At 66.1% G+C, this 57671-nt stretch carries 48 protein-coding genes and 4 pseudogenes (2 of these 52 only partly in view); 27 read left to right on the forward strand and 25 right to left on the reverse strand.

Annotated elements, in window-relative coordinates; translation table 11 throughout:
* Nucleotides 1–2776: the 3' portion of an exodeoxyribonuclease V subunit beta gene (gene recB, locus BN2156_RS15350; RefSeq protein WP_090515178.1), read on the forward strand. It extends 464 nt beyond the left edge of the window; 2776 of the gene's 3240 nt are visible here — the last part of the coding sequence; its start codon lies beyond the left edge, outside the window; the stop codon is at nucleotides 2774–2776.
* Complete coding sequence (gene recD / locus BN2156_RS15355) at nucleotides 2776–4437, forward strand: exodeoxyribonuclease V subunit alpha (RefSeq protein WP_090515180.1); 1662 nt, start codon at nucleotides 2776–2778, stop codon at nucleotides 4435–4437. The genes recB and recD overlap by 1 nt, the downstream gene beginning before the upstream one ends.
* Here recD and BN2156_RS30890 read toward each other — a convergent pair.
* The 3 genes from BN2156_RS30890 to BN2156_RS15370 form a co-directional block, all read right to left on the reverse strand.
* A complete protein-coding gene (locus BN2156_RS30890; protein ID WP_090515182.1) occupies nucleotides 4434–4583 on the reverse strand; it encodes a hypothetical protein in 150 nt (49 codons plus the stop codon). The two genes, recD and BN2156_RS30890, sit on opposite strands and share 4 nt — an antisense overlap.
* A 160-nt stretch (nucleotides 4584–4743) precedes the next feature.
* The gene (locus BN2156_RS15365) at nucleotides 4744–5163 is read right to left on the reverse strand and encodes a hypothetical protein (RefSeq protein WP_131725166.1); all 420 of its coding nucleotides are present in this window, start codon (nucleotides 5161–5163) and stop codon (nucleotides 4744–4746) included.
* 69 nt (nucleotides 5164–5232) lie between these two features.
* Nucleotides 5233–6804, reverse strand: a complete 1572-nt coding sequence (locus tag BN2156_RS15370; protein WP_131725167.1) for an alpha/beta fold hydrolase — start codon at nucleotides 6802–6804, stop codon at nucleotides 5233–5235.
* A 176-nt stretch (nucleotides 6805–6980) separates the two neighbouring features.
* Between BN2156_RS15370 and BN2156_RS15375 the strand changes: the two genes are divergently transcribed.
* On the forward strand, nucleotides 6981–7586 hold the full coding sequence (locus tag BN2156_RS15375; RefSeq protein WP_235625315.1) for a TetR/AcrR family transcriptional regulator: 606 nt from the start codon (nucleotides 6981–6983) through the stop codon (nucleotides 7584–7586).
* A gap of 9 nt (nucleotides 7587–7595) precedes the next feature.
* On the opposite strand, the gene BN2156_RS15380 is transcribed toward BN2156_RS15375, so the two are convergent.
* The gene (locus BN2156_RS15380; protein ID WP_090515188.1) at nucleotides 7596–8477 is read right to left on the reverse strand and encodes an SDR family oxidoreductase; all 882 of its coding nucleotides are present in this window, start codon (nucleotides 8475–8477) and stop codon (nucleotides 7596–7598) included.
* A 76-nt stretch (nucleotides 8478–8553) separates the two neighbouring features.
* On the opposite strand from BN2156_RS15380, the gene BN2156_RS15385 reads away from it, so the two are divergent.
* The gene (locus BN2156_RS15385) at nucleotides 8554–9117 is read left to right on the forward strand and encodes a TetR family transcriptional regulator (RefSeq protein ID WP_090515190.1); all 564 of its coding nucleotides are present in this window, start codon (nucleotides 8554–8556) and stop codon (nucleotides 9115–9117) included.
* Nucleotides 9118–9126: 9 nt separating this feature from the next.
* On the opposite strand, the gene BN2156_RS15390 is transcribed toward BN2156_RS15385, so the two are convergent.
* The gene (locus BN2156_RS15390; protein WP_090515191.1) at nucleotides 9127–10383 is read right to left on the reverse strand and encodes a L,D-transpeptidase; all 1257 of its coding nucleotides are present in this window, start codon (nucleotides 10381–10383) and stop codon (nucleotides 9127–9129) included.
* A 124-nt stretch (nucleotides 10384–10507) separates the two neighbouring features.
* Nucleotides 10508–11041 (reverse strand): LOG family protein, encoded by a 534-nt coding sequence (locus BN2156_RS15395; protein WP_090515193.1) that lies wholly within the window; start codon nucleotides 11039–11041, stop codon nucleotides 10508–10510.
* Between the two features lie 63 nt (nucleotides 11042–11104).
* Here BN2156_RS15395 and BN2156_RS15400 point away from each other — a divergent pair, with 63 nt between their 5' ends.
* Nucleotides 11105–12727 carry a peptide chain release factor 3 gene (locus tag BN2156_RS15400; protein ID WP_090515195.1) on the forward strand — a complete coding sequence of 541 codons (1623 nt, stop codon included), beginning with the start codon at nucleotides 11105–11107 and terminating at the stop codon, nucleotides 12725–12727.
* A gap of 17 nt (nucleotides 12728–12744) precedes the next feature.
* Here BN2156_RS15400 and BN2156_RS15405 read toward each other — a convergent pair whose 3' ends face one another.
* The 4 genes from BN2156_RS15405 to BN2156_RS15420 all read right to left on the reverse strand — a co-directional run bounded on the left by BN2156_RS15405 (nucleotide 12745) and on the right by BN2156_RS15420 (nucleotide 17367).
* Entirely contained in the window at nucleotides 12745–13296 is a 552-nt protein-coding gene (locus BN2156_RS15405; protein ID WP_090515197.1) for an RICIN domain-containing protein, read from the reverse strand.
* A gap of 143 nt (nucleotides 13297–13439) precedes the next feature.
* Nucleotides 13440–14516, reverse strand: coding sequence for a calcium/proton exchanger (cax, locus tag BN2156_RS15410; RefSeq protein WP_090515975.1), 1077 nt, complete (start codon nucleotides 14514–14516; stop codon nucleotides 13440–13442).
* A 46-nt stretch (nucleotides 14517–14562) separates the two neighbouring features.
* Nucleotides 14563–16869, reverse strand: a complete 2307-nt coding sequence (locus BN2156_RS15415; RefSeq protein ID WP_090515199.1) for an esterase-like activity of phytase family protein — start codon at nucleotides 16867–16869, stop codon at nucleotides 14563–14565.
* 93 nt (nucleotides 16870–16962) lie between these two features.
* Nucleotides 16963–17367: a hypothetical protein gene (locus BN2156_RS15420; protein ID WP_131725168.1), complete on the reverse strand. Its 405-nt coding sequence runs from the start codon at nucleotides 17365–17367 to the stop codon at nucleotides 16963–16965.
* 108 nt (nucleotides 17368–17475) lie between these two features.
* On the opposite strand from BN2156_RS15420, the gene BN2156_RS15425 reads away from it, so the two are divergent.
* On the forward strand, nucleotides 17476–18459 hold the full coding sequence (locus tag BN2156_RS15425) for a metallophosphoesterase (RefSeq protein ID WP_090515202.1): 984 nt from the start codon (nucleotides 17476–17478) through the stop codon (nucleotides 18457–18459).
* On the opposite strand, the gene BN2156_RS15430 is transcribed toward BN2156_RS15425, so the two are convergent.
* On the reverse strand, nucleotides 18438–19403 hold the full coding sequence (locus BN2156_RS15430; RefSeq protein WP_090515204.1) for a mechanosensitive ion channel family protein: 966 nt from the start codon (nucleotides 19401–19403) through the stop codon (nucleotides 18438–18440). The two genes, BN2156_RS15425 and BN2156_RS15430, sit on opposite strands and share 22 nt — an antisense overlap.
* A 297-nt stretch (nucleotides 19404–19700) precedes the next feature.
* Between BN2156_RS15430 and BN2156_RS15435 the strand changes: the two genes are divergently transcribed.
* Nucleotides 19701–21692 carry an OPT family oligopeptide transporter gene (locus tag BN2156_RS15435; protein ID WP_090515207.1) on the forward strand — a complete coding sequence of 664 codons (1992 nt, stop codon included), beginning with the start codon at nucleotides 19701–19703 and terminating at the stop codon, nucleotides 21690–21692.
* Between the two features lie 16 nt (nucleotides 21693–21708).
* On the opposite strand, the gene BN2156_RS15440 is transcribed toward BN2156_RS15435, so the two are convergent.
* On the reverse strand, nucleotides 21709–23094 hold the full coding sequence (locus tag BN2156_RS15440) for a sodium/glutamate symporter (protein ID WP_090515976.1): 1386 nt from the start codon (nucleotides 23092–23094) through the stop codon (nucleotides 21709–21711).
* Nucleotides 23095–23338: 244 nt separating this feature from the next.
* Between BN2156_RS15440 and BN2156_RS15445 the strand changes: the two genes are divergently transcribed.
* The 4 genes from BN2156_RS15445 (at nucleotide 23339) to BN2156_RS15460 (ending at nucleotide 27559) form a co-directional block, all read left to right on the forward strand.
* Complete coding sequence (locus BN2156_RS15445) at nucleotides 23339–24775, forward strand: neutral zinc metallopeptidase (protein WP_162490805.1); 1437 nt, start codon at nucleotides 23339–23341, stop codon at nucleotides 24773–24775.
* Nucleotides 24776–25077: 302 nt separating this feature from the next.
* The gene (locus BN2156_RS15450) at nucleotides 25078–25818 is read left to right on the forward strand and encodes an endonuclease/exonuclease/phosphatase family protein (protein ID WP_235625316.1); all 741 of its coding nucleotides are present in this window, start codon (nucleotides 25078–25080) and stop codon (nucleotides 25816–25818) included.
* Nucleotides 25815–26474 (forward strand): nicotinamide riboside transporter PnuC, encoded by a 660-nt coding sequence (pnuC, locus tag BN2156_RS15455; protein WP_235625317.1) that lies wholly within the window; start codon nucleotides 25815–25817, stop codon nucleotides 26472–26474. The genes BN2156_RS15450 and pnuC overlap by 4 nt, the downstream gene beginning before the upstream one ends.
* Entirely contained in the window at nucleotides 26471–27559 is a 1089-nt protein-coding gene (locus tag BN2156_RS15460) for an AAA family ATPase (RefSeq protein ID WP_090515210.1), read from the forward strand. Before pnuC ends, BN2156_RS15460 begins: the two co-directional genes overlap by 4 nt.
* A gap of 441 nt (nucleotides 27560–28000) precedes the next feature.
* Here the strand turns inward: BN2156_RS15460 and BN2156_RS15465 are convergent, their stop codons facing one another.
* Nucleotides 28001–30259 (reverse strand): DUF2357 domain-containing protein, encoded by a 2259-nt coding sequence (locus BN2156_RS15465; RefSeq protein WP_090515212.1) that lies wholly within the window; start codon nucleotides 30257–30259, stop codon nucleotides 28001–28003.
* Between the two features lie 2 nt (nucleotides 30260–30261).
* Nucleotides 30262–32409 (reverse strand): McrB family protein, encoded by a 2148-nt coding sequence (locus BN2156_RS15470; protein WP_131725169.1) that lies wholly within the window; start codon nucleotides 32407–32409, stop codon nucleotides 30262–30264.
* A gap of 160 nt (nucleotides 32410–32569) precedes the next feature.
* Here BN2156_RS15470 and BN2156_RS15475 point away from each other — a divergent pair, with 160 nt between their 5' ends.
* A complete protein-coding gene (locus BN2156_RS15475; RefSeq protein ID WP_090515216.1) occupies nucleotides 32570–33376 on the forward strand; it encodes a GIY-YIG nuclease family protein in 807 nt (268 codons plus the stop codon).
* Nucleotides 33377–33507: 131 nt separating this feature from the next.
* Here the strand turns inward: BN2156_RS15475 and BN2156_RS31170 are convergent.
* Nucleotides 33508–33780: pseudogene (locus tag BN2156_RS31170) on the reverse strand (acetoacetate decarboxylase); the annotation flags it as partial.
* A gap of 54 nt (nucleotides 33781–33834) precedes the next feature.
* On the opposite strand from BN2156_RS31170, the gene BN2156_RS15485 reads away from it, so the two are divergent.
* On the forward strand, nucleotides 33835–34041 hold the full coding sequence (locus BN2156_RS15485; protein WP_407661709.1) for a hypothetical protein: 207 nt from the start codon (nucleotides 33835–33837) through the stop codon (nucleotides 34039–34041).
* On the opposite strand, the gene BN2156_RS15490 is transcribed toward BN2156_RS15485, so the two are convergent.
* The 3 genes from BN2156_RS15490 to BN2156_RS15500 all read right to left on the reverse strand — a co-directional run bounded on the left by BN2156_RS15490 (nucleotide 34020) and on the right by BN2156_RS15500 (nucleotide 36804).
* Entirely contained in the window at nucleotides 34020–35438 is a 1419-nt protein-coding gene (locus tag BN2156_RS15490) for an SDR family NAD(P)-dependent oxidoreductase (RefSeq protein ID WP_090515220.1), read from the reverse strand. The two genes, BN2156_RS15485 and BN2156_RS15490, sit on opposite strands and share 22 nt — an antisense overlap.
* Before the next feature lie 64 nt (nucleotides 35439–35502).
* On the reverse strand, nucleotides 35503–35931 hold the full coding sequence (gene arr / locus BN2156_RS15495; RefSeq protein ID WP_090515222.1) for an NAD(+)--rifampin ADP-ribosyltransferase: 429 nt from the start codon (nucleotides 35929–35931) through the stop codon (nucleotides 35503–35505).
* 126 nt (nucleotides 35932–36057) lie between these two features.
* Complete coding sequence (locus BN2156_RS15500) at nucleotides 36058–36804, reverse strand: Mut7-C RNAse domain-containing protein (RefSeq protein WP_090515224.1); 747 nt, start codon at nucleotides 36802–36804, stop codon at nucleotides 36058–36060.
* A 57-nt stretch (nucleotides 36805–36861) separates the two neighbouring features.
* Here BN2156_RS15500 and BN2156_RS15505 point away from each other — a divergent pair, with 57 nt between their 5' ends.
* The gene (locus BN2156_RS15505; RefSeq protein ID WP_090515226.1) at nucleotides 36862–37347 is read left to right on the forward strand and encodes a hypothetical protein; all 486 of its coding nucleotides are present in this window, start codon (nucleotides 36862–36864) and stop codon (nucleotides 37345–37347) included.
* On the opposite strand, the gene BN2156_RS15510 is transcribed toward BN2156_RS15505, so the two are convergent.
* On the reverse strand, nucleotides 37340–38293 hold the full coding sequence (locus BN2156_RS15510; protein ID WP_131725170.1) for a hypothetical protein: 954 nt from the start codon (nucleotides 38291–38293) through the stop codon (nucleotides 37340–37342). The two genes, BN2156_RS15505 and BN2156_RS15510, sit on opposite strands and share 8 nt — an antisense overlap.
* Before the next feature lie 114 nt (nucleotides 38294–38407).
* Here BN2156_RS15510 and BN2156_RS15515 point away from each other — a divergent pair, with 114 nt between their 5' ends.
* From BN2156_RS15515 to BN2156_RS15535, 5 genes are all read left to right on the forward strand, one after another.
* On the forward strand, nucleotides 38408–38761 hold the full coding sequence (locus BN2156_RS15515; RefSeq protein WP_090515230.1) for a hypothetical protein: 354 nt from the start codon (nucleotides 38408–38410) through the stop codon (nucleotides 38759–38761).
* A gap of 356 nt (nucleotides 38762–39117) precedes the next feature.
* Nucleotides 39118–40167: an ABC transporter permease gene (locus BN2156_RS15520; protein WP_090515232.1), complete on the forward strand. Its 1050-nt coding sequence runs from the start codon at nucleotides 39118–39120 to the stop codon at nucleotides 40165–40167.
* Between the two features lies 1 nt (nucleotide 40168).
* Nucleotides 40169–41158, forward strand: coding sequence for an ABC transporter ATP-binding protein (locus BN2156_RS15525; RefSeq protein WP_090515234.1), 990 nt, complete (start codon nucleotides 40169–40171; stop codon nucleotides 41156–41158).
* A gap of 118 nt (nucleotides 41159–41276) precedes the next feature.
* The gene (locus tag BN2156_RS15530) at nucleotides 41277–42200 is read left to right on the forward strand and encodes a cyclopropane mycolic acid synthase family methyltransferase (protein WP_235625318.1); all 924 of its coding nucleotides are present in this window, start codon (nucleotides 41277–41279) and stop codon (nucleotides 42198–42200) included.
* A gap of 21 nt (nucleotides 42201–42221) precedes the next feature.
* Nucleotides 42222–43109, forward strand: a complete 888-nt coding sequence (locus BN2156_RS15535; protein ID WP_090515235.1) for a cyclopropane mycolic acid synthase family methyltransferase — start codon at nucleotides 42222–42224, stop codon at nucleotides 43107–43109.
* On the opposite strand, the gene BN2156_RS15540 is transcribed toward BN2156_RS15535, so the two are convergent.
* Nucleotides 43106–44353 carry a KasA/KasB family beta-ketoacyl-ACP synthase gene (locus BN2156_RS15540; protein WP_090515237.1) on the reverse strand — a complete coding sequence of 416 codons (1248 nt, stop codon included), beginning with the start codon at nucleotides 44351–44353 and terminating at the stop codon, nucleotides 43106–43108. The genes BN2156_RS15535 and BN2156_RS15540 overlap by 4 nt on opposite strands.
* A 108-nt stretch (nucleotides 44354–44461) precedes the next feature.
* On the opposite strand from BN2156_RS15540, the gene BN2156_RS15545 reads away from it, so the two are divergent.
* Complete coding sequence (locus BN2156_RS15545) at nucleotides 44462–45295, forward strand: NYN domain-containing protein (RefSeq protein WP_090515239.1); 834 nt, start codon at nucleotides 44462–44464, stop codon at nucleotides 45293–45295.
* Here the strand turns inward: BN2156_RS15545 and BN2156_RS15550 are convergent.
* Nucleotides 45282–46370 (reverse strand): galactokinase, encoded by a 1089-nt coding sequence (locus tag BN2156_RS15550; RefSeq protein ID WP_090515240.1) that lies wholly within the window; start codon nucleotides 46368–46370, stop codon nucleotides 45282–45284. The two genes, BN2156_RS15545 and BN2156_RS15550, sit on opposite strands and share 14 nt — an antisense overlap.
* A complete protein-coding gene (locus tag BN2156_RS15555) occupies nucleotides 46370–47404 on the reverse strand; it encodes a patatin-like phospholipase family protein (RefSeq protein WP_090515979.1) in 1035 nt (344 codons plus the stop codon). The genes BN2156_RS15550 and BN2156_RS15555 overlap by 1 nt, the downstream gene beginning before the upstream one ends.
* Before the next feature lie 67 nt (nucleotides 47405–47471).
* Between BN2156_RS15555 and BN2156_RS15560 the strand changes: the two are divergent.
* Nucleotides 47472–47588 (forward strand): annotated as a pseudogene (locus BN2156_RS15560) (NAD-binding protein); the annotation flags it as partial.
* 32 nt (nucleotides 47589–47620) lie between these two features.
* On the opposite strand, the gene BN2156_RS15565 reads toward BN2156_RS15560, so the two are convergent.
* Both BN2156_RS15565 and BN2156_RS31010 read right to left on the reverse strand, forming a co-directional pair.
* Nucleotides 47621–48994: a cytochrome P450 gene (locus tag BN2156_RS15565; protein ID WP_090515242.1), complete on the reverse strand. Its 1374-nt coding sequence runs from the start codon at nucleotides 48992–48994 to the stop codon at nucleotides 47621–47623.
* A 97-nt stretch (nucleotides 48995–49091) separates the two neighbouring features.
* Entirely contained in the window at nucleotides 49092–49304 is a 213-nt protein-coding gene (locus BN2156_RS31010) for a hypothetical protein (RefSeq protein ID WP_090515244.1), read from the reverse strand.
* A gap of 234 nt (nucleotides 49305–49538) precedes the next feature.
* Here BN2156_RS31010 and BN2156_RS15575 point away from each other — a divergent pair, with 234 nt between their 5' ends.
* The 3 genes and pseudogenes from BN2156_RS15575 (at nucleotide 49539) to BN2156_RS31535 (ending at nucleotide 50964) form a co-directional block, all read left to right on the forward strand.
* A complete protein-coding gene (locus BN2156_RS15575) occupies nucleotides 49539–50201 on the forward strand; it encodes a sensor domain-containing protein (RefSeq protein ID WP_090515246.1) in 663 nt (220 codons plus the stop codon).
* Nucleotides 50202–50410: 209 nt separating this feature from the next.
* Nucleotides 50411–50674 (forward strand): annotated as a pseudogene (locus tag BN2156_RS31530) (sensor domain-containing protein); the annotation flags it as partial.
* 92 nt (nucleotides 50675–50766) lie between these two features.
* Complete coding sequence (locus tag BN2156_RS31535; protein WP_407661710.1) at nucleotides 50767–50964, forward strand: hypothetical protein; 198 nt, start codon at nucleotides 50767–50769, stop codon at nucleotides 50962–50964.
* 10 nt (nucleotides 50965–50974) lie between these two features.
* Here BN2156_RS31535 and stpK7 read toward each other — a convergent pair whose 3' ends face one another.
* Complete coding sequence (gene stpK7, locus BN2156_RS15585; RefSeq protein WP_090515249.1) at nucleotides 50975–52774, reverse strand: serine/threonine protein kinase StpK7; 1800 nt, start codon at nucleotides 52772–52774, stop codon at nucleotides 50975–50977.
* Nucleotides 52775–53020: 246 nt separating this feature from the next.
* Here stpK7 and BN2156_RS15590 point away from each other — a divergent pair.
* The 3 genes and pseudogenes from BN2156_RS15590 to BN2156_RS15595 form a co-directional block, all read left to right on the forward strand.
* Nucleotides 53021–55389, forward strand: a pseudogene (locus BN2156_RS15590) (flippase-like domain-containing protein).
* 246 nt (nucleotides 55390–55635) lie between these two features.
* A complete protein-coding gene (locus BN2156_RS31375) occupies nucleotides 55636–55767 on the forward strand; it encodes a hypothetical protein (protein WP_264035476.1) in 132 nt (43 codons plus the stop codon).
* Nucleotides 55768–55845: 78 nt separating this feature from the next.
* Nucleotides 55846–57671, forward strand: the 5' portion of a protein-coding gene (locus BN2156_RS15595; protein WP_090515251.1) for an SNF2-related protein. The gene runs 121 nt beyond the window's last position; 1826 of the gene's 1947 nt are visible here — the first part of the coding sequence; the start codon lies at nucleotides 55846–55848; the stop codon falls past the right edge of the window.

Genomic DNA, 57671 nt, shown 5'->3' on the forward strand with positions numbered 1-57671 from the left:
CCTGTATCTCGCGCATTTCGGTTCTCAACGCGATGTCCCTGAGCTCGGGTACGCCGAGGCACTCCGGCTGGCACGTGTCGTGGTGGCCAATCCCGCGACCGAGTTGCGACCGCTGGATCCCGAACCGGAGTCCCCGGCGGCCATCCGCGTGGGGTTCGCGCGGGCGGTGCTGGCGGAGTTGGAGATTCGTAAACGCCGCCGCGGTGTGCTGGGCTATGACGATCTGCTGACCCGGCTGGCCGGAGCACTGCAGTCCGACGATTCGGCCGCCCGGGTGCGGATGGCACAGCGCTGGCCGATCGTGATGGTCGACGAGTTCCAGGACACCGACCCGGTGCAGTGGCAGGTGATCGAGCGGGCCTTTTCGGGGAGGTCCACCCTGATCCTGATCGGCGATCCCAAGCAGGCGATCTACGCGTTCCGCGGCGGGGACATCGACACCTATCTGCGGGCCGCCGCGACCGCCGGCGACAAGCAGACGCTGGGCACCAACTGGCGCAGCGACAGTGTGCTGGTGGACCGGTTGCAGGCGGTGCTGCGCGGTGCCGAGCTCGGCGGTCCGGACATCGTGGTGCACGACGTGCAGGCGAACCACCAGGGCCACCGGCTGGTTGGCGCGCCGCACAACGATCCGTTCCGGCTGCGGGTGGTGCGGCGAAACCGTGCCGGCACCAAGGTGATTCCGATCGCCGACCTACGCGGCCACATCGGCAGGGACCTGGCCGCCGACATCGGTGCGCTGCTCAGCAGTGGCGCCACCTTCGACGGCGATCCCTTGCAGGCCCGCGACATCGCGGTGATCGTCGAGACGCACAAGGATGCCCGGGCCTGTCACACCGCACTGCTGGAGGCCGGCATCCCCGCGGTCTACACCGGGGATTCGGACGTCTTCAACTCCGAGGCCGCCGAGGACTGGCTGTATCTGCTGGAGGCCTTCGACCAGCCGCACCGTCCCGGGTTGGTGCGGGCCGCGGCGGCCACGATGTTCTTCGGGGAGACCGCGGAAACCCTTGCCGCGGGCGGGGATGCGTTGACCGACCGGGTCGCCGACACGCTGCGCACCTGGGCCGGCCATGCCCGGGAACGCGGGGTGGCGGCGATCTTGGAGGCCGCGCAGCTGGCCGGCATGGGTAAGCGGGTGCTGTCCTGGCAGGGCGGTGAGCGGTTGATGACCGACCTGGCCCACATGACCCAACTGCTCGGCGATACCGCGCACCGGGAGGGTTTCGGGCTGGCCGCGCTGCGGGACTGGCTGCGCACACAACGCGACGAGGGCGGCGGCACATCCGAGCGCAACCGGCGGCTGGACAGCGACGCAGCCGCGGTGCAGATCATGACGGTGTGGGTGAGCAAGGGCCTGCAGTTCCCGATCGTGTACCTGCCGTTCGCGTTCAATCGGTATGTGCCGGAACCGGATCTGGTGTTGTTCCACGACGAGGGCGTGCGCTGCCTGCAGGTCGGCGGCCCGGAGGCCGGGCGGGCCGAGGCGGCCGCCGATGACAGCCGCCTTACCTATGTGGCGATGACGCGGGCCCAGTCGCAGGTGGTGGCATGGTGGGCGCCATCGAACGACGAGCCGAACGGCGGTCTGTCGCGGCTGCTGCGCGGGCGCGCCCCCGGGCAGGCCGAGGTGCCGGACCGGTGCGGACCGGCCAAGGTATCCGACGACGATGCGCTGGCACGGTTGCGGGCCTGGGAAGCCGTGGGCGGCCCGGTGCTGGAGGAGTCGGTGATCGGTGCGGCGACGCCGGTGCCGGTGCGCGCGATCCCGGATGATCTGGCGGCGCGGCATTTTCATCGCTCCATCGACACCACGTGGCGGCGCACGTCGTACTCGGGGCTGCTGCGCGCGGCCGAGGAGGACGGGCACGGCGGGGTGTCCAGCGAGCCAGAGGTCGCCGAGCTGGATGACGAGTCGACCGACATCGCCGTCATCGCGCCCGGCCAGGGCGCCGACGTGCCCTCGCCGATGGCATCGTTGCCCACCGGTGCTGCGTTCGGGTCGCTCGTGCACGCGGTGCTGGAGACCGCCGACCCGCTGGCCGCCGACCTGACGGCCGAACTGCGGGCCGAGGTGGGCCGTCACGCCGCCCGCTGGCCGGTCGAGGTCTCCGCCGACGAGCTGGCGGCCGCGCTGGTGCCCATGCATGACACCCCGCTGGGTCCGTTGGCGCCCGGTGTGACGCTGCGCCAGATCGGACCGGCCGACCGGTTGTGCGAGCTGGACTTCGAGTTCCCCATGGCCGGTGGCGATCTGCGCGGTGGCGACTTCGCCCGGCTTGCCGATGTCGGTGCGCTGCTGGACGAGCATCTGCCGGCCGGGGATCCGATGGCGGTGTACGCCGAGCGACTGTCGACCGGACTGCTCGGCAATCAGCCGCTGCGCGGCTATCTGTCCGGTTCGGTGGATGTGGTGCTGCGGATCGGGCGGCGCTTCGTCGTCGTCGACTACAAGACCAACTGGCTCGGTACCGGCGACGCGACGCTCACCGCGGCCGACTACGGGCGGGACCGCATGGTCGAGGCCATGCTCCACTCGGACTATCCACTGCAAGCGTTGTTGTACAGCGTTGTGCTGCACCGGTTCCTGAGCTGGCGGTTGAAGGACTACGACCCGGCCACCCACCTGGGCGGGGTGATGTATCTGTTCGTGCGCGGGATGTGCGGGGCACAGACACCCGTCGTCGGCGGGCACCCGGCCGGGGTGTTCAGCTGGGAACCGCCCGCGGCGTTGGTGATCGCGATGTCAGAGCTACTGGATCAGGGAGCCTCGTGATGTTGGTCGCTTTCGCCGAGATCCTCGAACCCGCCGATGTGCACGTGGGCAGGCGGCTGAGCACGCTCGCCGAGGAGACCGATCCGTCGGTCATCTTGGCGCTGGCGCTGGCAGTGCGGGCGCTGCGCGGCGGTTCGGTATGTGTGGACCTGCGTTCGGTGGCCGAGCAGACCCAGTTGCCGCAGTTGCCGTGGCCCGATGCCGACGAGTGGCTGGCGGCCGTGGCGGCCAGCCCGCTGCTGGGCACGCCCCCGGTGCTGCGGTTGTTCGGAGACTTGCTCTACCTCGACCGGTACTGGTTGGAGGAACAGCAGGTGTGCGACGACGTGCTGGCCTTGGTGGGCGCGCGGCCTGGCGGTTCGGCGCCCGATGTGGCGCGGCTGTTCCCGCCCGGTTTCGAGGAGCAGCGGGCGGCGGCGAAAGTGGCGTTGTCGCAGGGGTTGACGGTGCTGACGGGCGGGCCGGGAACGGGCAAGACCACCACGGTGGCGCGGCTGTTGGCGCTGCTGGCCGAGCAGGCCGCGCTGGCCGGTCGCCCGTCGCTGCGGATCGCGCTGGCCGCGCCGACGGGTAAGGCCGCGGCCCGGCTGCAGGAGGCCGTGCAGCTTGAGGTGAGCCGGCTCGATGCCGTGGACCGGGAGCGGATCTCGGGTCTACAGGCCACCACGCTGCACCGGCTGCTGGGGCCGCGCCCGGATACGTCGTCACGGTTCCGTCATCACCGGGCAAATCGGTTGCCGCACGACGTGATCGTCATCGACGAGACCTCGATGGTGTCGCTGACCATGATGGCCCGTCTGCTGGAAGCCGTGCGTCCGCAAACCCGGCTACTGCTGGTCGGTGATCCCGATCAGCTGGCCTCGGTGGAAGCCGGCGCGGTGTTGGCCGATCTGGTCGACGGGCTGGGCTCACGCGGGGTGGCGGCCCTGCAAACCTCGCACCGGTTCGGTGAGTCGATCGGCGCGCTGGCGTCAGCAATCCGGGCCGGCGACGCTTCAGCGGCGGTCGAGGTGTTGGCGGCCGGCGGCGAGCACGTCGAGTGGGTGTCGGCGGAGGCAGGCGAGCGGCTGCGGGAAGTGCTTGTGCCACATGCCCTTGCGCTGCGCCAGGCGGCGATCCTCGGGGATGGGCGTGCGGCGCTGGACATCCTCGACGAGCACCGGTTGTTGTGCGCGCACCGGCGTGGCCCGTCTGGCGTCGCGCAGTGGAACCGTCAGGTACAACGCTGGCTCGCCGAGGCGACCGGGGAGCCCATGTGGGCATCGTGGTACGTGGGACGGCCAATCCTGGTGACGGCCAATGACTATGGGCTCAAGCTCTACAACGGCGACACCGGCGTCACGATCGCCACCCCGGACGGCCTGCGGGCCATCGTTGGTGGCACCGTGGGCGGGTCCGCGTCATTCGCGACGGGCCGGCTCACCGAGGTGGAGACCATGCACGCCATGACGATCCACAAGTCTCAGGGCAGTCAGGCCGATGAGGTGACCGTGCTGCTACCGCCGGAAGATTCCCGCTTGTTGACGAGGGAGCTCTTCTACACCGCCGTCACCCGGGCCAAGACGCGAGTTCGCGTGGTGGGGTCCGAAGCGGAGATCCGCGCGGCTATCGTCCGGCAGGCAGTCCGAGCGACCGGCCTGCGAAAGCGGCTGAAGCTCTAAACAGCGCGTCCGGCGAAAAATGCGCCGGAGATGAGGCCGATCGCGAGTGCCAGGGTAGGTAGGCCCATCGCCGCAGCCGTTACGACGCCGGCGACCGCGCCGATGCCGAGCACCAGCAGAAGTACGCCCACAAATGCACCGACCATTGCACGCCCTTTCCTATGACAGCGATCACAATGTACATCGCCGGTGGGCTGAATCACATACGGATCGCGCACCAATTTGGTTAACGATTCCGCGGCAAAATGTATAGCTGAGCTTGGTATATGCCTTGTTCGGCGCTTGTCAGCGAACTCGGGCGCAGGCCTATCCGGCGCCCGAGGCGCTCAGCGCTACGAGCACCAGCCCGGTGACGGTCACAAACGTCAGCAACGAGATCGCGAAGGCGCGTCCCCACCGGTGCCTGGGCGCGGCGAACGGCAACACGAGCGACCAGACGAGTCCCAGCGGGAGGTACATCAGGATGCCGAAGACGATCCCGTAACCATGCGGATCGCTGGCCGAGTCCGTGTCGAAGGCCGAACTCAGCATCACAAAGACGACCAGTGCCCAGAGCACCATCGCACCGCCGCCGATGAGCCCGGCGAAGCCGCGGATCGCGAGCGTGGTCTGGTATTGCCGCTTGGCCGCAGCGGATTGCTGGACATGGGCGTGGGGCGCGTAGGCCTGCGGGCCGTACCGGTCCACCCACTCATGCGGGTATTCCTCTGGTGGCGAATCCTCCACGGCAACCCCCGGCTCGGTGTTCTCCCCAGGATATGGGCGCAAACCTGGGGCGACGCACACCGATTTCGCTCAGACGGCGATCGCGACGGATTGGCCGGCCAGCGGTTCGTACACCGCGTATCGGAACAGGGCGTCGAGGAGCGGCCCTACCAGTCCGTCCCACGGTGTCGCCTGTACCGGGTCGGCCGAGGTGAACGGCAGCACCACCGCGGTGGCGGTGCCCGCTGAGGTCGGGATGTCGATGCTCTGCTGCGGCTCTCCGTGGATCCCGTCGTCGGTCCCGTTGAACATGTCGTTGATCCAGCCGGCCGAGATCGTCTTGACCGCTTCGGTGTTCTGCGGTTGCGAGAAGCCGGCGATGAAGTACTCGGCGAATTGCAGGATCGGGTTGCCGCCGGTCATTCCGTCGATGTGGCGCCCGCCGACCAGCATAACGCCGTTGAACTGCCCGGGCCGGGCGGCCTGGAGTTCGTCGCCGACGGTGCCGTTGCGATTCCACACATAGCGTTCGGATGAAATCAGCAGTACGGGACGGTAATTGGCGCCGCTCAGCTGGTCCAGCGCGTCGGGCATGTCGTTGTGGGTGTCCACCGCGTCGAGCAGCACGATCCCCGCCAGATCGTCGACAGCACCGTTTTCGACCATGCGCCCGGCGGCGCCGGTGACCAGCATCCCGCCCAGAGAATGGCCGACGAGAACGAACTTGGCGGGCAATGTGACGGGGTGGCCTGCCGCCGCACTGGCGCTCGCGGTGAGTTCGGACCGGTCCTCGGCGAACAGGTCGGCCACGGACTGCTGCATCGGTTCTCCCCCGATCCATTCGCCGTCCGTGTCGAACAGGTTTGACGACAATGTGGGGACTACCACGATGCTGTTCGTCGACTCGGCCAGATAGGCCGCGGTGTAGCTGTACATCGGGCCGGTGGCCATGAAGCCATGCTGCAGATAGATCACGCCGGTGGCGGAGTCCGGGTCTTCGGGGAAATACCAGTCGGCGCGCACCGTCTGGTCGGTTCCCGGCATGTCGAGCGTCGACGTGCGCACCGTGACGGTGCTGCCCGGCGGGAGTGCCGGCGGACCCGAAAACACCTGCAGCGCAGCGCCGACCACGTTGAACACCAGTGATCCGACGATGTTGACCAGCGGTGCCGAATCCTGCCCGGTCGCCCGGGTTCTGATCGCCGCGGTGGGAACCTTGTCGGTGCGATCGGCGATCAGAGTGCGGCCCGGCGTGGCGATACGGTCGACGGCACCAGTGATCAAGGGCTTCTCCGCGGCGACATCGATGGCCTTCCGAATCTCTGGCATCAAACGCTTTGTCGAGAGCTTGGGCCGCGGAAGTGATTGCGCCGTCCGCAGAGTGGGCCGCCGGTCGAGGGCGCCGGTGAGCGCCGTGCGGGCCCTCGTCGCGATGTCGTCGACCCGACGCACCTTCTCCTTGCGCGGGCCCAGGCGTGCGGGCTTGTCGCGTCGCAATGACGGTTTGTCAGAGTCCTTGGCGGACTGCGTCGTTGAATCTCCGCTGCCGGGATCGGCCTGCGCCGGAGCAACTCCCACAGTCAACCCCATCCACAGGGCAACCACCAGCACACCCCACCCCAACGCCAGCACTACCCGGCCCGCACTCCCCCGTTTGGTCACGCAGGCACGCTAACCGGCGGCATCGCCGTCGCGCAGGAAAATAGAACAAATTGGGAAAAATGTTCCTTTAATGCTGGATCGAGGAGCTCTCGGCTTCCGTCATACTGAAACCCCACAACGCCGTAGAGCAGGACGATCGATTGTCAGCACCAGTTCGACGCACCCGCGGACGGCCGGTGGGCGGGGGCAATACTGCCGAGCAGGCCCGCGAGCTGTTGATGGACGCCGCCGAGCATCTGTTCACCACTCGCGGATACCGAACCTCGACAATGGAAGTCATCGCCCACGAGGCCGGGTATTCGCGTACCGCGATCTACCGTCAGTTCGCCAACCGCAACGAGTTGATCGCAGCCATGGTGCAGCGCACCACTCAGCGCCACATGGCCTCGATCCTGGAGCGCATCCCCGCGGATGCCGGGCCCATCGACCTCCTGATCGAGAGCATGGTCATCGTGGCGACCGAGTTGGTCGCCGATCCGCTACTCAACACGATCGCCGACCAGACTCCCGATGGCACGATCGCGTCGTTGATCGCCAAGGACTCGGATCTGACGGACCTGGTGACCACCACCGTCGAGGCCATCATCGCCGACGACGCCGCCCAGTTCCGGCCCGGTCTGCACCCGCACGATCTGGCGCAGTTCATCATCGCGACGTCGCTGAGCTTCCTGGTGAAGGCCGTGCCCGTGCGCAACGATCCGGCGGTGGCACGGGACTACATCGAGACGTTCATCCTGCCGGCGATCGTGAAGAAGCCACCGCCGCCGCGTCGCGTTTTCTGAGCAGCAACCTCAGTCGAAGTAGTGCCCGCGGTCGAGATCCTCGAGCAGCCCGGCTTCGGATGGCTGCCAACCGAACCGTTCGCGGGTCAGCACGCTGGAGGTCGGGACGTCGAGGGCGAACATGCCGCCGATCCACCCGAAGTGCTCGAAGGCCTGTTCGGCCGGGACCGAGGTCACGGGGAGCCCGAGGTGGCGGCCGATGGTGGCGGCGATGTCCCGGCCTGCGATGCCCTCCTCGGCGACCGCGTGCAGAACCGTCCCCGTGGGCGCCTGCTCCAAGGCCAGCCGGAACAGCGGGGCGGCGTCGAGACGGTGGACGGCCGGCCACCGGTTGGCGCCGTCACCGATGTAGGCCGACACACCCTTTTCCCGGGCGATCTGGATCAGCCTGGGCACGAAGCCGTGATCGCCTTCGCCGTGCGTCGTCGGTGACAATCGCACGATCGAGGCCCGGACACCTTGGTCAGTGAAGGCCAGCGCCGCGGGTTCCGAGTGCCGGGGCAACCCGGGTTGAAACGCGTCGTTCTCGGTGAAGGTGCGCCCGGCGTTGTGACCGGCCACGCCGGAAGTGACGACCAGCGGTCGGCCCGAGCCCACGAGGGTCGAGCCGAGAACTTGGATGGCGCGACGGTCCAGCTCCCCGGCATCGGTGAAGTTGTCGAAGTCGTGATGAAAGGCCAGGTGAATCACACCGTCGCTGGCGCCGGCGGCGGCCCGCAGGCTGTCGTGGTCATTCAGATCGCCGCGATGGACGCCGGCTCCGGTCGCGCGGATGTCGGCGGCCGAGGCGTCGGAGCGGGCCAGGCCGACGACGTCGTGCCCGTGCGCAACGAGATCGCGAACCACCGCGGTGCCGACGAAGCCCGATGCGCCGGTGACGAAAACCTTCATGGAATCCTCCTGATGTCAGTGACTGTCATCAGGTGAACGCGATGACAGTCACTGACATTCCCTAGGATCAGATTCCATGAGCCGCTGGGAGCCCAACGCGAGTGACCGCCTGCAGGAGGCGGCCTTGCAGCTCTACCTTGAGCGCGGGTTCGACCAGAGCACGGTCGCCGAGATCGCCGAGCGGGCCGGGCTGACCGAGCGCACCTATTTCCGCTATTTCGCCGACAAACGCGAGGCACTGTTCGGCGGACAGGCCATGCTCACCGAGATTCTGCTCGCCGGAATCGCCGACGCCCCGGCCGACGGCGCACCGCTCGACGTCATCGGTACCGCGCTGACCGCACTCGGGGCGATGTTCGACGGCCGGCGCGACCATGCCCGGCGCCGGCAGTCGGTCATCGACGCCAACCCCGCGCTGCAGGAGCGTGAGCTGATCAAACTCGCCACCCTGTCCACCGCGATGGCCGAAGCGCTACGTGACCGCGGCATCGACGATCCGGCGGCACAGTTGGCCGCCGAAACCGGGATGGCGGTGTTCAAGGTGGCATTCGGCCGATGGGTGCACGACAGCACCGCTGCCGGCCTGGCCGAGATCGTCACCTCGACGATGGATGACCTGAAGGCGTTGACCGCCCAGTAGCCGCGACGCTCAGCGCAGGGCGCTGCCCTTGACCCATTCGGCCCAGGGCACCGACCAGTCGCCGTTGTTCTCGGGCTTCAGCGGATCCCCGCCGGTGTTGCGGATCTCGACGATGTCACCGGGCACCGAGAAGTTGTAGAACCACTCGGCGTTCTCGCCGCTGAGGTTCAGACAGCCGTGGCTGACGTTCTCCTTGCCCTGCGCCCAGATCGTCGAGTTCAACTGGTGCAGGTAGATGCCGTCGATGCTGATCCGCGTGGCCCACGGGATGGTGGTCTTGTAGCCCAGGCGCGAGTTGACCGGCAGGCCGTAGGTCGATGAGTCCATCACCACCGGATTGGCCTTGTCCATCACGGTGTAGACGCCGCGCGGGGTCCAGAAGCTCATCGTGGTGCCGCCGACGGTTTCGGTGCCGCCCATGCCCATCGAGGTCGGCATGGTGCGCACCAGCTTGCCGTTCTCGTAGACCCGGACCTGCTTGTCGGTGTCGTCGGCGACGGTGACGTGCGAGGCGCCGATGGTGAAGGAGACCTTCTCGTCCTGCGCGCCGTAGAGATCGTCGCCGAGCTTGGCGCCGTAGATGCCGGCGTCGACGGTCACCTTGGTGCCCGGGGCGTAGTACTTCTCCGGGCGCCAGTGCGCGGTCTGGTCATCGATCCAGTTCCACGCGCCGACGGCCTTGGGCTCGGTGATGACCCTCATCCGGTTCTCGGCGCTGGCCTTGTCGGTGACCGGCTCGTCGAACCGCGCGACGATCACCATGCCGACGCCGTAGGTGGCGCCGTCCTGCAGCGGGGCGTAGTTCGTCCCGTTGAGATAGACGCGGGCCTGGTAGCCGGGGGTCACGGTACTGAACGAGACGGTCTTGCGGGTCGGCATGCCGCCGGGACCGCGCGCATCGACCTTGAGCGTGTAGGTGCGGCCATAGCCGAGCGTGGTGGTCGGCTTCCAGGTCCTGGCGTCGGGGGTGAGGACGCCGGGGATTTCCTTGCCCGCGTCGTTGAGCATCGTCACGCGCGCCACGGTGCCGGTGTCGGCGGTGACCATGATCCGGGCCAGCGGGTCGACCTCAGCGTCAGGCTTGGGGGTGATGGTCAGTTTGGCCGGCTCGGTGGGTGAGGGCTGCGGGACGCCTTGTGGCGGCGCGGCCAACGTCTGGCAGTGCTCGGCGCAGTCCGGCAGGGCCGAGACAACGACACCACCTGACACGGCCAACACAGCAAGTGCGACCGCGAGGTAGGCACGACGAACAGACGTCAACATCACTCCAATGTGGTTCGGCGAGGGCCATATTGATCGAGGTTCCGATCGTGCATCAATCGTAACCGGAGCCCATGATCTTCCACACAAGGGCTACCCGCCGTAGGCGAGTCGTGATCGTCTCGTTGCCTCAGGTTCCGGCGCTGTCCAGATACGCCATTGCCGCGGCCGGTTCCTCGGTGACGAACACCAGGTCGTCCAATGGCACGGGCAGGAACCCGTCCTGCTCCATCCGGCGCAGCTGGATCACCAGGCCGTCGTAGAAGCCGGCGGTGTTCAGCAGCACCACGGGCTTGTCGTGACGACGGTGCTTGCGTAACTCCAGGATCTCGGTGGCCTCATCGAGGGTGCCCAGCCCGCCGGCCATCACCACCAGTGCGTCGGAACGCGCCAACAGCGTCGCCTTGCGCTCGGCCAGATCTGCGGTGATCACCATTTCGTCAGCGCCCGGTCTGGCGTGCGAGCGCAGAAACTCGACCGAGATGCCCACCAGCCGGCCGCCGCTGTTCTGCACTTCGTCGGCCACGACTTTCATCAGCCCTTTGTCGGAACCGCCCCAGACCAGGGTGTGGCCTGCCTTGCCGAGCAGTTCGGCGAAGGTGCGCGCCGGTTCGGTGTAGCGCTCATCGAGGTCGGCGGCCGAGAGGAAGACGCAGATGTTCATCACGCCCGATCATGCCCTCGATTACGGGTTTGCCCTCAAACCCCCATACCATCGCTAGTCGACATGACCGACAATGCCCTGGCCACTCCCGCCGCCAACACCCCGCAAGCTGCCAAGATCTCCGCCGAGGCGGCCCGTCGCCGTACCTTCGCCGTCATCAGCCACCCCGACGCCGGTAAGTCGACGCTGACCGAGGCGCTGGCGCTGCACGCCCGGGTGATCACCGAGGCCGGCGCGATCCACGGCAAGGCGGGCCGGCGCTCCACCGTGTCGGACTGGATGGAGATGGAGAAGGCCCGCGGCATCTCGATCACATCGACCGCGCTGCAGTTCCCTTACCGCGACTGCGTCATCAACCTGCTCGACACCCCCGGTCACGCCGACTTCTCCGAGGACACCTACCGGGTGCTGACCGCGGTGGACTGCGCGGTCATGCTCATCGACGCCGCGAAAGGCCTTGAGCCGCAGACCCTCAAACTGTTCCAGGTGTGTAAGCACCGCGGCATCCCGATCATCACGGTGATCAACAAGTGGGACCGCCCGGGTCGGCACGCGCTGGAGTTGATGGACGAGATCCACGAGCGGATCGGGCTGCGCACCACTCCGCTGACCTGGCCGGTGGGTATCGCAGGGGATTTCAAGGGCGTGATGGATCGCCGGGAGAACAAGTTCATCCGGTTCACGCGTACCGCGGGTGGCGCCACCGCGGCGCCCGAGGAACACATCGCCGCCGACGACGCCCACGCTGCCGCCGGGGACGACTGGGACACCGCCGTGGAGGAGTCCGAGCTGCTGTCGGCCGACGGGTCCGACTACGACCGCCAGACTTTCCTGTCCGGCGAATCCTCGCCGGTGCTGTTCACCTCGGCCGCGTTGAACTTCGGTGTCAACCAGCTGCTGGACGTGCTGGTGGAGTTGGCCCCGGCGCCCAGCGGCTCGCTCGATGTCGACGGGAACCGCCGGGCGGTGGACTCGCCGTTCAGCGCGTTCGTGTTCAAGGTGCAGGCCGGCATGGACTCCTCGCACCGCGACCGCATCGCGTATGCACGCGTGGTGTCGGGGACGTTCGAGCGCGGCGACGTGCTCACCCACGCCGCGACCGGCAAGCCGTTCGTCACCAAGTACGCGCAGTCGGTGTTCGGTCAGCAGCGCTCGACGCTCGACGACGCGTGGCCCGGCGATGTGATCGGGTTGGCCAACGCCGCGGCGCTGCGCCCCGGCGACACGCTGTACCGCGACATCCCCGTGGTGTATCCGCCGATCCCGAGCTTCTCCCCCGAGCATTTCGCGGTGGCCCGCGGCACCGATCCCAGCAAGCACAAGCAGTTCCGCAAGGGCATCGAGCAGCTCGAGCAGGAAGGCGTCGTGCAGGTCCTGCGCTCGGACAAGCGCGGCGATCAGGCGCCGGTGTTCGCCGCGGTCGGGCCGATGCAGTTCGAGGTGGCCGCCCACCGGATGGCCACCGAACTCAGCGCGCCGATCTCGCTGGAGAACCTGCCCTATCAGGTGGCGCGGGTCGTCCGCCCCGAGGACGCCGAGTTCGTGAACCGTCAGGTGTCCTGTGAGGTGTTGACCCGGTCCGATGGCGTCATGCTCGTGCTGTTCTCCACTCCGTGGCGACTGGAGGGCTTCCAGCGGGACAACCCCGACATCAAGCTCGGGTCACTGGTCGCCGCTGAGGGCTGATCGGTTCCGTTCCCGACTCAGTTGTCGTCGATCCTTCCGCCGCCCTGGAATACGATGCGCCAGGTCCGCGACGGGTGGTCATCACAGGTGAATTGCAGTGCGTCGACGTTGTTTTCGGTGCTCACCCCACCCGCGATGGTCAGGCACTTGCGGGTTTGGACATTGCGGATCTGATAGGTCCCGTCGCCCTGGAAGTCGAGTATCCAACGGCGTGACGGGTGATCGTCGCAGTTGAACTGCAATGCGCGCACGTTGTTTTCCGTGCTCACCCCACCGGCGATGGTCAGACACTTGTTGGTTTGCACATTCCTGATCTGCACGGTGCCGTCACCCATGTCGTCGAGCATCCAGCTGCGGGACGGATGGCCGTCACAGTCGAACTGCAGTGCCAGCACGTTGTTCTCCGTGCTCACCCCACCGGCGATCGTCAGGCACTTGCCGGTTTGGGTGTTGGCGAGCAGGGCTTTCCGAGACCCGGCCTGCGCCGCCGGCCCGAACATCAGACCGACCGCACACACGCCCGTGAGGGCCACGCCGGCGAATGCACGCCGGGCTGTCGAAGCGTCCATGGCATTACCCCTGTGTTGACTCGTTTGTCGGGCACGGACGGTTTCACTCCTTGGCGTAAATCCGCCGCGTATCCACAGAGTGACGAGCAGCACGGTGCGGCCACACGCGTAGCCGACTACCTGATTCGTCGGCGGCTGATCCGTCAGCCCCACCAGAACGAGGCGGCGATGACGCAGTACAGGGCGATCAGTGCCGCGCCTTCCAACCAGGTGGATTCGCCGTCGAAGGCGATGATCGCGGCCAAGATGACGGCGACCAGCAGGGCGACGATCAGCATCGGCCCGAACACCAGGGTCAGCGAGGCCAGCCCGAAGATCTGACTCACCAACACCAGCACCGGTGCCAGCACCAGCGCGATCTGGATCGGGCTGTTCAGGATGATCGAGAAGGCGTACTCCGACTCGTTTTTGGCGGCCAGTTGCACACCGACGACGTTCTCCACCGCGTTGCCGGCGATGGCCACGATCACCAGACCGGCGAATGCCTGCGAGATGTGCAGCGAGTCCATCGCCGGTTCCAGCGCGGCAACGAACCAGTCCGAGACGAACGCCGCCGCCCCGCCCGCGATGGCCAGCATGCCGATCGCCAATCCGACCGGCCACCGCGGTGCCTCCTTGGCCGGCTGCGGCACCGGGTCACTGGTCTTGGTCTTGTCCCGGCTCAACGAGTACGGCAACGACAGCCCGAACAGCACCAGCAGGACGACCGACACGATCATCGAGAAGGACACTTCGTGTTCGGAGGCGGGAGCGTGCACCTCGTGCGCGATCGAGGGAATCGCCATCGCGGTGACCGACAAGACCATCAGCACCAGGATGGTGCGGACCTGGGCCGAGCCAAGTTTCTGTGGGCCGTGCTTCAATCCACCGACCAGGAACGCCAAGCCCAGCACCAGCAGCAGATTGGCCAGGATCGAGCCGATCAGCGCGGCCCGCACCACGTCGACCAGTCCGGCCTTGAGGGCGAAGATGCAGATGAACAGTTCGGGCAGATTACCGAGGGCGGACTGCAGCACCCCGGTCGCGCCGGGGCCGAACCGGTCTCCGAGTTGATCGACGGCCAGGCCCACGACCGAGGCCAATACGGTGACTGCCAGCGCACTGACGACGAAGCCGACCAGGTGCGGCCAGCCGCCGTAGTGGGACAGCCCCGCGACCACACAGATGGCCAGGCCACCGAAGATCAACAGCTTGTCGGATCGGATGAGCGCCGTCCCCATGCGCGTCATCATGTCACTTCGGCCCCGTTCCAAGGCCGAACCAGGGCTACCCCTGCAGCGCGTCGGCCGCCGGGCCGAGGTCGAGGAATACGGTCTCCCCGTTGGCGTCGTCGAGCCCGTCGTTGTCGGTGACCACGTACAGGTTCTGGTTGCCGGCGATCGCGAAGCCCTCGACTTTCTCCTGCACGTAGCCATTGGGGGCCTGCAGGTCGGGCAACAGGTTGCGGGCCAAGGTCTTCGGCAGCACCCGGGGCTTTTCGGTAGAGGTCACGCCTTGGCCGTCGGGAATCGCCACCCGGTACAGCGCCTTCACCCGCGCGTCGGGGCCGTTCAGCTTGTCGCGTTCGAGAATCAACAATTCACCGTTGTGGACGGCGATCTCGGACACTCCGACCCAGTCATCCTTGGTGCTGGTGGGCTCCAGCTGATAGCCAAACCACTCCCACTTGTCCTCGGCCGGGGTGTAACGCCCAAGGCGGACCACGCCTTTCGGATCGGACTTGAGCTCACGTTGCAGCGCCACCCAGACCGAGCCTCCGTCGACAGCGACCCCTTCGAGACCGTTGCTGCCGAGTTGTGCCGCAATGTCTTTGGGCAAGGGCACCCGCTTTTCGATCTTGCCGTCGGCCGCGACGTAGACGATCTGGTTACCCGCGCCGTCTTCGCCTTCCACCGCCAGCACGAATCCACCGTCGGGGCGGGCGGATACACCCTCGGTGTCGAGGGCCAGGGGCTTGCCGTCCTCGGTGACCGGCAGCGCGGTGTCGATCAGGGCCGGCTTCTGGCTGACGTCGACACCCAGGATGCGGGCCGGGCCGTAGGCGATGTCGGTGGCGGTGTAGAGCCGGTTGGCGTCGTTCGGGTCCGCCGTCAGCGCGCCGAGCGCTCCCCATCCGATCGGCGCCCCGTCGACGTCGCGAGAGACGATGGAGGGAAAGTCCGGTTTGCCTGTGGTGGCGAAGGATTCGCCATAGCCGTAGAGGTTGACCGACGCCCGCACGCGGTTCTCGGCATCGTCGGACTCCGACGAAATCGCCAGCAGGTTGCGCGACGGGATCGGCAGGACGCCCTCGGGGCCCGGTGTGGTCGGCAGGATCTGCCGGAACCTCGGCGCGGCCGGTTCGCTGACGTCGTAGACCGCGACGAAATTGCTGCGTTCGGAGGCGATCAACGCAGTGGGTCGCCCACCGATGGTGGTGATGGCCAGGCCTTCTGGCTCGGGCCCCTTGGATTCCGTACGGCTTTCGATGTGCAGGCCGGTGCGCACCGCGAGCTGTTCGAGGGAGTTTCCGGCGTCCCACACCACCTCACCGGTGTTGGCGTTGAAGATCGTCCAGCCGCGGGTGCCGCCCTTCCAGTCGCCTTCGTTGGCGGTGGCGAGGTAGTCGTCATGGATCCAGCCGATGGCGTCCGGCTCGCGCGGAGTGTCGGGGATCGACCCGGTCTGGTCGATCGCGTCGTCCTCTTTGGTGTCGATGCGGTCGACGGATTGGCCTCCAGCGCCGAAGATCTTGGTGACGGTGCCGGTGTGGCCGTCGATGACGGCGATGCCGTTGTTCTCCTGCAGGGTCACCGCGACCTGGCCGCGGGAGTTGATGCTGACGTATTCCGGTTCCAGATCTTCGGGGGTGTCCAGGCCCGCCTTTCGCGCGGCTTCGACGTCGAAGTCGACCTTGCGAGGCTTCCAGGTGTTCGGTGCACCGGTGAGGTCGATGAGTTGCACGAAACCCGTTGGCGGCTGCGGCAAATCACCTTCCTCCTTGCCGGGCGGGGTGAATTCCTCATCGCGCTGGTTTTCCATGGCGATCGCGGCGAAGGAGCCGTCAGGGCTGATGGCGATCGAATCCGGCTGGCCGCCCAGGTCGACGCTGTGCACGCGGGTGCGGTCGCTGACCCGGACGATGTCGACGCGGCCTGACGGGTGCGCGAAGTCGCCTCCGGTGGTGTCGACGACGACCAGGACGACGTCTTGTACGGCGGCCACCGAGGTGGGCTGGTCGTCTTTGTGGCCCAGCTCCGCGAGCGAAAGGGTGCCCTTGCCAACCGGTTTGGCTGGGTCTTTGATGTCGACGAAGCCGATGCGCTTGGCGGCGGCGTCGGTGTATATGACGGTGTTGCCATCGGGAGTGACGGTGGAGATCTCGGCGACGGTTTCTTTGTCTACCGGATCTTCGGCCGGCTTGTTGAGATACACCGGGTAGGTGGCGGTGCGGTGGTAACGGTCCGGGTCGGGAAGGTTCCAGTCGATCGGCGAGGTCGCGTTGGGGGTCTGCGGCTTCTGGTCCTCGCCGGTGCAGCCTGCCAGGATCAGCGCTGCCGCGGTGGTCACCGCTGCGGCCCGTGCCGTTCTCATTCGCCACCCTCTTCAGTTGTGCCGGTGCGTCGCACGAGCTTGACGCGCACAGGTGACTGACAGGGGTTGCCCAGGTGAACGGACGGCAACGGGTTAAAGCGGCGCCGACAGCGGTCCCAACACCTGGCACTGCGGGGCGATCTCGGCGATACCCATCCAACCGCCGCATGCCCGGCCGGTGGACACATACGTCGCGCCGGGTCGGTAGGGCGTCCGTATCTCGGCCGGTTGCGCTCCCCTGCCCTGATTGCATTGCACGGGTGAGGCATTGTCCTGACGCTGCAGGCAGGCCACGCTGAACCGGGGATCTGCCGGTGCCCCACATGCAGTTGCCGTGACGGTGGCGCTGACCATGTCGGCGCCATCGACGTACACGACAGCCGGTGGTGACAGCGTGAAAGCGCACGGCGGCGCAGGTTCGGCGTGGGCAGGTGTGGCGACGCCCACGAACCCCGCGATCACGACCCCTGACAACAGCACCAATCTGGCCCGAGCCATGTGCGGATCATAGTTCTTTCGCGCGGCGTTGAGGTCTGAACGCGCATGTCGCGGAGGTGCGCGACCCGGTTATCGTAGAGGTAGATCAAGAGATGCGGAGCCACGAGAATGACAGATTCCACCGCTCAGGGCTACGACATCATCGGCGACGTCCACGGGTGTGCCACTCAACTGCAAGCATTGCTCGCCGAGCTCGGCTACCAGAAGGCCAGCAACACAAGCGAATACCGCCATCCCGAGCGCCAGGCCATCTTCGTCGGTGACCTGATCGACCGCGGTGATGAGCAATTGCAGGCATTGCAGATCGTCAAGGACATGGTCGAGGCCGGCAGCGCGAAGATCGTGATGGGCAACCACGAGTTCAACGCTCTGGCCTACGACACCGAGTGGCCGGTCGGCAGCGGCCAATACCTTCGCCCACGGTCAGCGAAGAACGCCAAGCAGCACGCGGCGTTTCTGGCGCAGGTCACCGGCGCCGATCGGCGGCGATACCTGGACTGGTTCACCACCATTCCGCTGTGGCTGGACCTCGGCGGCCTGCGCGTCGTACATGCCTGCTGGCACCCGGATTCGATCGCCGCCGTCGAAAAGCACTGTGGCTCAAGTACCCCGTTCCGCGACATCGCCCACCTGGTGGCGGCCACCGACAAGGCCCACCCGCTGTACCAGGCGATCGAGACACTGCTCAAGGGACCAGAGATCAGCCTGGTCGACCGCGACCAGCCCGAATACCACGACAAGGACGGTCATCCCCGGGCCAACGCCCGGATTCGCTGGTGGCACAGCGAGGCCCGCACCCTGCGGGATATCGCTGAAATGGGCGGCAACTTCACGACGCCCACTGGTGAGCCCTACCCGCTGCTACCCGAACTTGAGTTGTCAGACCGCGACCATACCTACGTCTACCCGCCGGGCGTGCCGGTGTTCTACGGGCACTACTGGCGGCAGCGTCCGGCCCAGCGCCTGCATGACTGGACGGACTACACCGCTTGCGTGGACTTCAGCGCGGTGAAGGGCGGCGCGTTGACGGCCTACCGGTGGTCGGGTGAGACGCGGATCGACCCGGCCAATTACGTGCCGTTGGTCTCCTGACCACCGACGACGGCGTGAATGCGGCCCTGCGGGTACGGCAGGTTGATTCCGTTTTCGTCGTAGGCGCGCAGAATCTCGCGACGGAGCTTGCGCTGCACGGACCATTGGGCGTTCGGCCGGGTCTTCAGGGTCATCCGCAGCGTGAGCTGGTCGGCCGCCAGCGACTGCACGCCGAGCATCTCCGGTTCACCGATGACCTTGCCGGACATCGACGGATCCGCGATGACATCGTGTGCGGCTTCGACGGCGACCTGCTCGGCGCGGTCCACATCCGCGGTCAACGCGACGGGCACCTCGACGCGGGCCACGGCATAGTCCTGGCTCATGTTGCCGACGCGGGTGATCTCGCCGTTGCGCACGTACCAGAGCGTGCCGTCGATGTCGCGGACCGTGGTGATGCGCAGCCCGACGGACTGCACTTCCCCGGACACCTCGCCCAGGTCGACGTTGTCGCCGACGCCGTACTGGTCTTCGAGCAACATGAAGACGCCGCTGACGAAATCGCGGACCAGATTCTGGGCGCCGAAGCCGATCGCGAGGCCGACCACACCGGCCGAGGCGATGAACGGTGCGATGTTGACCCCGAGCACGCTGAGAATCGCCAGCACCACCCAGACCAGCAGCACGATCGACACCGTGGACTTGAGGACCGACCCGATGGTCTGGGCCCGCTGCTGTCGACGTTCGGCCGCCCGGATCCCGTTGGTCGTCGCCGAGGCCCGATCACGCAGATAACGCAGCAGCGGCGGCTTTTTCGCTTGCCCTTCCAGCTCCGCGCTACTGGACTTCTTTGGCCTGCCGGTGGTGGCGCGGTCGATCGCACGATGCAGCAAAAACCGAATGATTAACGCGACGGCGACGTACGCCACGACCCTGATGGGGACCTCAACGAGCCAATGTCGATTCGTTTCCGTCCATTCAAAAGCCTGGTTGTACACAGCCATATTTTCGACCGTACGACAGAACTGACGTACGCGTCGAATGCGCTGGGGCTTCTCACGTTTGGTGACGCTCAATTCGGCTCAGCGCAAGGCACATTCGATACCCCAGATATTGAGAGTCACATCTCCCGAGGTTGCCCGTCGCCAACGGCGTCGTGAACCAGGCCACGAGACTGGCAAGGCAGCCTTCTCACCCCAGCAAATGGTCGAGCGGTCCGTCACACCCGTGTCCGATCATCCCGCGACAACGCGGCCCAGCGCCTACCGTTAGTCAGCAACTGCGACCGAGAGGATGCCGAGTTGGCCACGGAAAGTCCGGTAACCCCTGCCACGCCGACCCTGCGCGAACTCACCGTTCGCGGGATCCTGCTCGGCGGCGCGATCACGCTGGTGTTCACCGCCGCCAACGTCTATCTCGGCCTCAAGGTCGGCCTGACGTTCGCCACTGCCATCCCGGCTGCGGTGATCTCGATGGCCATCCTGCGTAACTTCGCCAACCACTCCATCGTGGAGAACAACATCGTGCAGACCGTCGCCTCGGCGGCCGGCACGCTTTCGGCGATCATCTTCGTGCTGCCCGGGTTGATCATGATCGGCTGGTGGACGGGGTTCCCGTACTGGATCACGGTGGCGGTGTGCGCCGTGGGCGGCATCCTCGGCGTGATGTACTCGATCCCGCTGCGCCGGGCCCTGGTCACCGGATCTGATCTCCCCTATCCGGAGGGAGTGGCCGCCGCCGAGGTGCTGAAGGTCGGCGACAGCAGCGGCGGCGCCGAGGAGAACCGCGTCGGTATCCGGGTCATCGCATTCGGCGCATTGGTGTCGGCGGGATTCGGACTGCTGGCCAATCTCAAGGTGCTGGCCAATTACGTTGCGGCGTATTTCCGGGTGGGTGCCGGCGGGTCGATGTTCGGCGCGAGCCTGTCGCTGGCGTTGATCGGCGTGGGGCATCTGATCGGGATGACCGTGGGCATCGCGATGCTCGTGGGGCTGGTCATCTCGTTCGGAGTGCTGCTGCCGATCCGCACCATCGGGGCATTCGGGACCGACGAATCGGTGGCCGACATCATCGACGGCGTGTTCGTCCATGAGGTGAGGTTCATCGGCGCCGGGGCGATCGCGGTGGCCGCGGTGTGGACGCTGCTGAAGATCCTGCGGCCGATCGTCAAGGGCATCACCGAGGCGATGGCCTCGGCGCGGGATCGGCGAGAAGGCCAGCTGGTCGACATCACCCAACGCGACATCCCGTTCCCTCTCGTGGTGGGCACCGTGGTGGCGATGCTGGTTCCAATTGCCGTGCTGCTGTGGGTTTTCAGTCACGGCACCGTGCTCAACGGCAGCGCAACCGGGATCATCGTGGCGAGCCTGGTGTTCATCTTCGTCATCGGCCTGGTGATCGCCGCGGTGTGCGGCTACATGGCCGGTCTGATCGGCTCGTCGAACAGCCCGATCTCCGGGGTCGGCATCCTGACGGTGCTGATCGCCGCGCTGGTAATCAAGCTCGTGTTCGGCCGGGCTGACGATGAGCAGTCGGTCGCGTTGATCGCCTTCACGTTGTTCGTCGCGGCCATCACCTTCGGGGTGGCCACCATCTCCAACGACAACCTGCAAGACCTCAAGACCGGCCAGCTCGTCGGCGCCACCCCGTGGAAACAACAGGTGGCGCTGGTGATTGGCGTGTTGTTCGGCTCGGCGATCATCCCGCCGGTGCTCGACTTGATGCAGCGCGCCTTCGGGTTCCTGGGCGCACCGGGCGCCACCGACCACGCCCTGGCCGCACCACAAGCCGCCCTGATCTCCTCGCTGGCCAAAGGCGTGTTCGGCGGATCCCTGGACTGGTCACTGATCGGGCTGGGTGCGGCGATCGGAGTGGTGATCGTCATCGTCGACGAAATCCTCACCCGGACTTCGCGATTCAGCCTGCCACCGCTGGCTGTCGGGATGGGCATGTACCTGCCCATGAGCCTGACCCTGATCATCCCGCTCGGCTCACTGCTGGGCTGGTTCTACAACAAATGGGCCGACCGCACCGGCGGGAACGTCGAGCGCAAGAAGCGGCTCGGCGTGCTGCTGGCCACCGGCATGATCGTCGGCGAAAGCCTCTATGGCGTGGTCTTCGCCGGGTTCGTCGCCGGCACCGGAAGCGACGACCCGTTCGCGATCTTCACCGGCAACGACGGGACGTTGGCTGAAGTGCTCGGGGTGATCGGGTTCGCGGCGGTGCTTCTGTGGCTGTACAAACGGACGCGGCAGATCTCGGGGCGCGAGCCAGCCTCGGTTCAGTCGAGTTAGGCGATCTCACAACCCGTCACGCACCGCTTCGGTTCGTGTTCCGGCGGCGCATCCCCCACACTCCCACCAGGACCAGCAAGACGAAGCTGGCGATCGTGAAGGCGGGCAACCCAATTCCGGTGATCAGGGGTACGGACATCGCGGTGAGCAACCCGCCGCCGAGGATCGGCTCATAGGGCAGCTGCTTGTACCCGTAGTCGTCAGCAGTGCTCGTGCGCCGTTCCGGGTCGACCATATCGGCCAGTACGAACCCGGTGGCGACGTTGCCTTGTGACTGTCCGAAATCGGCGATCGCGTGCTCGAACCAATGGGTCGGATGAAATCGGCGTCCCAACCACAGAAGGGCAACCGTGCTCCACAGCACGCCGATCACGGTGAAGATGAGTATTGCCGGCACATTTGAGCCGAGTACCGTCAAGGACATCGTGCCGATCGCGCACACCAGCAGCGCGTCCAGTGCGACCGAAGAAATGCCGGCGACCGACCGTTTGTCGATCTTGTGCGCCTGTCCTGTCCTGGTGGCCACCCACTGAACGACGAAGCCGCCGATCACCGCCAAGGGGAACAGCGGAAAGGTGTCGAAGATGTCCGAGCTGAACAGGTGCGCCGCTGCCCGCAACGACCACAGCAGCCCGACGGCCACCAGGATCGCCGCAGCGATCAACGCGAAAGCGAACGTGGCCGGATGGATGCCGGCGTCGGAAACGGGCCGCTGATCGGCGGGTGAGACGTGGACGCGGTCGACGTCGTAATCCTCGGTGGCCTCGGGAACCGAGTTGCGCATCACTGTCACCTTGGGGCTGCGGACCGCCCACCGCACCAGGGCCGTTCCAACGACGACACCGGTGATCATGCTGATCGTGGCGAGCGCGAGACCCACGTCGATGAGTTCGGGAGCTCCCGCGTCGGTCAGCAGTTCGCCCATGCCGGCGATCGTGCCGTGGCCGCCGGCGAACGACATCTCCAGCAGGGAACCGGATTCGGGCGGAAGATCGAAGACGGGCTCGAGCAACAGCAGCACCGCGGCGCCTCCCAAGGCGAACTGCCCCAGCGACAGGAACGTGCCGAACAGGGCGTGGGGCGCAGCGGCCTGCCACAGTTGCCTGGGCCTGGGCAGCGTTTTGCCGATCATGATCGCGCCGAACACGACGTTGATCATCAGGCCGGGCATCACCCGCCAGACGTCCACGACGGCGCTGGGGAACAGACCGTTCGTCCCGGTGATCCGGCCGAGGACCTGGGGGCCGAGCGCCAATACGAGGAATCCGGCGACGACGCTGGCCGGGATGTACAACGCCCGCAGAACGCGGATGCGACGCAGCAGCCATCCGGCGATGAACATTACGCCCAGGATCGCCATCGCCAGGCCGACTGTTTGAGCGTCGGTCAGCCGCTCGATCATCGCGCGTTCCCCCATCTGCCGCGGGCGTCGTCAGGGCGGAGCCGCAGCGGGCGCCCGATCACCAACGCACCGCGGGCTCGTCCGGAGTCTTCCACACCGATCGCGGGCAGTCGTGCTGAGCCGGAACCAGTTCAGGTCGGATTCACGGGGCCGCACACCATGGATCACCGCCGACCGCGGGCGGCACGCGTTATTGTTTGCAGGTTGGGGGCGTGGCCCCTGATGCCCCGGAGGTGGTGACTGGATGGCCTCGTGGATCCAACGGCAGCTGCGCTGGGCTGCAATGACGTTCGTCGTCGTATTGATGGTGTCGGGTTGTGGCTCGCGCCTTGGCGGCAAGACCGATTCCTTTGATCCCGCCGTCGTGGCGGGCATGCGCGTCACCGAAGGGCCGTCGGGGCTACGGGCAGGGGCGCCGAAACCGGCACGCACGGCGAAGGGCACCGATGGGGGTTCTGTCGACGTCCTTGCCGCACAAGCGGTCAGCGACGTCGAAGACTATTGGAAGGGAGCCTGGGGCGATGCCTTCCCGGGCACGTTCTCCCCTGTGCAGCAGCTCATTTCGTGGGATTCCGAAGCCCGGGGCGGATCCTTCTGCGGATCGGGCACCGTCGGCCTGGTCAACGCCGCCTTCTGCTCAGCGGACAGTTCCATCGGGTGGGACCGCGGGGTTCTGCTGCCCGGCCTGCGCACGGCGTACGGCGATATGGCCGTCACCATGGTGCTGGCACACGAGTACGGCCACGCCGTGCAGTACCAAGCCCGACTCAATTCCCCCAACACGTCGGTACTCGTCGCCGAGCAGCAGGCCGACTGCTTTGCAGGCGCCTATATGCGCTGGGTCGCCGAAGGAAAATCGCGCCGCTTCACCTTGTCCACCGGTTCCGGACTCAACAACCAACTGGCGGGCATGCTGTCCTTCCGCGATCCCCTGCTCACCGGGAAGAGGACGCCGGCCGGCGGCGGTGGCGAACACGGCTCGGCGTTCGAGCGCATTTCGGCATTCCAGTTCGGGTTCGCCGACGGCCCGTCGGAATGCAAACGCATTGACGCCGCCGAGGTCAAGGGGCGCCGCGGCGATCTGCCGGTCGCCCTGCAGCGGGGGCAGTCGGGTGAATGGCCGGTGTCGGGCGAGTCGGTGAAATCCGTCGTCGCGGCGTTGACCATCCTGTTCAAACCGGCCGATCCGCCTGCTCTGTCTTTCAATGTGGCGTCCGCCGCCAAATGCCCGGATGCGCGGCCAACGCCTCCGGTGTCGTTTTGTCCGGCCACCAACACCATCGCCGTCGATCTGCCTGCGCTGAAGAAAATGGGCGCTCCCCGCGGCGGGAACGGGCTCTCCGGTGACAACACCGCCTACTCCGTGCTGATCTCGCGCTACATGCTGGCGCTGCAGCATGCCCAGGGTCTGCCGCTGGATTCCCCCGAGGCGGGGCTGCGTACCGCCTGCTTGACGGGCGTGGCGACGGCAAAGCTGGCTCGCCAGGTCAGCACTCCAGACGGCAACACGGTGGCACTCACCGCGGGTGATCTCGATGAGGCAGTGGCCGGTCTGCTCACCAATGGGTTGGCTGCCTCGGACGTGAACGGGAAGTCGGTGCCGGCAGGCTTTGCCCGCATCGACGCTTTCCGGGCCGGGGTGTTGGGCGACGTCCAACGCTGTCTTGCGCTGCACGTGTGATTGTGGGAATCACCCTCCGGTCTCGCCGTTTCTGGGAGGCATGTTCAGTCGGTCAAGCCCAGGAGCTTGTGCGGGTTGACCTTCACCACCGTGTGGATCTCCTCGGCGGTGAAATTCAGGTCGAGCAGTGAGCTGATCAGGATGCGCATCCTCCGGGCGCATAACACTACGCCGCGCGGTCGTAGCCGGCTGCCGGGCGACCACGGCATGGCCGGTCACCATCGTTCGGCCGACTTGTCGGTGGCTTCGCACATACTGTCCGGCTCGCTGGAGATTCCACGTCGAGCGAGAGGACACTCCCGATGACGCTGCGAATCGCCACACTGAACATCCGCCACGGCGGCAAGAACGCTGACGCACTCACCACACGGCTACTGGGGTATGACGCCGACCTGCTCGTGGTCACCGAGTTCCGGGCCAACGACACCGGAGCGCGCCTGGTCACTCGGCTCGAACGCGCCGGATATGAGACCTCGCATCCCCTGGCAGACCCGAAACAGAACACCGTGCTCATCGCATCGCGCACCCCGATCGACCGGGCGTCGCGCTTCACCCGGGATCTGCCCGGCCACCACCTGTGGTGCGTCGAGTTCGACGGGACCATCGTGGCCGGCGTCTACCTGCCGCAGGCCCACGCCAAACTCCCCTACTGGGAGGCGCTGATCGATCGGGCCCGACGCAGCGAGGTCGACCTGCTCATCGGTGACTTCAACACCGGCAACAACGATCTCGACAAAGACCCCAAGGGCGCGAGGTTCATCGGGCCCGAGATGCCGGGGCGTCTGATCGCGTCGGGTACGTCGACGTGTGGCGGTCTCTGCATCCGACGGTCCGTGAGTACTCGTGGTTCAGCCGCCCCGGTGACAACGGGTTCCGCCTCGACTACATCTTCGCCACGCCCGAGTTCGCGCGACGCGTCCGCAGCTGCGAGTTCGACCATGCGCCGCGACTTGCCGGCGAGACCGACCACTCAGGGCTGGTCCTGCTGTTGGACTAGCACCCGCCTGTGGACAGCGATGTGGCTAATAGGCTGTGCCAGGTGATCGACTGGTTGGCCCGGATGGTGGAGCCGCTCAACAGTGCGCTCTTCACGATCGGCACCGATGCAGTCAGCTGGGCCGAGTTCCTCGGCTTTGGCACCGGCGGCCTGTGCGTCGCCCTGACGGTCCGGCGCAACATTCTCAACTTCCCCGTCGGGATCGCCAACAACGCGTTCTTCCTCGTGTTGTTCACCTCAGCCAGCCTGTGGGCGGCCTCGGGCCTGCAGGTGCTCTACATCGCCCTGGGGTTCGCCGGGTGGTGGCAGTGGCTGAGAGGCCGAGCCGACACCGGCACCACCGTGGTGCGCCGCAGCGGTCGAACCGAGTTGGCTTGGTGTGCCGTGTTCTTGGTACTCGGTACCGGGGTTCTGTACCTCATCCTGACGGCCGCGCACGACGCGGCACCATTCCTGGACGCGGTGACGACGTGCCTGTCGCTGGTCGCGCAATGGCTGCTCAATACTCGGCGGATCGAGACCTGGTACTTCTGGATCGCCGCCGACTGCATCTTCATCCCGCTCTACCTCAGCCAGGGTCTGGTCCTCACCGCGGCGGTGTACGTGTTGTTCCTCGGCCTGTGCATCGCGGGGCTGCGCGCCTGGACTCGGCAGCAGGCCCCGGCCGACGCGGCCCTGCCGGCCGACAGCGCGGCGCGATGACCGAGTTCCGGCACGGCCTGATGATCGGCAAGTTCTACCCGCCGCGGATCGGGCATCACGAGGCGATCCGGGATGCCGCGGCACGCTGCGACCAATTCACCGTGCTGGTCATGGCCGCAGCGGTCGAGACGATCCCGCTGGCCGACCGGATGGCGTGGCTACGTGAGGAGCACGTGGGCGATGCCAACGTGCGGATCACCGGAATCCCTTGTGATGCACCGGTCGACGTGACCGATCAGCGGGTGTGGGCGGCGCAGGTCGCCGCGATGCGGGCCGGCGTGCGTGCCGCCGGTGCGGCTCCGGGCGTCGATGCGGTGTTCAGCGGCGACGACTATGTCGACGAGCTCGCCCGGTGGTTCGGCGCCACTGCCGTGCAGACCGGACGCACGGGCAGCAGCACCGCGGTGCGTGGCGATCTCGCCGGGCACTGGCACGAGCTGGCTCCCGCGACGCAGGCGGGTTTGGTGACGCGGGTTGTGGTGGTGGGCGCCGAATCTTCTGGTACCACGACTGTGGCCGAACAGTTGGCCCGCCACTATGCCGCGCGCGGTGGGGCGTGGGCCGCGACGCAATGTGTGCCCGAGTACGGGCGTGAGTACACCGAGCTCAAGTGTGCTACCGACCCCGCCGTGGATATCACCGAACTGCAATGGGATGCCAACGATTTCGATGTCATCGGACCTGAGCAAACCAGGCTGGAGGAACTTGCCGCGCGCTCGGGTGCTCCGGTGTTGATCTGCGACACCGACGCGTTCGCGACTGCCATCTGGAAGCGCCGCTACCTCGGCGACGCATCCGGCGGACCTTGGACGGACGTCCCGCCGCGGGCCGTGTACCTACTCACCGATCATGAGGGCGTGCCCTGGCACGACGATGGGATGCGGGAAGGCGATCTGGCCATCCGCGCCGCGATGACGGGTTGGTTCGCCGATGCGCTCACCGCTGCCGGGCATTCCTGGGTGCTGTTGACCGGGACGCTTCAGGACCGGATCGATCTCGCAGTGCGCACGATCGAGCCGTTGTTGGAGCTCCGGGCACGGTTCGGGGAGCCGTTGCGGGGGCCTGGGTTCGAGGGCGCCTCTTAGGCACAGTCTAGGGATCCTTTGCTTATCTCAACTGCCACGACGATGCAGCAAAACTAATCACGCTGCCGTCGATGAGCGCGATATCGGTTCCGGGACGGCTCTCGCCCCGGCGACGGACTCGTTACCGAACCCGGGCAACCTCATTCGCCAATGCCAGAAATTCTGATCGCAAAGGCTGCAACGGACGAACAACGAGTGGCCGGTTAGCACAACAAGCCCGGAATTACTGCTCACGATGCCTGGTTCGCCGCTTCCCGCCGGCCGAAGTCGTCACGGGCAGTCAAATGGGTTTGGGGCACACGGTTGTCTTGAAAGCCGGAATGAATGGCGGTCACGCAGCACCTGAAATGGGCGAGGTACATCAGTGACGAGACATGATGGCGCACGGCGCTATCCGCGTAAGCACTAGCGGTGAGTGTTCGAAGACGCTGAGCGGCGAGGTTACCCGAGCGCAACGGCACTAACAACGTCCCACCAAGTCACGACAATCGGCGCCCCGGCACGGTCGTCCGCCGTCAGGAGTTCGAGATCGATCGAACCAACCCACTTGGGCAGCGGTTCGACGAAATCGAGTTCGGCTACGAAATACAGATTCCCGCGTGGATTCGGGTACCCAGCCGCCATCAAGTCAGCTGCCGTTGCTGGTCGCCAGCGCACTAACCGCGCGATCCGAGCCACTTGGAGGGCGCCATTCCGGTTCTCGTACAAGAGCAGCAGCTTGGCCCCGAGCTCTCGTCCACCGACCTCGACGGCGCCAATTCGGTTATCAGCACGTATGTTGTACTGCCGCACCCGTTCTATCCATTCACGATGCTCAAAGCTTCGGACGAAACCAAGGAGAACGTCGGTATCGGCAGGAGGTTCATCTAGGAATTCAGTCGTCGGTGCCGACGTGAGGGTGGGCTCGCCTGGACGATGTACGATCGCGGTCCAGAAGCGATGCCGTTCATCACGCGTGACCTGGCTGGCGGCATGGTCCAGCACATCGTTGAAGAACTGATCAAGCGCTTCCGATGACGCCCGTAGGCCGTCGCTGCTCGGCCTCAGCGGGAATGCGCCGATACCGGGCAACAATTCGTTGAAGCCCGGATGTCGTCGAATGCTGAGGATCTCTGACCCTGGATACAACACGTACGCTCCCGCCGTTCGCGCGATCGCATCTCGATATGCGTGCATCTTTAGTAGGTCATCGCGCTTGGCGGCCCCAGAGGTCGTCGGCCCCTCTTCCGAGTCGTCCGAATCAGCTGCTGACGTCAGCTGCGTAAGGTTGTCCACGCGATACTTCGCATCGAAATGCAACCAGACCTCGAGATCCTTTGTGGGCACGCTCGACGGCGTGCTGCCTTCCGGTCGAACACGCACCGAGCAGTCGGGGCGCATCGCTCGGCTCCATGACCCCCGTCGATCGTCTCGTCCGGCAAAGGTTCGATTGAAGTAGACATCGACCTGCAGCAGACGGCCTCCCCGTTTGATCGTCCACGACAGCTTCGACGCACGCCCCGACCGCATTGTGAGGGACATGCCATCTCCAGCGACGGTGAATGCGCGCGCTGTTCGGTCGTCCCCGCACACTCTCCCGAGTGAATCCACCACCGCGAGAAAGCACCAAAACTCATAAAGCGTGGCGATGTTCCGTTGCGACGCTGAAAAGATATCGGCCATGTGCCCGGGATCAAAACGCAGCGTAGGGCCAGATTCAGTCAACGCAAACGTCCTGAACACTTCCCGGTAGCCCGCGCGCTTGAGCAACACCTGGTCCGACGTCGGCATTCTTCCTAGTGAGCTGACCTCTCGGAAGATCGGGTGCGCAAGGTATTCGTCCAATTGGGCGCCGATTTCAGCAGCGATCTGCAGACCGCGACGGAGAGGTCCGGACTCGACATTCTGTGAGGCTAAAGACAGCACGTCAAGCAATTCCAACGCGACGGCTCGCCAGCGCTCCAACGCAAACTTAACGAACTGGTTCGCCGAATTGTCCACACTGGCTTCGGCACGACCACGGGTCAGAGCGACGGGCAGAGATGCGAGTGCCGACGGACCGCCCGTCCATGGGACCCGCGGACCCGGTGCACAAACCGCACGACGAAAAGCGGATCCCGCCGGAAACGGTGATCCGATCGGACGAACCTCCTGCTCCGACACCCATGTTCGGTGTGGCTCAGAGGTGATACGCGCAATCGCGGCTTCGCACGCTGCACCCTGCAGGTATGCCGCGATCACGGCAAAGCGGTGGTAGAGCAGTTCGGCTGGCAGCTCGCTTGGCGCAAGCTCCAGCACACTAGGCGCGAACCCTTGCAACACTGCCTCAGCGGCGAACGTGGAGATGTCAGTGAGCATCTGGCGATATTCAGTCTGGTGGTCCAGCTTGACTGCCAGAACTTCGACATCCACAGTCGCTGCTAGACCGGCAGCTCGATCAACAACTTGGATACGAATACGCCCAACCGCTTGACCCGGACGTAACCGCCCCTTCATCCAGCTCGAATCATCAGGATCGAACAGCTCGCGCGGCTCGATATCGACATTCGTTGCGCCATTGCTTATTTCGTAGCGGTAAGTCGCACCTTCATGCAGCGAAACGTCTCCGCCCGACGACAACGCGGTGTCTTGTCGACCCGGAAGGTTGGCGACAAGCAGCTCGCCGACAACCTGGCCTTCTCGTGTTCGAAGCGGTAACAGCACCGCCGAATCCTGAGACATGGCTACTCAGCGAAACTTACGAACTGATTCGCGCGAACTGACTCGATCATGCGGGTGATCTTCTGATGCGAAATGGGCAGCCGCGGGGCCGAGCCCGCTCCCAGAGCCAGCTCCCCCAAGGTATTCAGAACTGGTTCGACGCGTCGTCGTGACCCGTGCACCTTCGGCAGGACCTTCTGCATCATCGCGAGATCTATTGCGGTATGTACGTCAGGGTCTCCCGTCGCCGCGAAAAACGCGCAGAACCGGAGGATCTCGTACAGCGTCCGGTGCCCGAACTCTTGATTGGCACCTGCCAAGATCGCGTGCACGTCTTTGAGCGTCGACACAATCACATCGCGATCCGGGTGCGGACGCTCCTGCTGCCAATCGTCCTTTTCCGCCAGCGATGCAAAGGCGCGCACTCGGTGGTCCTCACCTGACGGCGCTGCAATGGGTCGTTGGAGGTCAGCGTCGAGTTCGTCAGCAGTCACGCGAAACTCGAAAGTAAATGCCCTGTCGAGAACCTTCGGCGAGAACATGTACGTCGTTTCATCTACGTTGACTGTGCCGACAACGAACAGGTTCCGTGGCAGCGGGAGCCGCTGCGCTTCCACGTCACGCAGGACCCACTGACGAGAGGGTTGATCGAAGACCAGATCCGGTAAGACCGGACGGCGCGATTCGACCCCCGAGAGAAAGTCCGAGAAATATCGCTCGACGTGGGCCAAGTTCATCTCGTCCAAGATCAACAAGTACGGGTGCGCGGGATCGTTCGCCGCGCGAAGAACGAATTCGAAGGCTTCTGGAACAAACCAGACCGGTGCTCCGGACGCGGACGTACGGAGCGCATCCTCGTACCCGAAGATGGATTCCGGGCCCGTCCAGTCTGGCCGCACAGGTACCACGACGTGGCGATGTCGTCCGTCTTCGCCGGTGCCGAACCATTCACCGAGTCTCATTGCGAGCTGGGTCTTGCCGGAACCAGCGAGCCCGGTCAGGATCACGAAAGGTTTGGCCAGCAGACTGCTGACAAACGATCGAACGAGGTTCGACCCTGTTGGGAAACGAAGTCCCGAAGCATTCACCGCGTCGGCGAAGTCTTGAAACAGTTCGTCTGGCATCGGCGTCTCCGGTGACTGTCTGGGAGCAGGGGTCGAAACCGGAGGTAAGTGTTCCGCGAGCTCGGGGAACCGCTGGGCCAATTCATAGACGAACTCGTCCTCCAGACGGACCAAGTAAACCTGCTGAACGGATCCGGCGACAGTGAACGGCGAACCCTGCCTTATGCGGGCGCCCTCGTCGATAGCGGCAAGCGCGACCGGCTCATTCAGTTCCTCATACTGCGACTCGACCAGTCTGCCCGCAGCATCCCAGGATTGGTCGTCGAGCGGATTCGGCGCCGACGTCGCCGCTGCGGTGACACGGCTTACCGCTCGCAATGAGCCATTGCTGTAATGCAGAACGACGTCGCCTACACGAACCTCATCCATGGTGTCCCAGTGGTATTGCGGGCGACCCGCTTTATTCAGCATCGGCGCCCACAGGAACCCGCCATCGCGTTCTTTCGTGTAGGTGGCACCTTGATTCACCCACCAGACCGAAGCCTGCTGCCTGAGGAAGGTAGCGCCCTGCTCAGTCAATTCGCCTCTGCGATCAATAAGCCCACTCTCGATGAGGAGTTCTCGGTAGCGAGCGCCCTGAGATTCGAAGGTTCGGTCGGCTTGCCACTGGCCGGTACTCGCCTGCATTGCAAGCGCTCGCCCTAAATCGTCGTTGGAGAAGCTGGCAGGCAAGTCACGAACAACTTGAAGGGCGATGCGGACATCCCCAGCGATCGGAGCGCTGCCCTCAGATAGCGCGTCACGAAGGACACCGGCCTGGATCTCATTAACTATCCAGGGGTTGCTTCCGTCAACATTGTCGGCGTATGCGGTACCCGATTCAGTGAGCTTCCATCTACCCTCGTCGTCAACGGCGAGCCCAACCATCCGCGCGAACCTCAGACAATCGGTAGCTCGCCTCTTCGGACTCTCATGCGGACCGTCGGACTTGAACCGTCGCTCTGGATCGTCGACGAGCAGCTCATCGACAGTGGCCGAGCCAAGCTCGCGAAGACGGGCAAGCAGCAGATTGCCATAGCTGAACTTTAGAGTCGGTATGGACAGCACGGTCTCAGGCTAGTGCGACAGTCCAGCGACTGGCGGCATTCAACACTGCACTCGCGCAATACTCCGCAGGTCTTCATCGCCTAGCGCCTGAATACTTGAACGTGGAAAGTGCTCCGCCTACGGTGGCCACTATTCGACCACGCTGAGGGGATAGGCCAATATGACCGACGAGCTGGTTGGACAGGACGATGGTCTTGGTGCAGTTCGACCGTCTCGAGAGGTGCAGGCCGAAATCGTTGAGCTCCTTCGCAACGACACGACTCGGTTAGGTCAAGTTTTCCAGGGCCGGGAGCGCGAACTCAGTGCGGACGACATTGCGGCCGAGCTTGGTGTTGCCACCTCCGGCTTCGTATTCAACTACACCCGGACAATCCGTTCCCTCGTTGACGGCGACTTGGCGACAGCACCCACCCTCGCCTTACAAGCTGCACGAACGTTCCGTCGCCTCCTCCGAGACCACGATTGGTCACCCGAGGCCCATAGATACCTCGAACGAAATCTCGCCGAACTGGAGCGCCGTGCCAATGATGAGACAGCTCGGACAGTGGAAGCCGAACAAGCAAAAGCACAAACGGAACGTGCAGAGTCTGAGAACGTGCCGGGGGTCTACGTGTACGCACTGCCCCACTACCTGCGCTACCCATACGAAAAGAGCGGACGAACGCTGATGAAAGTCGGACGCAGCGACAGCGACGTGATCCAGCGATTCATGAACCAAACCCGCACCACCGCGCTGCCCGAGGAGCCGATCCTGCTCAGGATCTATCAGACAGACCCTCAATCGTCAGCTATCGCTGAGGACCGTTTCCATCGGCTTCTCGAAGCAGCCGATCATCACAGGAGCGTTGCTCGAACAGCTGGACGCGAATGGTTCGTCACTAGCACTCGGTTTTTGGACGAGGTGGCTATGACTCTCGCTCTTCGAATAGAAGTGGTGAACGAAGCGGAGATCACCGACGACGAATAGCCGTCGCCGACGACTTGTCTCGCTATGCCGGCAGGCAATATCTGCCCAGTAGTGGGTCACTCCAAATGCCGTCTTTCTCGCAGCCGCGCAAACTTATCGTCAAGAACTTTGATGACTCTCCCGAACGCATGTCACGCAGAAGCCAGCCCGCCAAACCTCACCCGCACCGACACCGGCACCGCCATGTGCAGCGCCAGTTGACCTTCGGTGACGACATTGAGCTGGATGGTCTTGATCGTCTTGAGAGCCCGCAAGTCGTCGGCCATCCGGCCATGCCCGATCTGCAGATCCACACGCCGAGGAAAGCGCGCGGTCCCCTCCGACAACACGTTGGTCTGACTCAGCGTGGAATGCCAGGCACCACCCAATGACGTGTACGACGTGAGCGTCGAGACCCGCTCCCCCGTCTCAAACTTCGCCTGGCGCGTGGTCGCATCAGTGAGTACCTCAGATCGATTGTGCAGCAATCGATTCCCACGTCTGACCCGGAAGCGATGGCCAAAGCGGTGTGGGCGCTGGTCCACGGCCTGGCGTTCTTGCATCTCGATGGCAAGTTCGACGCGTCCTCCCCTGACGCCGTCGCCGCCACGGTCCGCGCCCGGTGTCCGCAGCGCTCGGACAGCTCGCCTGACGGGCCGAGCGCCTACCAGCTCGCCTTCGCGTAATCCTTCAAGAAACACCCGTACAGATCCTCGCCCAACTCCCCACGCACGATCGGGTCGTACACGCGCGCAGCACCATCCACCAGATCCAGCGGTGCGTGGAAACCCTCTTCGGCCAGCCGCAGCTTGGTCGGGTGCGGACGCTCGTCGGTGATCCACCCGGTGTCGACGGCCGTCATCAGGATGCCGTCCTGCTCCAGCATCTCCCCGGAACTGGTGCGGGTCAGCATGTTCAGCGCGGCCTTGGCCATGTTGGTGTGTGGATGACCGGGCCCCTTGTAGCCGCGGCCGAACTGGCCTTCCATCGCTGACACGTTCACCACGTACTTGCGCCGGGCCGACGAAGCGGCCAGCGCCGGGCGCAGCCGGCTCACCAGAATGAACGGCGCGGTCTGATTGCACAGCTGCACTTCGAGCAGTTCCATCGCGTCGACCTCGTGCACGCGTTGGGTCCAGCTGTTCACCGACGCGGTATCGGGCAGCAGCCCACCCGCGTCGATCGCAATCCCGGCCGCGATGCGCTCCGGCGAGGCGCTGCGGGCCTCCAAAGCAAGCGACGTCAGCGCGTGCGCCGTGGGATGTTCGCCGAGGCTGCCGGCCAGGGCGTGCGGATGCGCGTCACTGACATGGTCGAAGGTGACCACGTCCACCAATGCCGGCGGCGGCGTGCGCTCGGCCTCGACCAGCGCGGCATACGACCCCGGCGGGCGACGCACCGTCTGCGCCGCGTTGTTGATCAGGATGTCCAGCGGCCCCTGCGCGGCCACCTCGTCGGCCAGGGCCACCACCTGGGCCGGGTCCCGCAGGTCGATCCCCACCACCCGCAGCCGGTGCAACCAGTCGGCGCTGTCCTCCATCGCGGCGAAGCGGCGCACCGCGTCGTTGGGAAACCGGGTGGTGATCGTGGTGTGCGCGCCGTCGCGCAACAGCCGCAGCGCGATGTACATCCCGATCTTCGCGCGCCCACCGGTGAGCAGGGCCCGGCGCCCGGTCAGATCGGTGCGGGCATCGCGCTTGGCCCGGTTGACCGCGGCGCAGTCGGGACAAAGCTGGTGGTAGAAGGCATCGACGACGGTGTGGTGGTTTTTGCAGATGTAGCAGGCCCGCGACCGCAGCAGTGTGCCCGCAGTGGCCCCGACCGCGGTGGACACCAGCGGCAACCCCTGGGTTTCGTCGTCGATTCGTCCGGGGGCACCCGTGGCCGTGGCGGCGATGACGGCGCGGTCGGCGGCCGCAACCGCGTCGCGTGCGGCGGCCCGGCGCTCCTTCTTCAGCGCCTTGAACATCTTCGCGGTGGCCCGGCGCACAGCAACGGCGTCGGGGTGCTCGGGAGGCAGCGTGTGCACCTCGGACAGCACCCGCAGGCACGTTCTGAGCTGGTCGGGGTCGATCGCGTTCACGATGGAAGGGTACGGGGAGTGGGCACAAATCCCCGTATCGAGCGAACCAGCGGGGGCCCTGAGATCAGTCGTAGATGACGTCCAGCCCTTGCCGTCGAAGGTCAGCCAACCCGTCTCGCATGGCTTGTAGCTGCTCGGGCGTGTGCCCCACCCAGTCGGTGATCTCGCCGACGATTTTCACCGGCTCGCGAGTGCGGTAGGAGTGGGTCGGGTTCCCGGGTAGCTTCTTGTCGGTCACGTTCGGGTCGTCTTCCAGCACTCCTTCGGGTTCGACGATGTAGATGCGGCCGGGCTCCTCACCGGCGGCCATCTCGGCGCCCCAAACCGCGGCATCCAGGGTGCGGGTGACGTACACGTGGTTCATGATCCGTCCGGCTTCGTAGTTCGACTCACGTCCGGGCACCAAATACTCCCCCACCGCCAGATCCGCCTTGGTGCCGTGCAGCAACGCACCGGACTCGTGCACTTCAAATGGTTTCGGCGTACTCGTCACAATCTCCCCCTTCGTCACGGACCGAAAGATTGTGCAGCACGTCAGGGGCCTTGCCGCAAGCCCCACCCTCGGCCGTATAGTGAGAGTGGGAGCAGATCGAAACTCCCTCGCGCCCAGCTAATCCGATCAGAGTCGCTCGAGGAGCCGGTCGACGAGACTGGCCAGCCGCACGAAATGTGTTCCGGGCCAATAAATCCGACCGCAGCCGGGGCACTGGCTGAATTCGTCGTAGTACCGCCGGGTCAACGGTTCGAGGCGGTCGATCACCTGTTCTTTCGGCACCGCCGCCAGCCTGCCGTTGCATCGCACACACCGGGTGAACGGCGCCACCCGCCGCCGCAGATCCAGCCGTCGCAACACTTCCAGCGTCTGCTCCTCCGGTGATTGGGAATGCACGAACAGGCCGTGGGTGATCACACGACGCTTCAACAATCCCCGGTCTCGGGTCAGCAAGATCCGCTGCTGCTCGACGCTGATGGCGGCCAGGCTTTGATCATCGGCGTCGCTGGACCACCACACATCGAACCCGAGCACGCGTAGCAGCCGCGCCAACCGACCGAGGTTGACGTCGATCACGAACCGCGGGTTCCGCAGCGGCACCGGACGCAGCCGCGCGGTCTGCCCGATGTCGAGCGCCTCGAACATCGGATACACCGCGATACGGTCACCGACGGCCGGGCGATGCCCGAAGCCGGCCGGATCCCCGTTCACCAGGATCAGATCGACCTCGGTGTGCGGAATGCCCATCGCCTCGAGCAGATCCTTGACGGTCTGATGGCTCCGGCACGGCCGGCGCACGGGCACACCCCGCGCCTGCGGATCCAGGAAGTCGTTGAGCTCCGCATAGGCCCGGACGGTGACGAAACCGGCCATAGCGCCATGGTCCCGCGCGGGCTGGGCAACGTCCAACTATCGGCCTAGCGTGAGGTCATGACCGAGCAGTCACCCGCGATCACGGTGGCTCATCCGCCGAAAGGGATGATGCGCGTTGTCAACCCGGCACTGCGCTTCATGCTGCGCACACCGTTCGCCGGCGCCACCCGCAAGCAGTTCATGGTTCTGACCGTGCACGGCCGAAAGACCGGGCGGCAGTATGCGATTCCGTTGAGCGCACACGTCATCGACAACACGCTGTATGCCATGACCGACGCCGGATGGAAGCACAACTTCCGCGACGGCGCCGACGCCGAAGTCCTCCGGAATGGCCAGACGACCACCATGCGCGGCGAACTCATCACCGACCGCGCGACCCTCGCCGACCTGTTCCACCGCTGCGCGGTGTCGTACGGCGCCAAACGCGCCCAGCGCATGATGGGGCTGACTTTCCGTGATCAGCGCATCCCCACGCTGGAGGAGTTCACTGAGGCGGTCGATCGTGAGCACCTCGCCGCCATCAAGCTCACCCCAGCTACTTGAGACAGGTGTCGAACTCGTCGCGGATGCGTTGTTGCAGCGCCATCGCATCGGGCACGAGCGGTTCGCTCTTGGTGCGGTCACCACTGGGGTAGTCGCATTTGCCGATCATCGCGCCGCCCGCCCAGCGTGGCTCGTTGTAGCGGGCCGGATCGCCGGCCCAGCGCCAGAGGAGGTCGACGGGATGCGCCGGACCAGCCTCGATCGCGTGAATGGTGCGCACCACGTCCTCGTAGGCCGTTGCGGGGTTGGGCACGGTGATGGTCAGGCGCTCGACCTGCCCGTCGCGGATGCCGATCCACCCGGGGAGGGCAGGCGCTGCCGCGGCCAGTTGCCGGTCGATGCGCTGCTTATCGGCGAGGGTGAACGGGTTGAAGATCATCCAGTGCGGATCGGCGACCCGGTCTGCGGCGGACACTTCGATGTCGCGGGGTGGCCGGTCGGCGAAGATGCGCAGGATCGCGTCCACCGCAGCGCCGGGTTCCGCGGCCTCCTGGACCCGCATTCTCGATGCGTCCGGCGCAGCACCGGCGAACCAGGTGATGTCACCGGCCGGAGCGTCTGCACGTAGGCGACGCAGCTGTCCGGCCACCTGCTCGATGTCATCGGGCAGATCAGCGCTGCCGGACAGCGAGGTCCGTTCGGCCACACGGATTTCCATCCGCTGGTCGAACTTCGCAAAGTCCTTGCCGCGCTGCTCATCGAGTTGCGCGGCCACCGCGCCGACCTGCTGATCGCTGGCCTGCTCCATGTCGACCTTGAGTTCGAACCGAGTGCCTTCCAGGACACCGTTGTCATAGATCATGTCGACGTCAGACACCCCGGGCATCGCCGCGATGCGGTCTCGGATGTCGAGGGCTTCTTCCTCGCGGTCAGGCGCACCGGTGCAGCCACTCAGGCCGACCGTCACCGCGACAAACAGTGCAGCAGCAACGGCGGTGAGTCGCATGCTCATCAGCGTAAGGCTGCTGCCGGGACCGGCGACGCGCCAATTGCCGCTGAGCGGCGCCGCGGCCTCCCGGGCAGCTCCCGATGCGCTAGCGTTGCCGCCCGAGGGGGCGTCATGGTTGAAAACCTGCTGGCCGACGGCGGAATCGCCTATCAGATCGGCTCCACGATCGGCGCAATACTCTGGCCCACTGTCGGCGCCCTTTTGCTGACCATCGGTGTCCGGCGTCGAATAGCCCATACCCGCTGGGTCCGTCACGACGACGACCGATTGCTTCACCCGGACGGTTCCGGGCCGGCCGACGATCGTCCGCCGCCGCAGGCGTCCAACGGAACCTGGTTCATGATCAGCGGCACCGTGCTGCTGATCATCGGGGTTCTCCACCTCGCTGCACTCGCCATCGACCCGGGAACGACACAGAACCTGCCGTCCCCCGCGTTGCACACGATCGTCGCACCGCTCATTTGACGGCGTTGCGGTCGCAGCGCGCAGAAGTACCACCGGTTGCCCGCCTATCAGCGACAGTGTCGCTGATAGGCGGGCGTTGGACTGCTGATATTGATTGTGCCATCGGTGCTGGATGGACGAAACCGCTCAGCGACAAAGGGTTTGGTGAGGTGGGCGTGATAGGTGTGGCGATTGTCGCTGAAAAGTCGCTGACAGCCGGGCACATCGACAATCCCTCCGAAATCCGTGACCGATGTGACTGACGGGGTCACGGCGCTTCCGCCGAGAGCCAACACCTCCACACACCAAATGCCCCAATAACCGCCACCCGCCACACCCATCTCGGTAACGTCGAAAGCGATGAGCGGGGCAGCGACGTGTTGATCGCGGCGTTACGCGATCTGCAATGGCGCCGACGGCGATTCATGATCGCCGCGGTCGGCACCGCGTTGGTCTTTGCCATGACCTTGGTGTTGACGGGCCTGGCGAACGGTTTCCGGGTCGAGGCCGAACGCAGCGTCGACGCGCTGCACCTCGACGCATTCATGATCAAGGCCGGCGCGGCAGGTCCGTTCCTGGGCTCAGCACCGTTGCCGCTGAGCGACGTTCAACGCGCGGCCCGGCTGCCAGGCGTCACCACGGCCGTACCACTGGTCTACGGCTCATCGACGATCCCCGCCGGCGGTTCACCGCGGAACGTGAACGTGTTCGGTGTTCCGGAGCAGGGCCCAGGTGCCCCGACCTTGAAGGAGGGCAGGGCACCGCGCACTCCCGACGAAGTCGCGGTGTCGACGACGATGGGCCGCCCGGTCGGCGCCGACGTCGCCGTCGGTGCGTCGAACCTGCGGGTCGTCGGGCTGGTCGACGACCTCACCGCCCTGGCCGCCCAGGACAACGTCTACCTGACGGTTCCCGGCGCCCAACAACTGCTGTTCTCCGGGCAGAAGCTCATCTCCTCGGTCGGCATCATCGGCAACGCGGGACCGCCGCCACCGGAATTCCGCATCGTCGACCGGGCCGGCGCCATCGACGACATGGTCCGCCCACTGCGCGGCGCCAACCAGGCGATGAGCCTGATGGCCGGCCTGCTGTGGGCGGTCGCGGCGCTGATCGTCGGCTCGGTGATCTACCTGTCCGCCCTGGAACGCACCCGCGACTTCGCGGTGTTCAAGGCGGTCGGGGTGGCCACCCGGTCCATCATGGCCGGGTTGGCGATGCAGGCCATCGCCGTCGCCCTGCTGGCCGCGCTGCTGGGCGCGGGCCTGTCCCTCGTGCTCGGGCCGCCGTTCCCGATGCGCTGCGACGTCCCGACCCTGGCGTTCATCGCGCTGCCGATCGTCGCGGTCGTGATCGGCCTGCTGGCCAGCGTCGCGGGCCTGCGCCGCGCCGTCACCATCGATCCCGCCCTGGCGTTCCGAGGACCCTGACATGGCCGACCTTCTCGTCAAAGACCTCGTCGTGGAGTACTCCAGCGGCGGCTACGCGGTACGCCCGATCGACGGCCTCGACCTGGAAGTCCCGGCCGGTTCACTGGCAATCCTGTTGGGACCCAGTGGTTGTGGAAAGACCACCCTGCTGTCGTGCCTGGGTGGAATCCTCAAGCCGACCGCCGGCCGCATCGAATTCGGCGAGGTCGACGTGACCACCCTGAACAAGAAGGCGCTGTCGGACTACCGGCGCGACACCGTCGGCATCGTGTTCCAGGCCTTCAACCTCGTGCCCAGCCTGACCGCGATGGAGAACGTGATGGTGCCGCTGCGCGCCGCCGGCATGAGCCGCTACGGCTCCCGCGAACGCGCCATGGAACTGCTCACGCGCGTCGGGCTCAAAGACCGACTGCACCACCGCCCCGGCAATCTCAGCGGCGGACAACAACAGCGCGTCGCGGTGGCCCGGGCAATCGCGCTCGACCCGCCCCTGATCCTTGCCGACGAGCCCACCGCCCATCTGGACTTCATCCAGGTCGAAGAGGTGCTGCGGCTGATCCGGGAGCTCGCCAGCGACGAACGCGTCGTCGTCGTCGCCACCCACGACACCCGCATCCTGCCGCTCGCCGACCAGGTGGTGGAGCTCGTCCCGCACGTCGCCGTCGAGCACCAAGGCCCCGAAACCGTGACCATCGACGCCGGCGATGTGCTGTTCGCCCAAGGCGAGATGGGTGATCTGATCTACATCATCACCGACGGCGAGGTCGAACTCTCGCGCGAATTGGCCAGTGGCGGTGAGGAAATCATCAAGACTATCGGCCCCGGCGACTATTTCGGGGAGATGGGGCCGCTGTTCAGCCTGCCCCGCTCGGCCACGGCACGCGCGAAAACCGACGCCACCATCGTCGGCTACACCGTCCAGGCGTTCCGAGAACTGCTCGGCCCCACCGGCGCCAAGAATCTCATCGGGCGATCCGAAGCCGACGAATGATCCCGGTTTTCCCAAGGGGTACCCGAAGGGAAACGAAAGGAGTAACGTCCGAACACGGCGTATGAAGAAAGCGGTGCGCCGAGTCAGCTACCGAGTCCGAAGATGTACGGGGCGGATAGTGACGGACACCAAGCACCAGGAAAAAGCCACAACAGCAACATTTATCGGCGCACCACCCGGCGAGCGCCACGGATCGACGGCAGATGAAGTCCGATCCCACTACGACCTGTCCAACGAGTTCTTCCGGCTCTGGCAGGACCCGACCCAGACCTACAGCTGCGCCTACTTCGAGCGCGACGACATGACGCTGGAGCAGGCCCAGATGGCGAAAGTCGATCTGGCGCTTGGCAAACTCGGGCTGCAACCCGGAATGACGTTGCTCGACATCGGCTGCGGGTGGGGCTCGACCATCATGCGCGCGGTCGACAACTATGACGTCAATGTGATCGGTCTGACCCTGTCACACAATCAGCTGGCCCACATCGAACAACGCTTCGCCGAATCCGACAGTCCCCGTAGCAAAGAGGTGCGGCTGCAGCCGTGGGAGGAGTTCGACGAGCCCGTCGACCGTATCGTCTCCATCGGCGCCTTCGAGCATTTCGGCTTCGAGAAGTACGCCGACTACTTCAAGAAGACCTATGACCTGATGCCCGACGACGGCGTGATGCTGCTACACACCATCGTCTCGACCAGCAAAGAAGAAGTGGCCGAGCTGGGCCTGCCCACCACCATGTCGCTGATGCGCTTCTTCCGGTTCATCGTCACCGAAATCTATCCCGGCGGCCGCATTCCGCTGATCAAGATGGTCGAGGACCGTGCGACCGAGGCCGGTTTCCACGTCACCCGCAAACAACGTCTGCGCCCGCACTATGCCCGCACGCTGGACACGTGGGCGGCAAACCTGCAGGCCAAGAAGGACGAGGCCATCGCCATCACGTCCGAAGAGGTCTACGAGCGCTACCTGAAATACCTGACCGGCTGCGCGGACCTGTTCCGCGTCGGATACACCGACGTGTGCCAATTCACCTGCGAAAAGATGTAACTACCGGGGAGGTTCGTGCGCATGGCCGACGGTATGGCGGGGACGGCCCCGATGCGGCCGCACTTCGAGGACGTTCAAGCCCACTATGACCTCTCCGACGACTTCTTCGGGCTCTTCCAGGACCCCTCCCGCACCTACAGCTGCGCGTTCTACTCCCGCGACGACATGACGCTGGAAGAAGCCCAGATGGCCAAGATCGACCTGGCTCTGGACAAACTGGGCTTGCGGCCCGGCATGACGCTGCTGGACGTCGGCTGCGGCTGGGGCGCGCTGATGAAACGAGCGCTGGAGCGCTACGACGTCAACGTCATCGGTCTGACCCTGAGCCGCAACCAATACGCCTACTGCCAAAGCCTTCTGGATCAGCTCGATACTCGCCGCTCACACCTGGTGTGCCTGCAGGGCTGGGAGCAGTTCGACCAGCCGGTGGACCGCATCGTCAGCATCGAGGCGTTCGAGGCGTTCGGAAAGTCGCGCTATGCCGCCTTTTTCGATACCGTCCACCGGGTGATGCCACCCGATGGACGCATGGTGATCGAGACCATCTTCACCCACCCGATCAACTACTGGCGCGAGCACGGCATCGCCATCACCTTGACCGACATGAAGTTCACCCGATTCATCGGACGGGAGATCTTCCCCGGCGGGCAACTGCCGTCCGATCAGGACATGCTCGAATTCTCCTCCGACGCCGGCTTTTCCACCGATGAACTGCAGCTGATGAACACCCACTACGTGCGGACACTGGACACCTGGGCGGCCAACCTGATCGCCCACCGCGACGAGGCGATCGCCACCACCTCCGAGGAGGTGTACGACCGCTACATGCACTACATCACCGGCTGCGCCGACTTCTTCCGCCGCGGGATCTCCGAAGTCGCCCAGTTCACCTTCAACAAACGGCCCTAATAGGCCCCGAACGCCAACGCGACGTTGTTACCGCCGAACCCGAACGAATCGGTGATCGCGTAGTGGTAGCTGCCGAAGCGCGGTTGATCGACCACCACGTCCAGATCGATCTCAGGATCGCGGTTCTTCAAGTTGAGCGTGGCCGGGATGACACCGTCGCGCAGCGCCTGCACGGTCAGCACCGCCTCCACCGCCCCCGCTGAGCCCAGGGAGTGGCCCAGCGCCGCCTTCGGCGCGTACACCGCCGGAACCTCCCGGCCGAGGGCCCGGTGGATGGCACGGGCCTCGGCCGCATCCCCGCAGGTCGTACCGGTGGCGTGGGCGTTGACGTGGTCGATGTCGGCCGGGGTTAGTCCTGCCAGCTCCACGGCCCGGGTGATGGCGTCGGCAGCGCGCTCCCCCGTCGGGTCGGGCCGGACCGCGTCGTAGCAATCGCAGGTGATGCCGCAGCCCATCAACCGAGCCAGGATCGGGGCGCCGCGCGCCTTGGCGTGCTCCTCGGTCTCGATCAGCATCAAGGCCCCGGCCTCACCGAACACCATGCCGTCGCGGTCGCTGTCGAACGGGCGGCACGCTGCCGCCGGATCCTCGTTGTACGTCGACATCATCCCGGCCTGCGCAAACGCCGCGATGGGCACGGCCTCGATGCAGGTCTCGACGCCACCGCAGATAGCGATGTCGGCGTCACCGAGGATGATCTGTCGCCACGCCTGCGCAATGGCCGCCGCACCTGAAGCGTCGGCCATCACCGGGGACATCACGCCGGCGCGCGCGTGGCGCTGTAAAGCCACCGCCACCGCGGGGGCATTGGGCATGTACTTCTGGATCGACGTCGGCGCCACGGCGCGCAGCCCTTTTTCTTTCCAGGTGTCGTATTGGAGGATCATTTCCTCGGTGGTGCCCAACGCCAAGCCGATCGAGACCAGCAGGCGCCTGGTGTCGATGTCGGGTGAGCCGGCGCTCTCCCAGAGCCGCTGACCCAGCACCGTGGACATCTGGCCCATGTACGAAAGTTTGCGCCGCTCAACGCGAGTGAGGATCTCGTCGAAGCTCTCGGTGAGCTGCCCGGCGATCCGTACCGGGAAGTCGAACTCCTCGACGAACGGCTTGTCCAGTGGACGAATCCCGCTTCGGCCCTCCAGCAGCAGTGCCCACGTGTCCTCGGCATCGGGCGCAAGGGCAGTGGTCGATGCGATCGCGGTGACGACGACATCGGCGAATGGACCTGCGGCCTTCGCGGACATGTGCTGGGTTCCCCGGTTCTCCTTTGCGAGCGAAACAATTGCGAGAAAGTAGTTCCCACTTTAGAACTGCATATACCCACATACAGCCGATTTGCCAGACTGGAACACATGACCGAACTCGACACCCGCGTCGCGGTCTACCTGGACTTCGACAACATCGTCATCTCCCGGTATGACCAGGTCAACGGCCGCAATTCTTTTCAGAAGGACAAAGCCAAAGGCCTGGAACCCGACAAGCTCACCAAGGCCACCGTCGACGTCGCCGCCATTCTCGACTTCGCCTCCTCGTTCGGCACGCTGGTGCTCACCCGCGCCTATGCCGACTGGTCGGCAGACGTCAACGCCGGCTACCGCCAGCAGCTCGTCGGCCGCGCCGTCGACCTCGTGCAACTGTTCCCGGCCGCCGCCTACGGCAAGAACGGCGCCGACATCCGGCTGGCCGTCGACGCGGTGGAGGACATGTTCCGGCTCCCCGACCTCACCCACGTGGTGATCGTGGCCGGCGACTCCGACTACATCCCGCTCGCCCAGCGCTGCAAACGGCTGGGCCGCTATGTCGTCGGCATCGGGGTGGCCGGCTCCTCGAGCCGGGTGCTGGCCGCCGCGTGCGACGAATTCGTCGTCTACGACGCGCTGCCCGGCATCCCGACGGCCAGTTCCGAGCCCGAACACACGCCGCAGAAACGCACCCGCAAGAAGGAGGAGCCGGATCCGCAGGCACAGGCCACCGCGTTGCTCACCCGGGCGCTGCGGATCGGCCTGGAGAAAGACGACGTGGAATGGCTGCACAACTCCGCGGTCAAGGCGCAGATGAAACGGATGGACCCGTCGTTCAGCGAGAAGTCGTTGGGCTTCAAATCGTTCAGCGACTTCCTGCGGTCGCGGTCCAAAGTCGTCGAGCTGGATGAGAGTTCGACGACGCGGATGGTCAAGCTTCGTTAGCCGGACCCGCGCCGGCGCCCGCATGCGTCCTGGTGATCACCGGCGCCGGATACCCGGCGTCGCGCACCGCCCGGCCCACCGCCTCGCTGACCGCGTGGACCTGATCCTGCGGAACCAGGGCGATGACACAGCCACCGAACCCGCCGCCGGTCATCCGCGCACCCAAGGCACCCGCCTGCACCGCGGCCGCAGCGATCAAATCAAGCTGCGGTGTGGTGATCTGGAAGTCGTCACGCATCGAGGCATGCGAGGCCGTCCACAGCGCACCGACCGCCGCGAAATCTGAAGTGGCCATCGCCGCAACGCAATCGAGCACCCGCTGGTTCTCGGACAGCACATGACGTGCCCGACGGGCATCGACCGGATCCGTTATCCGTTGCAGGGCGGCCGGTTCGACCTCTCGCAGCGAAGCCGCGCCGAGTTCAGCGGCCGCCCGCTCACAGGAGGCTCGCCGTGCGGCGTACTCACCACCGGCATGCGCATGCCGGGCCCGGGAGTCGATCAACAGCAGGGCCACCCCGGCGGCCTCGGGGTCGAAGGGCACCGGCTGCACGGTGACGTCGCGGAAGTCGATCAGCAGCGCCTGCGCGGGCGCGCCGAACAACGACGCCAGCTGATCGAGCAGTCCCGTTGGGGCGCCCACGTACTCGTTCTCAGCCTGCTGGGCGATCCGGGCCTGCTCGACGCGGTCGAGATCGACACCCACCGCCGCGAGCAGGGCACCGAGCACCGCGCATTCCAGCGCAGCCGATGACGAGAGTCCCGACCCGATCTCGACGTCGCTGGTGATCGCCATGGTCCCGCCGGGCGCCGCAATCCCGGCATTCAGTAGGGCCCACACCACCCCGGCGACATACGCCGCCCAGCCCGTCACGTCTCCGGGCACGGTATCCAGACCGATCCGCACCGGCCCGTCGCCCAGCGAACTCGATACGGACAGCACACCCGACGGGTCAGGGTCAAAGCGCACAAAGGTTCGCTGCGGCAAGGCGATCGGCAGCGCGAATCCCGCGTTGTAGTCGGTGTGTTCGCCGATCAGATTGATCCGGCCCGGCGCGGAGTATCTGATGCGCACTAGCCCGGGCCCACCCGCGTGGCCCGGCGGAAGCGGTCCAGGTACGCCGGCCAATCCCAGGTGGTCAGGAACTCCGTCGTCGCCGCGTACCCCTTGTCGTACAGTGCCTCGGCCTCGTCGCGGGTGATGTCGAAGTCCAGCACCCCGACGTCGGTCGAATCCACTTCGATCGCCCGCACCTTCACCCACGGCAGGCTCAGATGCGCCTGGTCGTGGCCCACCAGCATCGTGGTGATCAGGCTTTCCAGCAGAGTGGGGCGACCGAAGCTCAACATCCCCAAACCGGGGATGAGTTGCTCGGCCGACGGCGCCGGCAGATACGGCACCACCGTCACCCCGAACGTGGGCCAGCGTGGCTCGGCGCCGTCGGGACGGTCGAAAGAGTCGATCGGGAAGTTCGACAACACGCCGCCGTCCACCAGCGTGCATGGTTGTCCGTCAGCGGTTTCCAGCGTGACCGGGTGAAACAGGAACGGAATGGCCATCGAGGCCCGCACCGCATCGGCGACGAGCTGCTCATCGGGATCCAGTCCGTACACCCGGCGGTAATCCCATGGCAGACGTACCAATTGGCCGGTCGTCAGGTCGGTCACCGTGACCGCGAGCCGGTAGCGCCGCTCGGGCAGGAGGGTGTCATCTTTGATCGCCAGATCACCAAAGGTCGTGACGCCCAGGTTCTTCAGCTCGCCACGGATCCAGTCGTAGGCGAAGTCGCCGCGGTAGATGCCGGTCTCTCGCAGCAGACCCCAGGCGGTGCCGAGCACTGGGATGCGCTCGATGGGCCCGCTGTCGCGGAACTTGTGGTACGGCACGCTCAGCGCCAGGTCGCGCAACTGGTAACTGGTCAACTCGTTGCCCTGCACCGCCGCAGCCACCACCGCACCGACGAGAGACCCGGCCGAGGTGCCCGAGATCCGCTCGATCGCATGCCCCGCGTCTTTGAGTGCGACGACGGCGCCCACCAGGCCGATGCCCTTGACCCCGCCCCCGGAGAGCACGAGGTCGGCACGGCGCGGAGAACGTTTCGCAGCCATGGCCTCAGCTTGGCACGACCGCCTGACAATCAGCCGCAGATCGCGCCGCGCGTAGCATCGAATCACCATGCGAATCGCCATCAGTGGGGCCGGAGTCGCCGGCACGGCGTTGGCACATTCGCTGCACCGCACCGGCCACACCCCGACACTGATCGAGCGGGCACCGGCATTCCGTACCGGCGGCGATCACCACCGCGCGTTCGGGCGATGAACCTCTCACGCCCCGTGGCGAGCCCGTTCGCCGGCAGTGTGCGCGACAACCTCGACCTGCCCGACTACCGGATCGGCTAGCGGCGAACCCACCGCCCGCACACAGATCCGTGCCCCGCGGTGCGGCACCAACGTCACATGCTTGACGCGCTGTCGTTCGCCCGCGGCCGTCGTGGTGAAAAGATCCACCCGGCGCAGGATTTCCCGCAGTACGACACGTAGCTCGACCATCGCGAAGGTCGCGCCGAGACAGCGGCGGTTGCCGCCGCCGAACGGGAACCAGGTGGTGGGGCCGAGGGCCACACCGAGCATCCGGTCCGGGTCGAACCGGTCCGCGTCGGGATATACGTCGTCACTTTCGTGCACCAGGCCGATGCCCGGGGCCACCATCACCCCGGCCGGCAGCAGGTGGCCGGCCAGCTCGACCGGCTGCTTGAGCACCCGGCCCACGTCGAACACTACCGGCCGGATCCGCAGTATCTCCTTGGCGACCGCATCCAGGTACTCGTCATCACCGTAGCGCGCGGCCCGTACCGCCTTGTCCAGCACCGCGGGGTGACGGGTCAGCCGCTCCAGCGCCCACGACAGGGCGGTCGCCGTGGTCTCGTGCCCGGCGACGATCAACGTCATCAGCTGATCTCGCAGTTCACGATCGGTCATCGTGTGGCCGCCCTCGTCGGCCGAGCGCACCAGCATGGCCAGCACGTCGGTGCGGGTCGCGACCTGCGGGTCGGCACGCCGATCAGCGATCTCGGCGTACAACAACCGGTCGGCCTCCTCGACCTTGCGTTGCAGGTTCCGCCATGGGCGCCGCCACTGCAGGCCGGGGCTGGCCAGCGCCAGCGTCTCCCACGGACCCACACTCAGCAGCCGCGGCATCACCGAACGCAGCGCGGCCAGCCGCGCCGGATCCGACGCCCCGATCACCGTCCGCAGGATCACCTCCAAGGTGATCTCAGCCATCTTCGGCGCCACCGGAAACATGGTGCCCACCGGCCAGTCCGCGATGTTCGCCGCGGCGATCTCAGTCATGATCGCGGTCTGGCGGGCCACGGCGTCGCGGTGGAACGGTGGCAGCATCTGCCGCCGGCGTTCGCGGTGCTCCTCCTCGTCGATCACCAGCACCGAACTGTCCCCGAGCAGGGTACCGAGCACCGAATTCGCTTCTCCGGCATGGAAGATCGTCGGATCGCCGGCGAAAACCACCTTGATGTCGGCGGGGTCGGCCAGGTACACCATGGTGCCCATCGCCGGAACCCGCAGCGTGAATACGTCGCCGTAGCGGCGTCGGCACGCCGAGACGAAGCGCGGCCAGTACCGCAACATCAACAAGCCCTGTACCGACGGGGGCAACGGAGGCCCCGGAGGTAACCCCACCATTCCCCCACCCTACGAGCCGCACAGCCCCGGCGGACCAAAAGCCCGCACAGCCAGAAGCCCGGACGCCGGCTGCGTCCGGGCTCTGCCTCCCCCTGGCTTACTTGCCGTGGTTGTGCTGGTGGTGATGGTGGGTCGCGGACCCGGGCTGCGGCATGTTGTGCTGGTTCGGGAAGGCCTGATGCGTGCTGACCGACGGGCCGGTGTTGGCGACGGAAGCGTCGGCGTGCGCGGTGGCGGCGCCCAGGGCGATCAGTGCGGGAGCGGCGGCCAGGGTGAAACCGGCGGCGATGCGGCGGGTGATGGTGCTCATGTCGACTCCTTTGTCGGATAAGGCTTTTGGTGTGCGTTCCGGTGTGTTCCGGCGTTGAGATAAGAATGCGCCGCCACGGCTGCCGGCTGTATCGACCGACCGGCCCCCGCACCGGACGAATCCGCTGTCCCCCGATCGGGGGAACGAGCCAGTTGGCACGCACTGGCCACCAAACTGCCGCCTGGCAAAACCCCCGTTCACGTTTAGGATCAGCAAAGATCCAAGGGGGTTCTGATGGGCATCGATCCGAGACTGGCCGCGGCGGCGCTGTGCGCTGCACTGCTGACCGCCTGCACCCCGACCGTCCCCGATTCCGATGGCCCGCATGTCGATGTTCTCGGCAGCATGATGGCCAGCGAATCCGAGATCAACACCGTGATGCACGCCGAGGTCCGGCCCAAGACCGCGCTGCGCAGCCCGATGACCAACGCCAACTTCGAGCCGTTGTCCCGCCCGGAGTGCATCGTCGTGATCGGCAATGGGATGGAGTGGGTCTACGGCGACAGCGGCTACCGCGAGTTCCGCGAAACCCAGCTCGCCGATGATGCCGACGACATAGAGGTCGATCAGGCGATCGCCAGATTCGACACTCCCAGCGAGGCCCAGGCCATGGTGACCCGCACCGTCGACATCTGGCGCCGCTGCGGCGACGACACCCTGACCTTCAGCTACGACGGTGGCGAGACGCAGGACGCCCGGCGGATGTACGCCCCGACCGTGCTCGAGGGCATCGACATCACGCACGACGAGCCGCTGGATATCGCCGACCGCATCACCCACCGCGCGATCCTGGCCGTCGACGCCTACGTCGTCGACCTGCGGATCAGCGGTTATGAGATCACCGACCGCCAGACCGTCCAGCTGGCCAAGATCATCGCCGGCCGCAACGCGCTCTGACCGCAGAGCCCCGAGCAACGCACGAACGCTGCGCCACCCCGGGCTGACCGATTACGATCAGCAAATACGGTCAAGGGGGTTTCATGGACGTGAAGCGGGCGGCTATCCCGGCTGTCGCGGCCATCGCACTGGCAGGTTCGGCGCTCAGCGGGTGCAGCACCGGGCAAACCGAGGAGGACGCAGGCCCACAGGTCGACGTCCTCGGCAGCATGCTGGCCAGCGAATCAGAGCTCAACACGATTCTGTCCACCACGGGCCTGCGCCCCAAGACCGCGCTGCGCCAGCCCGCCCGGCTCGACGCCGACGAGCACGCATCGCGTCCGGTGTGTCTGGCCGTCATCGGCAATGCCATGGACGAGATCTACCGCGACAGTGGATTCCGGCAATTCCGGGAATCCCTGTTCGCCGACGAGGGCAACGACCTCGAGGTCGACCAGGCCGTCGCCGCGTTCGATACGCCAACGGCGGCAAAGACACTCGTCGCCCGCACCGTCGACAGCTGGCGGCAGTGCGCCGGTGACAGCCTGAAGATCACCTACGGCGGCAACCGCCGCCCAGCACCTTCGTGCTCGGCAACCCCAGCGTCGTCGACGACATCGACGTCACCAACGAGCAGTCCCCGACCAACCCGCAGCAGGGCAGCCGGCGCGCGATCGTGGCCGTCGACAACCTGGTCGTCGATGTGCGGATCACCGGAACCAACGTGACCGACGGTCAGGTGGTGCAACTGGCGCAGGCCATCGCCGGCCGCAACGCGGTATGAGCGAGAACCCTTAGCGGAAGGCCCCGTTGATCACCGGCTCGGTGATCATGCCCTTCTCCACACCCCACATGGTGGCGATGGTGCGGTACTCCCCGGAGTCGATCACGTGCTCCAGCGCCAGCCGCAGCGACTCGGCCAGACCGGACCCCTTGGCCACCGGCCAGCCATACGGCGCGGAGTCGAATACCTCACCGGCCGGCTCGAGTGCGCCACCGCTGAGCTTGATCGCGAACCCCGTGACGGGTGAATCGGCCGTCATGGCGTCGACCTCACCGGCGACCAGCGCGGCCGTCACTTCATCCTGATGGGTGCGCACCACTTTCTCGATCGGCGGCAGCCCGGCAGCCACGCACGCATCGGACTTGGCCGGAATCTCCTGGGTCTCCTGAATCGTGCTGTATGCCACGCCCACTCGCAGCCCGCACGGTGATCCCGGGTCGGCCGCCGAGCCTGCTCGCCGCGCCCACAACGTGCCCGCCTGGAAGTAGGTGACGAAGTCGGCCTGCTGCTCGCGCTCGACGGTGTCGGTGATCGACGACATCCCGACGTTGAAGTTGCCGTCGGCCACCGACGGGAGGATCCCCTCGAAACCGGTCTCGCGGAAATCGGGCACCAGCCCCATGGTGCGGGTCACGGCCTTCATCAGATCAATGTCGAACCCGACGATCTCGCCGCTGGAATTCTTGAACTCGTTGGGCGCGTAGGGCACATTCACCCCGATCACCAGCCGGCCGGAGTCGCGGATCTCCGACGGCACCGTCTCGGCGATCTTGTCGACCGCACCGGCAGGCACATCCACCGGACCGGAGCCCGCTGAACCGGCGACATTGGCGACACCGCCCGAACCGTTGTCGCGCAGCTGCCACACCCCCACCGCGCCCAGCGCCGCCACCGCAACCGTCGCTCCCACGATTGCGGCCACCTTCTTGGACACCCGGACGCGGGTCGGAACCCGTTGTGCCGAATGACGTCCCGACCGTCCGGTGGAGCGCACCGGAACCGCCAGGGCAGCGCGCGCCGCCGCGGCCAGCGCGCCACCGGTCTGGTACCGCTTGGACGGCTTCTTGGCCATGCCCTTGGCGATCACCTCATCGAAGGCCGCCAGCCGGGGATCCTTGTCCGACGCGCGCGGCGCCGGGGACACCATGTGCCCGGCGATCTGCTGCTCGAGGCTGTCCCCTGGGTAGGGCCGCGCCCCGGTGAGACACTCGTAGAGCACGCACGCCAGTGCGTAGATGTCCGAACGCGGATCGGCCTTCCCGCCTTCGAACCGCTCCGGGGCCATGTAGGCCAACGTGCCCACCGTGCTGCCCGCGGTGGTGATCCCCACGTCGTCGGCGCAGCGAGCCAGACCGAAATCGATGAGATAGACGAAGTCGTTGTCGGCGATCAGGATGTTCGACGGTTTGACATCGCGGTGCACCAGCCCCACCTTGTGGGCGGCGTCGAGCGCCATCCCGACCTGCTCCACCAAGCTCACCGCAAGGGCAGGGTCCATCGGCTTGCCGGAGTTGGCGAGCACAGCGCCGAGATTGCGTCCCTCGATCAGCCGCATGTCCAGATAAAGCCGGCCGTCTATCTCGCCGTAGCCGTGGATCGGCACCACGTGCGGATCGTTGACCCCGGCCGCGGCATGCGACTCCTGACGGAAACGCCCCTGGAAAGCCTCGTCCTGCGCCAGATGAGGGGGCAGAACCTTGAGCGCGACGATGCGGTCGGTGTCGGAATCGTAGGCCTGGTAAACCTCGCCCATCCCGCCCCGACCGATCAGCTTTTGCAGCTGATAGTGCCCGAATGGGGTCGAATCCACCGTTCAACTCCTCCGGAGCGGCCAATTCGGCGTTGGCATGTCGCTCGAAGTTACATCACGTCTGCTGCGTACGTCGGCCTAGATCACATCGCACCGGCAAAAATTGTCGCCCGCGGTGACTAATGAGACCGATGTGAATTCGTAACGGTCCAGATCGCCACCAAATGCCGATATCGGTGTCCGATCCCGCTACCTTGGTCGCGGGCTTTGGTAGCGGGTCTTGGTAACGGGTCAGGAAGGGGGAACATGCGCGTTGACGGACGGGACATCACCGTCACCGGCAGCCTCCTGCAACCGCCGACCCGTCGCACCAATGACATCCTGCGCCTGATCCTGGCCGCGATCTTCCTGGCGACGGTAATCACCAGCTCGCTGATCACCCGCTACGAGTGGGTGGCACTGGAGAAGTCGATCTCCGAAATCGTCGGCGTGCTGACCCCGACCCAGTCCAACCTCGTCTACCTGGCCTACGGCATCGCGATCCTGGCCCTGCCGTTCGTGATCCTGGTCAGCCTGATCCTCGGACGACAGTGGAAACTGCTCGGCGCCTATGCGGCCGCGGCCCTGATCACCATGTTGTCGCTGTCGATCACCGCCAACGGTATCGCCGCACCCCGATGGCATTTCGACCTCTCCGACCGGCTCAGCTCGCAGCTGTCTCAGTTCCTCGACGATCCTCGCTGGATCGGCATGCTCGCCGCGGTGCTGACCGTGTCCGGGCCGTGGCTGTCCCGCCGGCTGCGCCGGTGGTGGTGGACGCTGCTGCTGGCATTCGTCCCGATCCACCTCGTGGTCAGCGCCGTCGTCCCGGCCCGCTCCCTGCTGGGCCTGACCGCGGGCTGGTTCGTCGGCGCGCTGGTGGTGTGGCTCGTGGGCACCCCCGCACTGGAGGTCCCGCTCCGGTGCGCGCGCTGGCCCGGCGCGGGTTCGTCGTCTCGGCGTTCACCGTCATCCGCCCGGCCGGCGCGGGCCCACTGACGCTGACGGCACAGTCGCCGGATCCCGACTCCAGCGCCGTCGTCGAGCTCTACGGACCCAACCAGCAGAGCGGCGGCGCGGTACGCCAGGTCTGGCGCAAGCTGCGGCTGCGCTCCAACGAGACTGCGCCCCTTCAGACCTCGATGCGCCGCGCCGTCGAGCACCGGGCCTTGATGGCCATCGCCATCGGCGACTTGGGCCTGGCCAGCACATCGACCATGTCGGTGGCCGCGCTGGACCGCGGCTGGACGCTGTACGCGCACAACCGCAAACGCGGTATCCCGCTGGATCAGAGCACCGACGAGATCACCGTCGGGCGGGTGTGGAACGCGCTGCGCACCCTGCACGACCACCAGATCTCCCATGGCGACCTGCGCAGCAAGGAGATCACCGTCGACGACGGGGCCGTGCTGTTCGGCGGGTTCGGCAACGCCGAATACGGCGCCACCGACGCGCAATTGCAGTCCGATATCGCCCAACTGCTCGTCACCACCACCGCGCTGTACGACCCGAAGTCGGCGGTCGCCGCGGCCATCGATGCATTCGGCCGGGACACCGTGCTCACCGCCTCACGCCGGCTGACCAAGGCCGCGGTGCCGGCCCGGGTGCGGGCGGAGATCCCCGACGCCAAAGAAGTGATGACCGCCGCGCGCGACGAGGTCAAACGCCAGACCGGCGCCGACCAGATCCAGGCCGAGACCATCACCCGCTTCACCCGCACCCAGGTGATCCAGCTGGTGCTGCTGGTGGCCCTGGTCTACGTGGCCTACCCCTTCATCAGCACCGTGCCGACGTTCTTCTCCGAACTGCGCACCGTGGACTGGTCGTGGGCCCTGCTCGGGCTGACGGTTTCGGCGCTGACCTACGTGGGTGCGGCGGCCGCGCTGTGGGCCTGCGCCGACGGGCTGGTGAGTTTCCGCAACCTCTCGATCATGCAGGTGGCCAACACCTTTGCCGCCACTACCACGCCCGCGGGCGTCGGCGGTCTCGCCCTGAGCACCCGGTTTTTGCAGAAGGGCGGACTGAGCACGGCGCGCGCCACCGCCGCTGTGGCGCTGCAACAGTCGGTGCAGGTGATCGTGCACGTGATCCTGCTGATCTTCTTCAGCACGTTGGCCGGGGCCTCTGCCGACCTGTCGCATTTCGTCCCGAGCTCGACCGTCCTCTACCTCATCGCCGGCCTCGCGCTCGGGCTCGTCGGAGCGTTCCTGGCCGTGCCCAAACTGCGACGCTGGCTGGCCTCCTCGTTGCGCCCGAAGCTCAAAGAGGTCACCGACGACCTGATCAAACTGGCCCGCGAACCGCAGCGGCTCGCCCTCATCGTGTTGGGTGCCGGGGGCACCACCCTCGGTGCGGCCCTGGCCCTGTGGGCCAGCGTCGAGGCATTCGGCGGCACCACCTCATTCGTCACCGTCACCGTCGTCACCATGGTCGGTGGCACCCTGGCCTCGGCCGCTCCCACTCCCGGCGGCGTCGGCGCCGTCGAGGCGGCCCTCATCGGTGGTCTGGCCGCGTTCGGCGTGCCCGCCGCGATCGGGGTGCCCGCGGTGCTGCTCTACCGGGTGCTGACCTGCTGGCTGCCGGTGTTCATCGGCTGGCCGGTGATGCGCTGGCTCACCAAGAACGACATGATCTGAGGCCGGCGTGTCGAGACCGGACGACGGATGCCGAGTTGCCCGGCTATCAGCGACTTTTCAGCGACAATCGCCACACGCACACCGTGAGCACCTTGTGCCACAGACGGGTTCTGCACTTTTGTCACTCAAATGCGTGTCCGCCTCGTGTGTCACAGAAATCGGGCTGCCCGCCTACGAGCGACAGTGTCGCTATTAGCCGGGCACTGGACAGCTGAGGCTATTGGGGCCGAAGGTGCAGAGGGGTCAATGAGTTCCAGCGACAACGTGATTGACGATCCTCATGTGGCTGATGTGGCGATTGTCGCGGGAAAGTCGCTAGCAGGCGGGCAACTCGGCCATCGCCGACAAATCGCGATCGGCGCGGTCTGCGGCGGCTAACTCACACCAGCTCCGTGACGTGACTTCCGGATAATCCGTGCCCCCGGCACCCCTGGCGAGATGCCATGATGATGAGTCATGGACAGCGCCGACCCCACCGAGCTGATCCGTCATGCCGACGCCACCCTGGCCCGCGTTGGCAAACTCCGGGCCGAGATCGCCGACCGGATCCGCGCGAGCACCGATGAGGTCGTGACCGAGACGCTGCAATCGGCGCCGCTGCCGCACCTGCGCCCGTACCTGGCGCGCGGCGCCCGTCTCGGCGCGCTCACCAACAGCTACCGCACCGTCGCCGAAGTCCACACCGTGCCGGCCCGGGTCTTGACCCAGGTGCCGGGTGTCGACATCGAGGCCGCGCAGTCGGTGCAGGCCGCGGCCCAGGCCATGGCTGACCACATCCGCACCACCACGCGGCCCCGGCTGCGCGCCGGGCAGGACACCGAGCTGCTCACCTCACTGCTGACACTGGTGCGGGCCGAGGCGCCGGTCAAACAACTGCGGCGGCTCATGCCGCGACTACGCAGCAACACCGCATCAGAGCAGCTGCTCGAATCGGTGCATGTTCTCCTCGACCGCATCGACGACGCCCATCACAGCGACGGTGACGTGTGGGCGCACTACCGCGCCGACCCGCGCCCCGTCGACCAGATGTTGAGCGATTTCGCCTCCGGGACAACCGATGTGGACGCCGCACAGGGATTTGTCGGCGCCGAGGTCGCCGCACAGGTCGAGCAGACCAGGTTGAACCGCACCCTGTTGCGGACCGAATTACGCGGATACCAGGAATTCGGCGCCCGCTACGCGCTGGCACGGGAGCGGGTCCTGCTGTGCGACGACCTGGGCCTGGGCAAGACCTTGCAGGCGCTGACCGTCGCCGCCCACCTGGCCGCCACCCAACAGCTGCGCCACACCCTGGTGGTGTGCCAGCCGCACACCGGCATCCATTGGGCCGCAGAAACCGCCAAGCACACCGCCCTGCGGGCGATCGAGATCCGGGGCAGCGAACGCGATGCGCGCCTTGAGAATTGGAAGAGCTCCGGCGGCGTGGCCATCCTCTCCTACGACACCCTGCAACGCATCAAACTGCCCGAGCGCCCCGGGCTGGTCATCGTCGACGAGGCCCACCTGCTGCGTGACCCGAAGTCCGACCGGGCCCGGGCCGTCCGCAACGTGCTGGCCTCCGACAACCGCGTGCTGTTCCTGTCCGGAGTGCCAATGCACCAGCGGATCGGTGGTTTTCGCCATCTCGCCGACTTCCTGCAACCCGACGTCGCCGGCAAGGTCGCGCCCAACGCGGGTGACCGCGGGTCGATCGCGTTCCGCCGCGCGGTGGACCGGGTGTACCTGCGACGCGACTTCCGCGACGTCGTCGACGAACTGCCGGTGCGCATCGCCACCGAGGAATGGGTGCGGCCCAGCCGCGCCGACCGGGAGCGCTACCGCCAGGCCGTCACCAGCGGCAACTTCACCGCGATCCGCCAGGCGGCCTGGCCGTCCGGGGCACCCACACCGGCAGCCAAGCTGGACCGGCTCGTCGAGCTCACCAACGAGGCCCACATCAACGGCGCCCGGGTGGTGGTGTTCTCACACTTTCCCGCGGTGCTGGACGTGGTTCGGAAAGCCTTGCCGGGCAATATCTTCGGGCCGGTGGACGCATCGGTGCCCGATCAGCAGGCAGTCGTCGACGCGTTCGCGACCGACCGCGGCCCGGCCACCCTCCTGGCCCACATCGGAACCGGAGCCCTGGACCTGCGTCGCCTCAGCACCCCGGCGGTCTTCATCATCACCGAACCGCAGTGGCAGCCGCGCACCGAACGGCAGGTGATCGGACGCACCCAGCGGCTCAGCGAACTGCACACCGTGCGGGTGTACCGGCTGCTGGCCCGGGGCACCGTCGACGAACC

This window comes from Mycolicibacterium neworleansense (genome assembly GCF_001245615.1).
GTDB classification, from domain to species: Bacteria; Actinomycetota; Actinomycetes; order Mycobacteriales; family Mycobacteriaceae; genus Mycobacterium; species Mycobacterium neworleansense.

What these genes read in the sequence shown, in the direction of transcription:
- recD (WP_090515180.1), top strand. Translation starts at nt 2,776, where the DNA reads ATGTTGGTCGCTTTCGCCGAGATCCTCGAACCCGCCGATGTGCACGTG.
- BN2156_RS30890 (WP_090515182.1), bottom strand. Translation starts at nt 4,583, where the DNA reads ATGGTCGGTGCATTTGTGGGCGTACTTCTGCTGGTGCTCGGCATCGGC.
- BN2156_RS15380 (WP_090515188.1), bottom strand. Translation starts at nt 8,477, where the DNA reads ATGAAGGTTTTCGTCACCGGCGCATCGGGCTTCGTCGGCACCGCGGTG.
- BN2156_RS15385 (WP_090515190.1), top strand. Translation starts at nt 8,554, where the DNA reads ATGAGCCGCTGGGAGCCCAACGCGAGTGACCGCCTGCAGGAGGCGGCC.
- BN2156_RS15395 (WP_090515193.1), bottom strand. Translation starts at nt 11,041, where the DNA reads ATGAACATCTGCGTCTTCCTCTCGGCCGCCGACCTCGATGAGCGCTAC.
- BN2156_RS15400 (WP_090515195.1), top strand. Translation starts at nt 11,105, where the DNA reads ATGACCGACAATGCCCTGGCCACTCCCGCCGCCAACACCCCGCAAGCT.
- BN2156_RS15405 (WP_090515197.1), bottom strand. Translation starts at nt 13,296, where the DNA reads ATGGACGCTTCGACAGCCCGGCGTGCATTCGCCGGCGTGGCCCTCACG.
- cax (WP_090515975.1), bottom strand. Translation starts at nt 14,516, where the DNA reads ATGGGGACGGCGCTCATCCGATCCGACAAGCTGTTGATCTTCGGTGGC.
- BN2156_RS15415 (WP_090515199.1), bottom strand. Translation starts at nt 16,869, where the DNA reads ATGAGAACGGCACGGGCCGCAGCGGTGACCACCGCGGCAGCGCTGATC.
- BN2156_RS15420 (WP_131725168.1), bottom strand. Translation starts at nt 17,367, where the DNA reads ATGGCTCGGGCCAGATTGGTGCTGTTGTCAGGGGTCGTGATCGCGGGG.
- BN2156_RS15425 (WP_090515202.1), top strand. Translation starts at nt 17,476, where the DNA reads ATGACAGATTCCACCGCTCAGGGCTACGACATCATCGGCGACGTCCAC.
- BN2156_RS15430 (WP_090515204.1), bottom strand. Translation starts at nt 19,403, where the DNA reads ATGGCTGTGTACAACCAGGCTTTTGAATGGACGGAAACGAATCGACAT.
- BN2156_RS15440 (WP_090515976.1), bottom strand. Translation starts at nt 23,094, where the DNA reads ATGATCGAGCGGCTGACCGACGCTCAAACAGTCGGCCTGGCGATGGCG.
- BN2156_RS15445 (WP_162490805.1), top strand. Translation starts at nt 23,339, where the DNA reads ATGGCCTCGTGGATCCAACGGCAGCTGCGCTGGGCTGCAATGACGTTC.
- BN2156_RS15450 (WP_235625316.1), top strand. Translation starts at nt 25,078, where the DNA reads ATGACGCTGCGAATCGCCACACTGAACATCCGCCACGGCGGCAAGAAC.
- BN2156_RS15460 (WP_090515210.1), top strand. Translation starts at nt 26,471, where the DNA reads ATGACCGAGTTCCGGCACGGCCTGATGATCGGCAAGTTCTACCCGCCG.
- BN2156_RS15465 (WP_090515212.1), bottom strand. Translation starts at nt 30,259, where the DNA reads ATGTCTCAGGATTCGGCGGTGCTGTTACCGCTTCGAACACGAGAAGGC.
- BN2156_RS15475 (WP_090515216.1), top strand. Translation starts at nt 32,570, where the DNA reads ATGACCGACGAGCTGGTTGGACAGGACGATGGTCTTGGTGCAGTTCGA.
- BN2156_RS15500 (WP_090515224.1), bottom strand. Translation starts at nt 36,804, where the DNA reads ATGGCCGGTTTCGTCACCGTCCGGGCCTATGCGGAGCTCAACGACTTC.
- BN2156_RS15505 (WP_090515226.1), top strand. Translation starts at nt 36,862, where the DNA reads ATGACCGAGCAGTCACCCGCGATCACGGTGGCTCATCCGCCGAAAGGG.
- BN2156_RS15510 (WP_131725170.1), bottom strand. Translation starts at nt 38,293, where the DNA reads ATGCGACTCACCGCCGTTGCTGCTGCACTGTTTGTCGCGGTGACGGTC.
- BN2156_RS15515 (WP_090515230.1), top strand. Translation starts at nt 38,408, where the DNA reads ATGGTTGAAAACCTGCTGGCCGACGGCGGAATCGCCTATCAGATCGGC.
- BN2156_RS15525 (WP_090515234.1), top strand. Translation starts at nt 40,169, where the DNA reads ATGGCCGACCTTCTCGTCAAAGACCTCGTCGTGGAGTACTCCAGCGGC.
- BN2156_RS15535 (WP_090515235.1), top strand. Translation starts at nt 42,222, where the DNA reads ATGGCCGACGGTATGGCGGGGACGGCCCCGATGCGGCCGCACTTCGAG.
- BN2156_RS15540 (WP_090515237.1), bottom strand. Translation starts at nt 44,353, where the DNA reads ATGTCCGCGAAGGCCGCAGGTCCATTCGCCGATGTCGTCGTCACCGCG.
- BN2156_RS15545 (WP_090515239.1), top strand. Translation starts at nt 44,462, where the DNA reads ATGACCGAACTCGACACCCGCGTCGCGGTCTACCTGGACTTCGACAAC.
- BN2156_RS15555 (WP_090515979.1), bottom strand. Translation starts at nt 47,404, where the DNA reads ATGGCTGCGAAACGTTCTCCGCGCCGTGCCGACCTCGTGCTCTCCGGG.
- BN2156_RS15565 (WP_090515242.1), bottom strand. Translation starts at nt 48,994, where the DNA reads ATGGTGGGGTTACCTCCGGGGCCTCCGTTGCCCCCGTCGGTACAGGGC.
- BN2156_RS31010 (WP_090515244.1), bottom strand. Translation starts at nt 49,304, where the DNA reads ATGAGCACCATCACCCGCCGCATCGCCGCCGGTTTCACCCTGGCCGCC.
- BN2156_RS15575 (WP_090515246.1), top strand. Translation starts at nt 49,539, where the DNA reads ATGGGCATCGATCCGAGACTGGCCGCGGCGGCGCTGTGCGCTGCACTG.
- BN2156_RS31375 (WP_264035476.1), top strand. Translation starts at nt 55,636, where the DNA reads ATGAGTTCCAGCGACAACGTGATTGACGATCCTCATGTGGCTGATGTG.